The sequence below is a fragment of the Mycobacterium intermedium genome (assembly GCF_002086275.1).
GTDB classification, from domain to species: Bacteria; Actinomycetota; Actinomycetes; order Mycobacteriales; family Mycobacteriaceae; genus Mycobacterium; species Mycobacterium intermedium.
In genome coordinates this window covers 57672-115342 of the sequence record NZ_MVHT01000003.1, presented here as the reverse complement: position 1 = coordinate 115342, position 57671 = coordinate 57672, and the positions used below count along the sequence as shown (strand labels likewise).

At 64.3% G+C, this 57671-nt stretch carries 57 protein-coding genes and 1 pseudogene (2 of these 58 cut by a window edge); 36 read left to right on the top strand and 22 right to left on the bottom strand.

Features of this window, described 5'->3' with window-relative positions; genetic code table 11:
• The 5 genes in view from BST27_RS01920 to BST27_RS01900 are tightly spaced (at most 9 nt apart) and all read left to right on the top strand, a layout consistent with a single transcriptional unit that may run on beyond the window.
• Positions 1–174 carry the 3' portion of a proton-conducting transporter transmembrane domain-containing protein gene (locus BST27_RS01920; RefSeq protein ID WP_079219607.1) on the top strand. The gene continues 1803 nt to the left of window position 1, outside the view, so 174 of the gene's 1977 nt are visible here — the last part of the coding sequence; the start codon falls outside the window, past its left edge; the stop codon is at positions 172–174.
• Between the two features lie 5 nt (positions 175–179).
• Positions 180–1130, top strand: a complete 951-nt coding sequence (locus BST27_RS01915) for a respiratory chain complex I subunit 1 family protein (protein WP_069417860.1) — start codon at positions 180–182, stop codon at positions 1128–1130.
• Positions 1131–1139: 9 nt separating this feature from the next.
• A complete protein-coding gene (locus BST27_RS01910) occupies positions 1140–1802 on the top strand; it encodes a hypothetical protein (RefSeq protein WP_069417802.1) in 663 nt (220 codons plus the stop codon).
• A complete protein-coding gene (locus BST27_RS01905) occupies positions 1802–3268 on the top strand; it encodes a proton-conducting transporter transmembrane domain-containing protein (RefSeq protein WP_069417801.1) in 1467 nt (488 codons plus the stop codon). The genes BST27_RS01910 and BST27_RS01905 overlap by 1 nt, the downstream gene beginning before the upstream one ends.
• Positions 3265–4743 (top strand): hydrogenase large subunit, encoded by a 1479-nt coding sequence (locus tag BST27_RS01900; protein ID WP_069417800.1) that lies wholly within the window; start codon positions 3265–3267, stop codon positions 4741–4743. Before BST27_RS01905 ends, BST27_RS01900 begins: the two co-directional genes overlap by 4 nt.
• Positions 4744–4756: 13 nt before the next feature.
• On the opposite strand, the gene BST27_RS01895 is transcribed toward BST27_RS01900, so the two are convergent.
• Positions 4757–5305, bottom strand: a complete 549-nt coding sequence (locus tag BST27_RS01895) for a DUF3558 domain-containing protein (protein WP_069417859.1) — start codon at positions 5303–5305, stop codon at positions 4757–4759.
• Positions 5306–5325: 20 nt separating this feature from the next.
• Positions 5326–6153 carry a PaaX family transcriptional regulator C-terminal domain-containing protein gene (locus BST27_RS01890; RefSeq protein ID WP_069417799.1) on the bottom strand — a complete coding sequence of 276 codons (828 nt, stop codon included), beginning with the start codon at positions 6151–6153 and terminating at the stop codon, positions 5326–5328.
• Between the two features lie 57 nt (positions 6154–6210).
• Between BST27_RS01890 and BST27_RS01885 the strand changes: the two genes are divergently transcribed.
• The 8 genes and pseudogenes from BST27_RS01885 (at position 6211) to BST27_RS01845 (ending at position 13264) form a co-directional block, all read left to right on the top strand.
• Positions 6211–7410 carry an aromatic ring-hydroxylating oxygenase subunit alpha gene (locus BST27_RS01885; RefSeq protein WP_197518067.1) on the top strand — a complete coding sequence of 400 codons (1200 nt, stop codon included), beginning with the start codon at positions 6211–6213 and terminating at the stop codon, positions 7408–7410.
• A 121-nt stretch (positions 7411–7531) separates the two neighbouring features.
• A complete protein-coding gene (locus tag BST27_RS01880) occupies positions 7532–8134 on the top strand; it encodes a TetR/AcrR family transcriptional regulator (protein ID WP_139804973.1) in 603 nt (200 codons plus the stop codon).
• A 197-nt stretch (positions 8135–8331) separates the two neighbouring features.
• Positions 8332–8511: pseudogene (locus tag BST27_RS33085) on the top strand (cytochrome P450); the annotation flags it as partial.
• Positions 8511–9347, top strand: a complete 837-nt coding sequence (locus BST27_RS01870; RefSeq protein ID WP_069417795.1) for a mycofactocin-coupled SDR family oxidoreductase — start codon at positions 8511–8513, stop codon at positions 9345–9347. The pseudogene BST27_RS33085 and the gene BST27_RS01870, both read left to right, overlap by 1 nt.
• Before the next feature lie 30 nt (positions 9348–9377).
• Positions 9378–10349 (top strand): enoyl-CoA hydratase/isomerase family protein, encoded by a 972-nt coding sequence (locus BST27_RS01865; protein ID WP_069417794.1) that lies wholly within the window; start codon positions 9378–9380, stop codon positions 10347–10349.
• Between the two features lie 31 nt (positions 10350–10380).
• Positions 10381–11145 carry an SDR family NAD(P)-dependent oxidoreductase gene (locus BST27_RS01860; RefSeq protein ID WP_069417793.1) on the top strand — a complete coding sequence of 255 codons (765 nt, stop codon included), beginning with the start codon at positions 10381–10383 and terminating at the stop codon, positions 11143–11145.
• Positions 11146–11675: 530 nt separating this feature from the next.
• Positions 11676–12239, top strand: a complete 564-nt coding sequence (locus tag BST27_RS01850; protein ID WP_069417791.1) for a hypothetical protein — start codon at positions 11676–11678, stop codon at positions 12237–12239.
• Between the two features lie 74 nt (positions 12240–12313).
• Positions 12314–13264, top strand: coding sequence for an alpha/beta fold hydrolase (locus BST27_RS01845; RefSeq protein ID WP_139804965.1), 951 nt, complete (start codon positions 12314–12316; stop codon positions 13262–13264).
• Positions 13265–13273: 9 nt separating this feature from the next.
• On the opposite strand, the gene BST27_RS01840 is transcribed toward BST27_RS01845, so the two are convergent.
• Entirely contained in the window at positions 13274–14089 is an 816-nt protein-coding gene (locus BST27_RS01840; protein WP_069417858.1) for a polysaccharide deacetylase family protein, read from the bottom strand.
• A 390-nt stretch (positions 14090–14479) separates the two neighbouring features.
• Positions 14480–15034 (bottom strand): pyridoxamine 5'-phosphate oxidase family protein, encoded by a 555-nt coding sequence (locus BST27_RS01835; RefSeq protein WP_069417789.1) that lies wholly within the window; start codon positions 15032–15034, stop codon positions 14480–14482.
• Positions 15035–15102: 68 nt separating this feature from the next.
• Here BST27_RS01835 and BST27_RS01830 point away from each other — a divergent pair, with 68 nt between their 5' ends.
• On the top strand, positions 15103–15771 hold the full coding sequence (locus BST27_RS01830) for a TetR/AcrR family transcriptional regulator (protein ID WP_069417788.1): 669 nt from the start codon (positions 15103–15105) through the stop codon (positions 15769–15771).
• Between the two features lie 16 nt (positions 15772–15787).
• On the opposite strand, the gene BST27_RS01825 is transcribed toward BST27_RS01830, so the two are convergent.
• The 3 genes from BST27_RS01825 to BST27_RS01815 form a co-directional block, all read right to left on the bottom strand.
• Positions 15788–16534, bottom strand: a complete 747-nt coding sequence (locus BST27_RS01825) for a cutinase family protein (RefSeq protein ID WP_069417787.1) — start codon at positions 16532–16534, stop codon at positions 15788–15790.
• Between the two features lie 84 nt (positions 16535–16618).
• On the bottom strand, positions 16619–17611 hold the full coding sequence (locus BST27_RS01820) for an LLM class flavin-dependent oxidoreductase (protein ID WP_069417786.1): 993 nt from the start codon (positions 17609–17611) through the stop codon (positions 16619–16621).
• A 12-nt stretch (positions 17612–17623) separates the two neighbouring features.
• On the bottom strand, positions 17624–18274 hold the full coding sequence (locus tag BST27_RS01815; RefSeq protein WP_069417785.1) for a TetR/AcrR family transcriptional regulator: 651 nt from the start codon (positions 18272–18274) through the stop codon (positions 17624–17626).
• 94 nt (positions 18275–18368) lie between these two features.
• Between BST27_RS01815 and BST27_RS01810 the strand changes: the two genes are divergently transcribed.
• From BST27_RS01810 to BST27_RS01785, 6 genes are all read left to right on the top strand, one after another.
• Complete coding sequence (locus tag BST27_RS01810) at positions 18369–19004, top strand: TetR/AcrR family transcriptional regulator (protein ID WP_069417857.1); 636 nt, start codon at positions 18369–18371, stop codon at positions 19002–19004.
• 81 nt (positions 19005–19085) lie between these two features.
• Positions 19086–20882, top strand: coding sequence for a flavin-containing monooxygenase (locus BST27_RS01805; protein ID WP_069417856.1), 1797 nt, complete (start codon positions 19086–19088; stop codon positions 20880–20882).
• Positions 20879–22432 (top strand): flavin-containing monooxygenase, encoded by a 1554-nt coding sequence (locus BST27_RS01800; protein WP_069417784.1) that lies wholly within the window; start codon positions 20879–20881, stop codon positions 22430–22432. Before BST27_RS01805 ends, BST27_RS01800 begins: the two co-directional genes overlap by 4 nt.
• A 148-nt stretch (positions 22433–22580) precedes the next feature.
• Positions 22581–24356 (top strand): PE family protein, encoded by a 1776-nt coding sequence (locus BST27_RS01795; protein WP_069417783.1) that lies wholly within the window; start codon positions 22581–22583, stop codon positions 24354–24356.
• 124 nt (positions 24357–24480) lie between these two features.
• Positions 24481–25563 (top strand): sulfate ABC transporter substrate-binding protein, encoded by a 1083-nt coding sequence (locus BST27_RS01790; protein WP_232007181.1) that lies wholly within the window; start codon positions 24481–24483, stop codon positions 25561–25563.
• Between the two features lie 15 nt (positions 25564–25578).
• The gene (locus BST27_RS01785; RefSeq protein WP_069417782.1) at positions 25579–27324 is read left to right on the top strand and encodes a SulP family inorganic anion transporter; all 1746 of its coding nucleotides are present in this window, start codon (positions 25579–25581) and stop codon (positions 27322–27324) included.
• Here BST27_RS01785 and BST27_RS01780 read toward each other — a convergent pair.
• Positions 27312–28130: an SDR family oxidoreductase gene (locus BST27_RS01780; protein WP_139804963.1), complete on the bottom strand. Its 819-nt coding sequence runs from the start codon at positions 28128–28130 to the stop codon at positions 27312–27314. The two genes, BST27_RS01785 and BST27_RS01780, sit on opposite strands and share 13 nt — an antisense overlap.
• A 106-nt stretch (positions 28131–28236) precedes the next feature.
• Between BST27_RS01780 and BST27_RS01775 the strand changes: the two genes are divergently transcribed.
• From BST27_RS01775 to BST27_RS01755, 5 genes are all read left to right on the top strand, one after another.
• Positions 28237–28830 carry a class I SAM-dependent methyltransferase gene (locus tag BST27_RS01775; RefSeq protein WP_232007180.1) on the top strand — a complete coding sequence of 198 codons (594 nt, stop codon included), beginning with the start codon at positions 28237–28239 and terminating at the stop codon, positions 28828–28830.
• A gap of 163 nt (positions 28831–28993) precedes the next feature.
• Positions 28994–30382, top strand: a complete 1389-nt coding sequence (locus BST27_RS01770; RefSeq protein ID WP_079219615.1) for an MmgE/PrpD family protein — start codon at positions 28994–28996, stop codon at positions 30380–30382.
• A gap of 38 nt (positions 30383–30420) precedes the next feature.
• Entirely contained in the window at positions 30421–31200 is a 780-nt protein-coding gene (locus BST27_RS01765) for a DUF2127 domain-containing protein (protein WP_069417778.1), read from the top strand.
• A 54-nt stretch (positions 31201–31254) separates the two neighbouring features.
• Positions 31255–31770: a PaaI family thioesterase gene (locus BST27_RS01760; RefSeq protein ID WP_069417777.1), complete on the top strand. Its 516-nt coding sequence runs from the start codon at positions 31255–31257 to the stop codon at positions 31768–31770.
• A 4-nt stretch (positions 31771–31774) separates the two neighbouring features.
• Positions 31775–32260: a winged helix-turn-helix transcriptional regulator gene (locus BST27_RS01755; protein WP_232007179.1), complete on the top strand. Its 486-nt coding sequence runs from the start codon at positions 31775–31777 to the stop codon at positions 32258–32260.
• 359 nt (positions 32261–32619) lie between these two features.
• Here BST27_RS01755 and BST27_RS01750 read toward each other — a convergent pair whose 3' ends face one another.
• Entirely contained in the window at positions 32620–33216 is a 597-nt protein-coding gene (locus BST27_RS01750; RefSeq protein ID WP_170062260.1) for a CGNR zinc finger domain-containing protein, read from the bottom strand.
• A gap of 84 nt (positions 33217–33300) precedes the next feature.
• On the opposite strand from BST27_RS01750, the gene BST27_RS01745 reads away from it, so the two are divergent.
• From BST27_RS01745 to BST27_RS01730, 4 genes are all read left to right on the top strand, one after another.
• Entirely contained in the window at positions 33301–33993 is a 693-nt protein-coding gene (locus tag BST27_RS01745; RefSeq protein ID WP_069417776.1) for an SDR family oxidoreductase, read from the top strand.
• A gap of 1 nt (position 33994) precedes the next feature.
• Positions 33995–34447: an SRPBCC family protein gene (locus BST27_RS01740; RefSeq protein ID WP_069417775.1), complete on the top strand. Its 453-nt coding sequence runs from the start codon at positions 33995–33997 to the stop codon at positions 34445–34447.
• 50 nt (positions 34448–34497) lie between these two features.
• Complete coding sequence (locus tag BST27_RS01735; protein ID WP_139804962.1) at positions 34498–34710, top strand: SDR family oxidoreductase; 213 nt, start codon at positions 34498–34500, stop codon at positions 34708–34710.
• 146 nt (positions 34711–34856) lie between these two features.
• Positions 34857–35561: a zf-HC2 domain-containing protein gene (locus tag BST27_RS01730; RefSeq protein WP_069417773.1), complete on the top strand. Its 705-nt coding sequence runs from the start codon at positions 34857–34859 to the stop codon at positions 35559–35561.
• Here the strand turns inward: BST27_RS01730 and sigC are convergent.
• Positions 35558–36112, bottom strand: coding sequence for an RNA polymerase sigma factor SigC (gene sigC, locus BST27_RS01725; RefSeq protein WP_079219609.1), 555 nt, complete (start codon positions 36110–36112; stop codon positions 35558–35560). The two genes, BST27_RS01730 and sigC, sit on opposite strands and share 4 nt — an antisense overlap.
• 114 nt (positions 36113–36226) lie before the next feature.
• Here sigC and BST27_RS01720 point away from each other — a divergent pair, with 114 nt between their 5' ends.
• Together BST27_RS01720 and BST27_RS01715 are read left to right on the top strand one after the other, a co-directional pair.
• Complete coding sequence (locus tag BST27_RS01720; RefSeq protein ID WP_069417852.1) at positions 36227–38530, top strand: heavy metal translocating P-type ATPase; 2304 nt, start codon at positions 36227–36229, stop codon at positions 38528–38530.
• Between the two features lie 86 nt (positions 38531–38616).
• On the top strand, positions 38617–41424 hold the full coding sequence (locus BST27_RS01715; RefSeq protein ID WP_069417851.1) for an MMPL/RND family transporter: 2808 nt from the start codon (positions 38617–38619) through the stop codon (positions 41422–41424).
• On the opposite strand, the gene BST27_RS01710 is transcribed toward BST27_RS01715, so the two are convergent.
• The 6 genes from BST27_RS01710 to BST27_RS01685 all read right to left on the bottom strand — a co-directional run bounded on the left by BST27_RS01710 (position 41402) and on the right by BST27_RS01685 (position 46890).
• The gene (locus BST27_RS01710) at positions 41402–41659 is read right to left on the bottom strand and encodes an acyl carrier protein (protein WP_069417850.1); all 258 of its coding nucleotides are present in this window, start codon (positions 41657–41659) and stop codon (positions 41402–41404) included. The genes BST27_RS01715 and BST27_RS01710 overlap by 23 nt on opposite strands.
• Positions 41660–41675: 16 nt before the next feature.
• A complete protein-coding gene (gene fadD10 / locus BST27_RS01705; RefSeq protein WP_069417771.1) occupies positions 41676–43259 on the bottom strand; it encodes a fatty acid--CoA ligase FadD10 in 1584 nt (527 codons plus the stop codon).
• Positions 43260–43282: 23 nt separating this feature from the next.
• Positions 43283–43837 (bottom strand): FcoT family thioesterase, encoded by a 555-nt coding sequence (locus BST27_RS01700; RefSeq protein WP_069417770.1) that lies wholly within the window; start codon positions 43835–43837, stop codon positions 43283–43285.
• Positions 43834–44703 carry a (3R)-3-[(carboxymethyl)amino]fatty acid oxygenase/decarboxylase gene (scoE, locus tag BST27_RS01695; RefSeq protein ID WP_069417769.1) on the bottom strand — a complete coding sequence of 290 codons (870 nt, stop codon included), beginning with the start codon at positions 44701–44703 and terminating at the stop codon, positions 43834–43836. Before scoE ends, BST27_RS01700 begins: the two co-directional genes overlap by 4 nt.
• A 22-nt stretch (positions 44704–44725) precedes the next feature.
• Positions 44726–46120, bottom strand: coding sequence for a PPE family protein (locus BST27_RS01690; RefSeq protein ID WP_069417768.1), 1395 nt, complete (start codon positions 46118–46120; stop codon positions 44726–44728).
• 173 nt (positions 46121–46293) lie between these two features.
• Positions 46294–46890: a DUF5134 domain-containing protein gene (locus BST27_RS01685; RefSeq protein ID WP_069417767.1), complete on the bottom strand. Its 597-nt coding sequence runs from the start codon at positions 46888–46890 to the stop codon at positions 46294–46296.
• A gap of 108 nt (positions 46891–46998) precedes the next feature.
• Here BST27_RS01685 and BST27_RS01680 point away from each other — a divergent pair, with 108 nt between their 5' ends.
• Positions 46999–48933: a cytochrome c oxidase assembly protein gene (locus BST27_RS01680; protein ID WP_069417766.1), complete on the top strand. Its 1935-nt coding sequence runs from the start codon at positions 46999–47001 to the stop codon at positions 48931–48933.
• A gap of 43 nt (positions 48934–48976) precedes the next feature.
• Positions 48977–49489: a PE family protein gene (locus tag BST27_RS01675; protein WP_069417765.1), complete on the top strand. Its 513-nt coding sequence runs from the start codon at positions 48977–48979 to the stop codon at positions 49487–49489.
• A 5-nt stretch (positions 49490–49494) separates the two neighbouring features.
• On the opposite strand, the gene BST27_RS01670 is transcribed toward BST27_RS01675, so the two are convergent.
• The 6 genes from BST27_RS01670 to BST27_RS01645 all read right to left on the bottom strand — a co-directional run bounded on the left by BST27_RS01670 (position 49495) and on the right by BST27_RS01645 (position 55471).
• Complete coding sequence (locus BST27_RS01670) at positions 49495–51015, bottom strand: pyridoxal phosphate-dependent decarboxylase family protein (RefSeq protein ID WP_069417764.1); 1521 nt, start codon at positions 51013–51015, stop codon at positions 49495–49497.
• Positions 51012–52373 (bottom strand): aminotransferase class III-fold pyridoxal phosphate-dependent enzyme, encoded by a 1362-nt coding sequence (locus tag BST27_RS01665; protein ID WP_069417849.1) that lies wholly within the window; start codon positions 52371–52373, stop codon positions 51012–51014. Before BST27_RS01665 ends, BST27_RS01670 begins: the two co-directional genes overlap by 4 nt.
• A gap of 66 nt (positions 52374–52439) precedes the next feature.
• Positions 52440–52982, bottom strand: a complete 543-nt coding sequence (locus tag BST27_RS01660; RefSeq protein ID WP_069417763.1) for a hypothetical protein — start codon at positions 52980–52982, stop codon at positions 52440–52442.
• Positions 52983–53299: 317 nt separating this feature from the next.
• The gene (locus BST27_RS01655) at positions 53300–53518 is read right to left on the bottom strand and encodes a heavy-metal-associated domain-containing protein (protein ID WP_069417762.1); all 219 of its coding nucleotides are present in this window, start codon (positions 53516–53518) and stop codon (positions 53300–53302) included.
• Positions 53519–53528: 10 nt separating this feature from the next.
• Complete coding sequence (locus tag BST27_RS01650) at positions 53529–54896, bottom strand: adenylate/guanylate cyclase domain-containing protein (protein WP_069417761.1); 1368 nt, start codon at positions 54894–54896, stop codon at positions 53529–53531.
• A gap of 2 nt (positions 54897–54898) precedes the next feature.
• Positions 54899–55471 (bottom strand): TetR/AcrR family transcriptional regulator, encoded by a 573-nt coding sequence (locus BST27_RS01645; RefSeq protein ID WP_069417760.1) that lies wholly within the window; start codon positions 55469–55471, stop codon positions 54899–54901.
• Positions 55472–55591: 120 nt separating this feature from the next.
• On the opposite strand from BST27_RS01645, the gene BST27_RS01640 reads away from it, so the two are divergent.
• The 3 genes from BST27_RS01640 to BST27_RS01630 all read left to right on the top strand — a co-directional run.
• A complete protein-coding gene (locus BST27_RS01640; RefSeq protein ID WP_069417759.1) occupies positions 55592–56539 on the top strand; it encodes an oxygenase MpaB family protein in 948 nt (315 codons plus the stop codon).
• 182 nt (positions 56540–56721) lie between these two features.
• Complete coding sequence (locus BST27_RS01635) at positions 56722–57621, top strand: SDR family NAD(P)-dependent oxidoreductase (protein WP_069417758.1); 900 nt, start codon at positions 56722–56724, stop codon at positions 57619–57621.
• Positions 57618–57671, top strand: the start of a protein-coding gene (locus tag BST27_RS01630) for an AMP-binding protein (protein WP_069417757.1). The gene runs 1509 nt beyond the window's last position; the window shows 54 of its 1563 coding nt (coding positions 1–54); the start codon lies at positions 57618–57620; its stop codon lies beyond the right edge, outside the window. Before BST27_RS01635 ends, BST27_RS01630 begins: the two co-directional genes overlap by 4 nt.

The following is a 57671-nucleotide window of genomic DNA, read 5'->3' as shown; positions in this document are numbered from 1 at the left end:
ATCACCTACCGTTCGACGGTCAACGACGCGATCGAACAGCGGCTCTATACGCCGGTGGCGCGGTGGGTGGGCGCGGTGGCCGGGTTGATGCGTCGCGCTCACACCGGCAGCGTGCATGCCTACCTGGCCTACGGCGCGTTAGGTGTGCTGATCATCCTGGTGGTGTCCAGATGAACGTGATGTCTTACGTAGCGGGGGCGGTCCAGCTCGGCGCGGTCGTGATCGGGGCACCGCTGGTTGTCGGTGCCACCCGTCAGGTGCGGGCCCGCTGGGAGGGCCGAGCCGGTGGCGGGCTGCTACAGCCATGGCGCGATCTGATCAAACAGCTTGGCAAGCAACAGATCACACCGTCTGGAACGACGATCATCTTTGCCGCGGCGCCGGCGATTATCGCCGGGACAACGTTGCTGATCGCCGCGATCGCACCGCTCGTCGCCACCGGGTCGCCTTTGGACGCCAGCGCCGACCTGTTCGCAGTGGTCGGGCTGCTGTTCCTGGGTACCGTCGCGTTGACGTTGGCCGGTATTGATACCGGCACCTCGTTCGGCGGCATGGGTGCGAGCCGGGAGATCACTATCGCCGCGCTCGTGGAACCGACGATCCTGCTCGCGGTGTTCGCCCTGTCCATCCCGGCGGGATCGGCCAATCTCGGTGCGTTGGTAGAGAGTACGATCGAGCACCCGGGCCACGTCGTGTCCCTCGCCGGTGTCCTCGCATTCGGGGCTTTGGTCATCGTCATCGTTGCCGAAACCGGCCGGCTGCCCGTGGACAATCCGGCGACTCACCTGGAATTGACCATGGTGCACGAGGCGATGGTCCTCGAATATGCCGGACCGCGGCTGGCGCTGGTGGAGTGGGCTGCCGGGATGCGGCTCACCGTCCTGCTGGCATTGTTGGCGAATCTGTTCCTGCCGTGGGGGATTGCCGGTTCCCAACCCACCGCCTTGGAGGTATTGATCGGTCTGGCGGCGGTGGTGACCAAGGTGGGGATTCTCGCGGTGTTGCTTGCGACATTCGAGGTGTTCGTCGCCAAGCTGCGATTGTTTCGAGTGCCCGAACTGCTAGCCGGCTCGTTTCTGTTGTCTTTGCTTGCGGTGACCGCCGCCAACTTCTTCACCGTTCAGACCTAAGGCTCGCCAATGACCGACGCCAACTTCTCGATTCTGCTCGACTTTGCCGCCGGGGGCCTCGTGCTTGCCGCGGCAATGATCGTCTGGCGACGCGATTTACGCGCGATCGTGCGACTGCTGGCCTGGCAGGGTGTGGCGGTCGCGGCGATCCCGTTGCTGCGCGGCATCCACGATCACGATCGTGCGCTCTTGGTGGTGGGCGTGGCTGTGTTTGTCCTACGGGTGGCGGTGTTGCCGGCCCTGCTGTCCCGCGCGGTGGGCGCCGAGCCGGCCGCGTACCGGGAGGCCACCCCGTTGGTGAATACGACCAGTTCGCTGCTGATAGCCGGCGGACTGGTGGTCGCCGCTTTCGCGATCACTCGGCCGATCGTCAATCTGCATCCCGGTGTCACGATCAACGCGGTACCTGCTGCCTTTGCGGTGGTGCTGATCGCGCTGTTCGTGTTGACCACGCGGCGCCACGCGGTTTCGCAGGCCGCCGGTTTCCTGCTGTTGGACAACGGGATTGCTGCCACTGCGTTTCTATTGACCGCCGGGGTGCCGATGATCGTCGAACTCGGCGCTTCGTTGGATGTGTTGTTCGCCATCATCGTGATCGGTGTCCTCACCGGCCGGTTGCGCCGCACCTTCGGCGATGCCGACCTGGACAAGTTGCAGGAATTGCGGGACTGATGACCGTTCTGCTACTCATCGCGATCCTCGCTCCCGTCGCCGCGTCCGTCGCCAGTCTCGTCGCCGGGTGGCGGCGGACCACCGCGATATTGACCGTGCTCTCTGCGGCGACCGTGCTGGCGTGCGCCGCGGGGCTTGGGTTTCACGTCGGGGCCGGGGTCCAGTTGGCGCTGGGCGGACTGCTGCGCGCCGACGCGCTCACGGTGATCATGCTCATCGTCATCGGAATCGTTGGCACGCTGGCCACTTGGGCAAGCATCGGGTACATCGACAACGAACTGGCGCACGGCCACGCCGAACGGCGTGATGCCCACCTGTATGGCGTCCTGACGCCGGCGTTCTTGGCGGCGATGGTCATCGCGGTGTGCGCCAACAATATTGGGGTGATATGGGTGGCGATCGAGGCCACCACGGTGATCACCGCGTTCCTGGTGGGCCATCGCCGCACCCGCACCGCACTGGAGGCCACCTGGAAATATGTGGTGATCTGCTCGGTCGGCATCGCCGTCGCGTTCCTGGGCACCGTGCTCCTGTACTTCGCCGCCCGGTGCGCCGACGCGCCCGCTGCGCACGCGCTGAACCTCGACGTCCTCGCCGCGCACGCCGCCAGCCTCGACCCGGCGGTCACGCGGTTGGCCGGCGGTCTGCTGCTCATCGGTTACGGCGCCAAGGCGGGTCTCTTCCCGTTCCACACTTGGCTGGCGGACGCGCACAGCCAAGCCCCCGCGCCGGTGTCCGCATTGATGAGCGGCGTGCTGTTGGCGGTGGCGTTCTCGGTGCTGATCCGGCTGCGGCCCATCGTCGACGCCGCCACGGGACCCACCTTCCTGCGCACCGGGTTGCTGGTGGTCGGGCTGGCGACGCTGCTCATCGCGGCGCTCATGCTCACCGTCACCGGCGACGTCAAGCGAATGCTGGCCTACTCGTCGATGGAGAACATGGGCCTGATCGCGGTCGCCGCCGCTGCCGGTACCAGGCTGGCGATCGCCGCGCTGCTGCTGCACGTGCTCGCCCACGGCATCGGCAAGACCGTGCTCTTCCTGGCCGGCGGTCAACTGCAGGCCGCGCACGACTCCACCGCCATCGCCGACATCAACGGCGTCGCGCGAAGATCGCGACTGATCAGCGTGTCGTTCGCCACCGGCCTGGTCGTCTTACTCGGACTGCCCCCATTCGCCATGTTCGCCAGCGAGTTGGCGATCGCGCGCTCCCTGGCGAACGCGGGGCTGGCCTGGGCACTGGGGGTGGCGATGCTACTGGTCGCTATCGCATTCACCGCTTTGGCGCGCAATTCCGGACGCATGTTGCTGGGCGCACCGGTCGCGGGCGCGCCGTCGATCACTGTGCCGGTCACCGTTGCGGCAGCCCTGATCGTCGGCATTGTCGCGTCGGCAGCGCTCGGCGTGACGGCCGGCCCACTCACCGACTTGTTCACCGTTGCTGCTAGCAGTGGGGCCGGGCGATGAACCGACAGCGGATCAGACACCGCGTGTCCGCGCAGCAGGGGCTCGTCGAGATGGCCGAGCGGCTCCTGGCTGATGCGTTCCGACTGGCTCTGGTCGCCGCACACGATGACGGCGACAGGCTACGCGTTGTGTACCTGTTCCTGGCGGGCCGGCCCGACCGCAGAATCGAGTTGGAATGCCTTCTGCCCTTAGATGATCCGGTGCTGCGTTCGCTGGCTTATCTATCGTTTCCGGCCGGCCGATTCGAGCGTGAGATGGCTGACCTGTACGGAATTCGTCCGGTCGGCCATCCAAAGCTCCGACGGCTGGTTCGCCATGCGCATTGGCCCGATTGGCATCCCATGCGTGCTGATGCGGGTCCGGCGCCGGAATTCGGCGCTAGCGGAGCCTTTCCGTTTCTGACCGTGGGAGGACCCGGGGTATACGAGATCCCGGTCGGTCCCGTGCATGCCGGCCTCATCGAACCAGGTCACTTCCGCTTCTCGGTGGCCGGCGAGACCGTCCTCCGGCTCAAGGCCCGACTGTGGTACCTGCACCGCGGTATCGAACGGCTCTTCCACGGCAGAACAGCAACGGATGCAACCGATCTGGCCGAACGCATCAGTGGCGACACGTCCGCCGGCCACGCCCTCGCCCACAGCCTGGCGGTCGAAGATGCCCTGGGGATCGAGCTGCCCGACGAGGTCCACCGGCTACGCGCGCTGGTCGTCGAGCTCGAACGGCTCTACAACCACGCGGCGGATCTGGGTGCGCTCGCCAACGATGTGGGCTACTCCCTCGCCAACGCACATGCCCAGCGGATTCGCGAGAAGTTGTTGCGGCTCAATGCCGCCGTCACCGGGGACCGGTTGCTGCGCGGTGCCATCCGTCCGGGTGGGGTTATCCTGCGCAGCCTCCCCGACGTCGGCGAACTGCGCGCGCTCGCCGCCGACATCGACGAGGTCACCACCCTGACGCTGGCCAACAGCGTGGTCTACGACCGGTTTTCCGGTACCGCCGTCTTACACCACGATGACGCCTGCGCGCTCGGGTGCCTGGGGTATGTGGCCCGCGCCAGTGGCTTGCGCACCGATGCTCGAGTCGACCATCCCACCACCGACCTTCCCGTGACCGAGGTCGGCTCCTCCGAAGGCGATGTCCTCGCCCGCTACACCGTGCGGCGCGAGGAGGTCGCCGCGTCCGCCGATCTTATCCGGGAGATCGTCGAATCACACGCCGGTCCAACGGAATACGACGCAACGGTTGAATCGGTGGATACCCCCAGCAGTGGCGTCGGCATAGTCGAAGGCTGGCGCGGAACCATTGTCCACCGAGTGGAAATCGACGCCGGTAACCTGATCACCCGGGCCAAGATCGTGGACCCCTCCTGGTTCAACTGGCCTGCCCTGCCCGTTGCGATGGCCGACACGATTGTCCCTGACTTTCCACTGGCCAATAAGAGCTTCAACCAGTCCTACGCAGGCAACGACCTGTAGGTGAGCCTGTGCGCTACTTCACGGCCGCGATCGTCTGCCGGGAAAGCTCCGTGACGATGTCGCACGGATTGGGGAACGGCTTCCTGATGAATTGCACCGACCACTCGAAGAAGTCGTCGTTGAACTGGATTCCGACGTCGCAGAGCCGGTCACCGAGTCTGACGTCACGCGCGATCGCGATGAAACCGGCGTGTCCGTCGATGGTGATGTCCTCGACGTGGCTGCGCGACAGCTCTTCGTTCTTGCGCTCGCGTCCAATCGGGCTGCCGCGATACCAGCTGAACGAGAACCACGGCCCGCTGATGCTGCCGTTGACCAACCACTGACAACCCACTGAGTTGCGTGCCGTAGCGACCACCCCGGAAATTCCGGTCAACCTGCTGATGGTCTCATCGGTGACGCCGCCGCATTCCGGGAACGAGGGGCCGTGCTTCGCGGCGGGTTTGGTCGACGTCGTACTGGCGTCGGTCGGCGGAGCGCCACCCGAGGTGTCGGTGTCACACGCGGCAACCAGTGGCATGTACAGCGCGGCCAGGAGCAGCGCAGCAAAGGCTTTGCGGATTACCGGCTTAGCAGTCGCGATCATCGGACTCTAGGCCGAAACGCATCGTTGATTCGGCGTTCGAAGGCCTTGTCGAGACGACGGTAGGTGCTGCGCAGTATCCGGCCGGGCCACGTGTCAGGAAGAAGCTCCGGGGGCAGCAACGGATCGAGTTGAAGATGCCTGGTGACGGCGATCAAAAGCATGAACTCGTAGGTGAAACTCTCGCTAGAAGCCGTGTTGTTGGCATCGAGGGCAGCCTGCATCGCTTCGATCAGCGCTGTGGCGTCCTCCATCCATCCATCCAGGGCAAACAGTGGCCGCATCCGACTGGCGGTGATATCCGTTGCCGCACTGTGAAAGTGGGTGCACTGCCGGTCCAATACCGCGCGAGCGCTCGGCAATCGTTGCGGGTCAAGGTTATCCGGACGGATCCAGACACCCTCGCGGAGTTCGGCCAGGTGCAGTGCCGTCGCGGCCTTTCTCAGCTCGAGACGGTCGGCCGCTGACCGGCGATCCAGCGAGACGACCGCAATTTCCCAGGTGCCGTCCCAATCCGAGGTGGCGTCCAGTCGGGCCGCCTCGTCAACCCGCCGCCGACGTTCCGCTAAGTGGCCGGCGAGCGCGTAGGTCCCTCCATCGCTGGTCAGTTCGCCGTTGGAAACCATCCGCCACAGGCAGGTGCGGGCCGCGCCCTCGCTGATGCCGAACAGCGAAGCGATCCCGACGAGCTCCGCCACGGTCAGCCGGGCCTGATCGGCACCCAACAGCGCCGAAGCCAGCACGGAGCGCGCACTGAGCGGACGGCTGCCGATCAGTGCGCTCACCCGGGACTCGGGTACTGCGGGCACGCGTCCATTCTCACCCATCCTGCGCATATCACTAAATGATTGACGCGTGACTTGTACAGCGTGATACTGGTTCTCATGGGTACGCCAACGGCGTCGTTGGTGGTCGACGATGTGGAGATCGCGCGTCGGGTCCTCGCGCATATTGATGCTGGCACCACCGACGAAGGTGACGTGTGGCGGGAGCCTGTCGAAAACTATGTGAACCCGAACCGATTCGATGCCGAAGTGCGGCTGTTGCGTGCAATGCCAAGCGTTTTCGTGCCGTCGGTGACGATTCCCAATCCCGGTGACCACGTGCAGCGCTCGGCGTTTGGCGTGCCGCTCTTCGCGGTGCGTGGCCGCGACAATCGGGCGCGGGTATTCCGCAACGCTTGCCGGCATCGCGGCTTTGCGCTGGTTGAGGGCGCGGCCTGCTCTCACGCTTTGGTCTGCCGCTACCACGGCTGGACCTATCGGTTGGACGGATCGCTCGCGCATGTGCCCCATGCGGAGGCGTTTCCCGACCTGGACATGCCGTCACGCGGTTTGGCGGAGGTCGAGAGCCGCGAGGTGGACGGCCTGATCGTGATCGGCGCACTCGATGGCCGCCGGTCCACTGGTTCCCAAGAATTGGCTTGGCTGACGGACGGAACGCCCTGGCGTGACAAAGTCCTGCCCGCGAATCAGCTGATCTACGTGGATACCGTCATCCGACCGATGAATTGGAAGGTTCTCATCGAGCAGTTCTTAGAGGGTTATCACATCCGCTCGACCCACAAGAACAGCTTCTACCCCCTGCAATACGACGACCTCAACGTGGTCGAAAAGTTCGGGCCGAACAGCCGAATCGCCTACCCGTACCGCAACATTGAAAGACTGCGCGCCCGACCGGAGTCGGACTGGAACATCGATGCTCGGGTGACCTTCCTGTATCAGTTGTTCCCAAACGTCATGCTGGCGACTTTTCCGGACCTGATGCTGACGGTTGTGATCGACCCCATCGACATCGAGCACACTACGGTTACCACCTATGCCATGGCCAAGTCCGATCTCGCCGACCGGGAGTCCCGCGATCCCGGGCCCGGCAACCCGGCTGGCGCCGCGAGTTTCATTGCGCAAGGTGCTGCGGAGGACAACGAGATGTCGGAAGGCGTGCAACGTGGGCTGCACTCCGGCGCAAACGAATTCGTGGAGTTCGGCCGTCACGAGAGCGCCATCGGGCACTGGCACGCCACGTTCGACGAACGGTTGGCACGGTTGGGGGCCGGACTATCGGGAGAGGGCGATCGACGGTAGCCAGAAGAACACTACGAATGTAGAGTGACCCTTTGTGGCTCGCAATGCTCCCGCCGCACCGAAGAGGCGAAAGCCCAACCCCGTGGAGCGCCGTCGCGAACTGTGCGATGCGGCGATTCAGCTGTTGGCGGTTGACGGCGCAAAAGGATTGAGCCATTTGAAGGTTGACCGGAAAGCCGGCGTGGCGGACGGTACGACGTCATTCTATTTCCGGACCCGCTCGGCATTGCTCCGCGGAGTCGCCGAGCGACTGGCCGAGCTGGATTTGGCGAATCTGCAATCCATCGTCGACGGTGCCGGGATTAAGCCTTCGTCGCCGTCGCAGTTGTCGGTCATGGTGATTCAATCCGGCATGGAGCCACAGTTGTCGCTCACCAAGGCCCGATACGAATTGACGATGCAGGCCACCCGGGATCCGGCATTGGCCGCAATTCTGCAGCAAAGCACTGACGCCTTCACCAAGCTCCATCGCGACATTCTGGTGCGGCTCATGCCACGTGGCGATGAACTGGAGCCGGCCGTCGTCGAAGACCTGAGCAATATCACCCTGACGTTCATCAACGGGCTGTTGCTGCGGTTCGCGCATGGCGACCGGATCATCACCAGCCCGGAGCAACTCGACGCCATCCTGGCGGCGCTGGCCAGCGGCATTTTGAAGGCTTCGAAAGCGGGACGGCTGACCGACACCAGCGCCGCGCGGGTCTTGCCTGACCACTCTCTATAAGAATAGAGTGTGCGCACAGCAGGAGGGATTTCGTGACGGCGAGCACCGACAGCCGGGTCCATTTCGATCCGTACGATGTGGCCCTCATCGCCGACCCGTACCCGACGTTCCAGCGCCTGCGTGACGAGGCGCCGCTGTCCCACCGCCCCGAGTACGACTCCTACGCGGTCGGTCGGTTCGCCGTCCGGCCGTACCCCACCTTCGATGTCGGAACCCACTCCTATCTGGGCTCGGCACTGGCTCGCCTGAAAGGACGCATCGCCTTGGAAGAGACGCTCAAGCGGTTCCCCGAATCGGAGACCGACCTGGCCAGAGCAATACTCAGCCCCACTTCGACTGTGCGCGGTGCGGAATCCGTGCCTACGGTGGTGCTCTGATGGCGGGCCGCGTCGAGGGCAAAGTCGCACTCATCAGCGGTGCCGCGCGTGGTCAGGGCCGCAGTCACGCGGTGCGCCTGGCACAGGAGGGTGCCGACATCATCGCGGTCGACATCTGTGGTCCCATCGAGAATTTGGCGTATCCGCACGCCACCCCGGACGACCTCGCCGAGACCGCCGATCTGGTGAAGGGACTGGGCCGCCGCATCGTGACCGCAGAAGTCGACGTGCGCGACTTCGACGCACTGAAGTCCGCGGTGGACGGCGGAGTTGAGGAACTCGGTCGCCTCGACATCATTGTGGCGAACGCCGGCATCGGCACCTTCGGCAACAAGCTGCACAAGATCCCGGAAAGCATCTGGCAGGACATGATTGACGTCAACCTCACCGGCGTCTGGAAGACGGTGAAATCCGGTGTGCCGCATATTATCGCCGCTGGTCGCGGTGGGTCGATCGTGCTCACCGGATCGGTCGGGTCACACAAGGCGCTGGCGTTCACCGGCCACTACATCGCGGCCAAACACGGCGTGCTGGGCATCATGCGCAGCTTCGCTGTCGAGCTGGGTCAGCACATGATCCGGGTGAATTCGGTACATCCCAGCCAAGTCAACACCCCGATGACGATGAATGAAGTGACGTTCAAGCTGTTTCGACCCGACCTGGAAAACCCGGGTCCCGAGGATTTCGCCCCCTTCTCACAGATGACGCACACGTTGCCGATCCCGTGGGTCGAGGCGATCGACATCAGTAACGCGGTGCTGTTCCTGGCTTCTGACGAATCTCGTTACATCACAGGGGTTTCACTGCCTGTCGATGCGGGTGCATTGCTCAAGTAAGACTTACCCGGAAGAAGTGGGAGAGACCGCATGCCTGAGTACGACTACGAAGAGCTGAAGAAGGAAGCCGAGCAGTACATCAAGTTCAAGAAGGACGTCGAGAACAAGATCGCCTACATCACCTTCGACCGTCCCGAGGCGCAGAACTCCACGACGTTGGGGATGCGGCAGCACTATGCCGACCTGATTCACAAGTGCAACGTGGACGACGACGTCAAAGTCGTGGTAATCCGCGGTGCGGGAGAGGATTTCGGTAGCGGCGGGGACCTGCCCGAACAGCGAGGGATGCTGGAGAATCCGGGCATGCCGTTGCTGCACGAACTGGCGATCAACGACGACAACGTCAAGTACCCGCCCGGTGGTTCGTACCGCTACCTGTCCACCGTCACGGACTTTTATGCCAAGGCGCGCGCGGGAAACCGTCCGCTGCAGGAACTTCGGAAGATCAGCATCATCGAAGCCAAGGGCTACTGCTACGGCTGGCACTTCTACCAGGCCGGCGACGCCGACCTGGTGATTTCCTCCGACGATGCGCTGTTCGGACATCCGGCGTTCCGTTACGTGGGGTGGGGGCCGCGGCTGTGGTGGTGGGCCGAGACCATGGGCCTGCGCAAGTTCTCCGAAATGCTGTTCACCGGGCGGCCATTCACCGCCAAAGAGATGTACGAATGCGGATTCCTCAACAGCGTGGTGCCGCGGGAGAAGCTGGAAGAAGAGACACTGAAGTACGCGATGGCATGTTCGCGTTCGCGTCCGACGGACACGGTCGCGGTCCAAAAGACCTTCCTCGAGCTGTACAAGCAGCACAAGGGCGAGTACTTCGGCAGCTTGCTCACCGGCATGGTCGAGGGGATGCTGCCGTTGATCGCCAACGACCAGGCCGACGAAGTCGACCTCACCGAGGGCACCTTCGGCAAGGGACTCAACAACGTGGTGAAGGACAACGATATGAACTTCCCGCCGGAGTGGCGGCTCAGCCGGTCGGGACGCAAGAAGCCCTGAACCTGTTCGGGTCGCGAACCGGAGCCTGCGCATGACGCCGCTCCTGGCACACACCGTGGCGTTGGTGACCGGTGCCAGCAGTGGTATTGGAGCCGCGACGGCCAAGGCACTGGCCGCCCACGGCGCCGCGGTAGCGCTGCTTGCGCGCAGGGCGGAGCGGCTGCGCGATCTGCAGACGCACATTGAATCCGAGGGTGGGACAGCGCTTGTCGTGCCCGCCGATGTGACCGACGCCGGCCAGGTGTCCGCGGCTGTCCAGCACGCGGTCGCCGAGTTGGGCCGCCTCGACATTGTGGTGAACAACGCGGGGTTGATGCGGATGGGATTGGCCACCGAGGCCCCGCTTCAGGAATGGGACGAACTGGTGTCGGTCAACGTGAACGGCGTTCTCTATGTCACCCGCGCCGCGCTTCCGCATCTGGTTGCCGCGGCTGCCAATTCGCCGCGAGGCGTGGCCGATCTCGTCACCATCAGCTCGACCGCCGGTTGGGTCGCCCGGCCGGGCACGGCGGTCTACTCGTTGACCAAATTCGGCGTCAACGCTTTCAGCGAGGCCATCCGACAAGAGGTCCTCGGCAAGCGGGTCCGGGTCGGGATCGTCGGCCCGGGAACGGTGGACACCGAAATCTTCGATCACTTGGCGGAATCGTCCCGGCAAGCCGTCGAGCGGCAAACCGCCGACATGACCAAGCTGCGCCCGGAAGACATCGCCGATGCAGTGCTCTACATGGTCACCCGCGACCGCAGGGTCGCAATCAATCAGATGCTGGTCCGCGCGGCCGAGCAGACTTGGTGATAGTTGGCGCACAACATAATTGAGTGCATCATCGGTGACCGAGGGCCGACGGCAACTATCGGGCGCCGCGAAAGCTGCGGTTCGGTCTCCCACGTAACCGATGCCCGAGAGGCTAAGGTCCACTCGTCTTTGGTCGCCTCTGCAACGGGAAGTCGGGCATGTCGCAGTACGACGAAGCGAGCGCGCGGTTGGCTGCGCTCGTTGATGCGCAGGTAGCGCGCGAGCAAGGACGCCCCCCGGTCGGCGGCATAGGTCGTCTGAATGATGAGCAGCTGGCAGACGAGATCCGGGATGCTTATGAGGCGTTGTGCCTGTACACATCGGAGGGCAACAGGCTGGTACAGTCCCTGCGCATTCTCAGCCAAAGGCACTATGCGAATCCTTACGCGGACCCCGGATCCCATCACTCAGCGATGATGCAGACCATCCGGCTCCACGCGAGGGCGGGTCGGTCCAGATGGCGCCGGCGCAGGATGTGGCGGACGCGCGGGGTTGTCGGACCCTTGCACTACAAGGCGCGTAGGAACGCCGTGGGGATCTTGTGGGCAATCACGTTGTTCTTCGGCTTTCCGCTGATCCTGATGGCCGCGACCGGCTTCAGGATCGGCCATCCCGGGGACGCTGAAGCCTTCTTGAAGGCCGTTCTCATCCCATTGATGTTGCTCTTGGTGGCCTACCTGCATGCCACGGTCAAGGAACTGCTGGCGGTGCAACGCTGCGAGGTAAACCACGACGGCACCATCACCCTGATTCGCTACGACCGTCGAATTCCCTTCGATGTGAAGCACTATCGCTACGTTCGGATGTATCGCTGGGTATGGGGTGCGCCCAAGTACCAGACCGTGCCCGGCATGCTCATCTTGCGGCGGGACTCACCGCTGACTTTCTGGGCTGCGCTGAGCACCCACATCTATCCGCGTTTCAACGACGAACGCGTCATCGTGTTCCTGCAGACCTGGCGGACCTCAGACGGTACCCGCATCTCGCCCGACGCCATGGCAGAGCTGTTCTGCCAAGCCTGCATACGTGGAGGCCGCACGCCGCTGAAGGTCGAATACGGTACCTCCGGTTGGGAACTCGAAGACGACTATTGATTGCAGCCGGCCCGCCGCATGCTGTTTGAGCGCATCCGCGGCTACTCGCGGTAGAAGCAGTGCACAATGACGCGATGCGCGCAGCTTGCGTCAGTTGCCGGTTCCTACTCGCCGTCATCGTCGTATTGGCCCTGGTGGGTTGCGGTCGCGACCAGCCGCGGGGTGGCCATGCGGCGGGGGCGGGTGACTTCGCAGGGCCTGTGGACATCGGCGACGGCCGCCACCTTTACCTCGAGTGCCGCGGGCAAGGGAGCCCGACGATCCTGCTGGAATCCGGCTACCACGACTCGTCCGACCCCTGGGTCCAGTCCAATGCGTCCGCGCCCGCCGTCGGTCCCGCGGTGCTCGCTGCCCTTGCCGACGGTCACCGCGTCTGCGCGTACGACCGCCCCGGCACCGTGCGCCACTCAGAGCCGCCCAGCATCAGCGACCGCAGTACACCCGTCACGATGCCGCGTACCGCCCGCGACGTGGTGAGCGACCTCCACAAATTGCTCGGTGCCGCGCATGTTGCAGGCCCGTACATTCTGGTCGGGCATTCGCTGGGAGGCGTGTTTGCCCGGCTCTACGCTCAGACCCACCCCGACGACGTACGCGCAATCCTGTTTGTCGATGCGTTCTCCGTCGACATGCCGGCGTTGATGGGCTCCGAATGGCCCACGTACAAGGAGTCGCTGGACACTCCGTCGCCGCAGCTCAAAGACACCGCCTCGTTCGAGATGATCGACATCGAGCAAAGCGTCGGCCAAGTGGCCACCGCGCCCGCGTTGCCTCCCGTCCCGATCATGGTGCTGACCAAGGGCGATCCTTTCGTGCCCCCGTCGTCCGTGCCGCCCGAGAAGGCGGAGTTTTCCGAGAAGCTGGAACAGGCCTGGCTGCAAGGCCAATCGGAGCTCGTTGGGCTCCGGCCGCAGACGCCCCAGGTCGTTGCGGCCGGCAGCGATCATTACGTCCAGATCCATCAACCTGACTTGGTGGTGGCCGGCGTCGAACTCTTGCTGCGTCGAATCGCCGGCAACCGATGAGGTGCCCGACTAAGGGGTTTTGAGGAAGACGTCGTTGAGCGTGACGGTGCGAAGGTTCCGCTCGCGGATGATCTCGACGAGTTGCGGATAGACATGGGTGACCGGTTTGTGATTGAGGTGCCCGATCACGATCGCCTGTGGGGTGAAATATTGGTCGGCCATCTTGACGATGTATTCCTCGGTGATCAGCGTGGAATCCGACAACGATCCGGACCACAACACCGGGACGGTGTAGCCGAATTCGGCCGCGACGGCGTCAACGTCGGCATTGTGCTTTGCATACGGGGGGCGCCAATAGGGCTTCGCGCCAACGCCGTAGGTCTTCTTGAGGAAGTCGTCGTTGCGCTTGAGTTGTTGCGCTATCTCGTTTTTCGGCAGCGCCGTCAGATCCGGATGGGACCAGGTGTGGTTGCCCAACTGGATCTGGCCGGACTCGACCAGCGGACGCAGCGCTGCCTGGTTTTCGGTCCAGGAGTCATAGACTCCGTTGACGAAGAAGGTCAGCCGGATGCCGGTGTCCTTGGCGAATTGGGTGTAGGCGCCGACGACTTCGCTGCTGACACCGTCGTCCACGGTCAGCGCGAGCAGGTCACCGTCGCCGGGGATCTGGCTCAATGCCCCACCGCCGGGCAGTCGGATGCGCGCGGTTGGCGGTGGCGGTGGCAGCAGGCGCGCCGCGCCCGGTCTCGCCGGAAGGGCTTCGCCGGCCTCGGCCGTGGGCGTCTGGGCGAAAGTACGTTGCTGCGGGTCGACGATGCACCGGGCCGCGCCCACCGCCAGCACCGTGCCGGCTGCGAGCGACCCCAGGAAACGGCGCCGGTTCAGATCTGACATTTGCGGGCGGCCATTCCGGTGCGCCACAACTTAGACGCACCCGGCAGCGGGGCACCTAAGGCAACTAACGACGCAACCACAGCAGCGAACCGTACCAGCGGCAGGGCCGAATTTCCGGGTACGCGGCGGGAGGGTCGGCGTCCATTCGCCAACGGTGATCGACTTGTGACCTAAGTCAGTGACAAGCCTGCTTGAGGCGTGCGTTGATTCTGCACTTTGGGCGGTGTCTACTCGCACTTTGTCGCCCTGGATGCAGAGTCAAAATTCGACGGTGTCCGGCGTGCGTTGATTCTGCGCTGAGGGCGGTGTCTACTCGCACTTTGTCGCCCAGGGCGCAAAGTCAGGACTCGACGCGGGCCCGGTGAGAGTCGACAAGACGCCTTACAGCGGATCGGGAGCATCCCAGGCGACCACCCCGGACACCCAATGGCTGAGTTCCTGTACCTCGTCGTTGCGGTGCAGGTGGCGGGGCGGTGTCGCGAACGTCGCATAGGGCCTGCAGCGGATCACCAGGCGGTTCTCGCGCTCGCACATCGCTTCGACGCTGGGTCGGGCCTCGTCGCCGAGCGGCTGCCCGGACATCCGACCGGCGACCGCCATCATGACGTCGACTGCCAAGGCGCGGTCGGTGTCGACGGTGGCATCGGCGTACACCTGCAGATAGGTAAACGGCCATCGCTCGTCGAGAACGCACAGGCTGACCTTCCCATCGCGCCGAACCACGCGGGCCTTGCCGCGTCCGGCCATGGTCGACACCAGCAGCTCGTCGTCGTCGGTGGGGATGTAGTAGACGACGGACATCGAGGGGCCGTCGTGCCGACGACGGTAGCCGAACACGCACGTGCGGTGGGTGCGGACGAATTCTCGGCGCTCAGAGGGGAGCATGTCGCGGTCGGTGGGAGCCGTATACGGCTCGGCGGCCAGGGGCATCAGCATGGCAAAGCGTCCTCGCAACAAGGGGCGTTGACCCCGGGACTATTAATGGATACAGTGTGGCCATAAATATGCAAGACGTCAACCAACCGACCTCCGGCCGTCCCCGGGGTCGTCCGCCGATGCTCCCGGACCGCATCGTCGCTGCGGCCCTTGAACTGGTCGATGACCAGGGCGCGGATGCACTGTCGATGCGATCGTTGGCGCAGCGCCTCGGATCGGGGACGGCCACGCTTTATCGACATTTCGCCAGCCGCGAGGAGGTGGTGGCGATGGTGGTCGACCGGATGCTCGGCGAGGTCGACCTGGATGCCACCGCGGTGGCCGCTCTGCCCTGGCAGCAGGCCTGTGCATCGTTCGCGGAGAAGATGTTCGATGCCCTGAGCCGACACGGCAATGTCGCGCCGTTGTTGGTCGGGCATGTCCCGGTGGGACCCCATGCGACGGCTCTTCGCGAACTGATGTTGTCGGTCCTGCTCGATCACGGCTTCCCGACCGCGACCGCAGCCCGCGTGTACGCCACCCTGTCGCGCTACGTGCTGGGCTTCGCGATCCAGCGCGCAGGCGAGTCCCACGAGGCCGAGGCTGCCTCGGTTTTCCGCGACCTCGACCCCGCAGACTTACCCGCCACGGCAGCCGTGGCCGGCGACTTGCCCGTTCCGTTGGAAGAGGAGTTCGCGTTCGGATTGCGGCTGATCGTGGCCGGGTTGGAGCGCGGGTCGTCAGGCATGGATTCCTGACGACCCGCGGAACCGGCTATTCGCCGAAGTTCAGGCCGGGCGGTGCTGGAGCCGGAGCGGGGACGCCAGGAGCCGTGTTGATACGACTCGCGGCGAACGCCGCACCCTGGTCGATCATGGCGCCGTCGTCGGCGTAGGTGTTGTGTGCGGCGAAGTTCATCCCCTCTGAGCACACCGGGTCATCGGTGGCGCAGATCTTGATGGTCTTCGCTTGGTACAGGGGGCCGATCGCCACCGGTGGCTGGCCGAGGAATTCCATCGCCCGCACGTTGGGCAAGCCGAACAGGACGACCGAGGACACGTGGTCGGCGATAGCGGGATCCAGCGGCTTCGGAACGCTTGCAGGGTCGATCCCGGCCGGGACGGCGGCCGAGGTGACGAATCCCATGACGGCCGCGCCCTGGGAGAAGCCGCCGAGCACCATGTTGGTCTTGGGGCAGGCTCCTGCCATGGACACGATGTGCGCCCCCGCGTCTCTAATCCCGTCGACGCCGGTGGCCCACTCCTCGCTGGCCGGGTAGTTGACCGCGTATACGCCCATCGACTTTGCGCCGATGCGTGGGCGTAGCGAGTCGACGAATGCCTGACCCGTGGGTCCAGGTCCGGGCGCCTCGCCCGTGCCGCGCGCGAACACGACTTCGACGTCGGGGCACGGCTCGGCGGAGGCAGTCGGGACAGCGGACCCATTGAGAACGGAGGTGCCCAGACAGGTGGTCGCTACCGCTGCAGGGACTATGAATCGAACGACGTGGCGTGCACTCATGCCGCAATTGTGCCCACCAAGACGCCTTCCAAAACCACGATATTTGGCCAATTCTGGGCGTGCTCAAAGACAGCCTGAAGCCAGCTAAGCGCTCGTCCGGGAGACGTGCGGCAGAACGTCGTCGACCAGCAACTGCAGACTGGCCCAACCATCTTCGATCGGGAGCCCCCCGACCAGCGGATTCACCACGACTTCTGTTCTCCCGCTGCGAATCTGGTCAATTAGTTGCGCCGGTGTAAGGATCTCGACACTGTTGAGTCGGCGCAGTTCGGCAACCGATGTCGCGGGCGTCTCGTTCGGCCGGGGCACCCCGGTGCGCCGCCACGCGCTGTATTCGGCGACCTCAGTCATGATGAACTCGCCGTAACGAGACCAGGCTTCGTCGGGATCGTCGTGCAGCAACGTGACAGTACTGCCATTTTCGGGGTGGTAGGCAAAGCCGGTCTTACCCTCCCTGAGCAATTCCTGCTCGTATATCGCCACCAAGTCGGGCATCGGCATCGGTGGCGAGAAAGGCAGTCCGAAGCGTGCCGCTCGCCGGGCCGCCGCTGCGGTCATCCCGCCCACGAAAACGATCGGATGTGGACGTGTGTGCGGTTTCGGAGTTACGTCGACGAGCTTGCCTTGATACTCGAACGGTTCGTCACGCCATGCCTGGAGTAGTACTGACAGGCAGTGGTCCATCAGGGCGCCGCGACGTGACCAGTCCTTTCCGGCTGCGTGGTATTCCTCAGGCCGGTAACCCATCCCGGCGACAAAGCTGAAGCGGCCCTGGGTGATGTTGTCCAGCACGGCGACATCTTCGGCGAGCCGGATCGGGTCGTAGAGCGGAACGATCAAGGCGTTGATGCTGATTCGCACCGTGCGGGTTCTTCCAGCGACTGCTGCGGCCAGGATCAGGGGCGACGGTAGCCATCCCGTGGCCGCCAGGTGGTGTTCCTCCGCGCTGACGGCGGTGAAGCCGCTCCGGTCCGCATACTCCGCCATCTCCAGCGCGGCCTGGTAGCGGTCCCCATGACGCGCCTTCGGGTCGGCGATGTTGGTCATGTTCAGGCGTAACGCGGTGAGCAGGCCCATTTCTGACGGTCGTCAGGCCTGGCTGTGGGTGGGTGCGAACAGCGTTCCCCGGATGAGGCTCTTGGCCGAGTCCAGGGTGGCGTCATAGGCGTCCGGCGAGAGACTGGCGGCCCGTTCGGACAGGCCGCGGGTCAGCGCACAAATCGCATCCACCGTCGCGGCCGCGTTGGATTCCGGGGACAGCACGCCCTGCGCCTGTGCATCGCCGATGATCTCGGTGACAACGTCGCGCAGCGCTCTGGACCCCGGATACTGAGGGCCACCGCGGGGGAGCTGGGCGGCGCTCTCGGCGCGGAGCGCACGCAAGAACGCTGCCAGGTCGGGAAACTCACGTCGCAACCGCTTCGACTCGTCCAGCACCGCATCGAGCCGGTCCAGGACGTCGTCGGACTTTGCCGCAGCGGCGCGGAGCCGCGGCAGAACGACTTCCTCGATCTCTTCGCCGGTCGCTCTGAGCAGCTCCGATTTGTTCGGAAAGTAGTGGTACAGGCTGCCGCTGGTCATGTCGGCTGCCTTGGCGATCTCGCGGATCGTTGCTTGGGCGTAGCCGACCTCGCCAACACAGCGCATGGCGGCGGCAAGGATCCGCCGACGGGTCTCCTCACCGCTGGCACCCACCGGCCGGCCCAGGTGAGCCCCTGATACAGATGGCGCGACGGCCACTAGGCTCACCCCTCAGCGGACAACCGAAGTAATCGATCAATCGAATATATTCGACGGCAACGGTGCCTATGTCGAAAGGGTGGACACGACCACCATGACCCCTTCCCGCCTGGGCCGCCCAGTGGGTGCCAGTGGCGAGGGCACTCGCATGCGGATCATCTTCGCGGCCATGAAATGTGTGGCTGAAGTCGGCTACGCCCGGGCGACCATCCGCGAGATCGCGCGGATGGCGAATGTGACCAGCGCGAGCCTTTACAACTACTTTTCGAACAAGTCGGAATTGATCAAGGCGACGGTCGTGGCCAGGGCCGAATTCGCGATGCCCCTGCTGCGTGAGGCCGCGGAGGGCCCTGGGGACGTCGTCAGTCGGATCGAAGCGGTGCTTGACGAATGTGCGCGCTTGGTGCGCAGGTACCCCGACCTGGCCGCATTCGAGTGGGCGATCCGAGCGAACCAGGGCATGATCCTGGACGTGCCGGACACGGCCGGGCAACTAGGGTCGGAGGCCGGATTTACCACGTTTCGTCAACTCATCCAGGGAATAGTCGACGAGGCGGACCGGGCGGGCGAGCTGAGCCCTGGGGCAGACCCGGCGGCTGTCGTGGAGATGATCTATGCGCTCGTCTTCGGCCTGACGGAACTGGCGGCGACGTCGCCCGTGGACGATTACCTCGCCGCCGTCGACGCGGCAAAGGTCATGGTCAGGGGCGCATTGCTCGAAACGGCGTGAGGTTCAGCCCGACTGCCACCCCTTGAATTGATCAGACGATCACTTATATGGTCGATGTCTCGGAGAGTGGAGTCGAGACCCTTGACGGAGACGGTTCGCCCGGCGTTCGACGTCGATGCCCTGCGCCAGAAATATGCCGCGGAACGGGCCCGGCGATTGCGTCCCGACGGGATCGCCCAATACGTAGAGATCGCGGGCGAATTTGCCCACTTCGGCGCGGACCCGTGGGTGGAACCGGGATTCACCCGGGTGCCACTGGTCGACGAGGTGGACGCAGCGATCATCGGGGCCGGATTCGGCGGACTGCTGACGGGTGCGCGGCTACGCGAACTCGGCGTGAAATGCCTGCGGATGATCGATCGGGCAGCCGACGTGGGCGGCACCTGGTACTGGAACCGTTATCCGGGCATTGCGTGCGACGTCGAGTCCTACGTGTACATGCCACTGTTGGAAGAACTTGGATACGTGCCGACGGAGAAGTATGCCAAGGGCGCGGAAATTTTCGCCCACTGTCGTCGCATCGCTGAGCACTACGACCTTTACCGGGACGCGTGCCTGCGGACCGAGGTGCGCGAGATCCGTTGGGATTCGGCAGCTTCGCGGTGGGTCATTCGAACCAACCACGGCGACGAGATGCGGGCGCGATTCGTCTCCATGGCCAACGGCTATCAGGCCAAGCCCAAACTTCCTGGCATTCCCGGAATCCGGTCGTTTCGCGGTCACAGCTTCCACACCAGTCGCTGGGATTATCGCTATACCGGTGAGAAGCTGGAACATCTTGCCGGTAAGCGCGTCGGAATCATCGGCACGGGTGCAACGGCGATCCAGTGTGTACCGCACCTCGGTGCGTCGGCACAACATCTGTTCGTCTTTCAACGCACCCCGTCGTCGGTCGATGTGCGCGCCAACGGACCCACGGATCCACAGTGGGCCAACGGTTTACCGCCGGGCTGGCAGCGTGAACGCATCCAGAACTTCCAGATCCTGACCGCCGGTGGACAAGCGGAGAAGGATCTGGTTGCCGATGCCTGGACGAGTATTACGCGCAAGCTGCCCGTCATGCGCCAGGACACTGACGGTTCGGACCCCGAACAACGCGGCCGTGAGATCGAATTGGCCGACCTTGCCAAGATGGAGGAGATCCGGGCGCGCGTAGACGACATCGTGATCGACCGCGCCACCGCCGAGGCGCTCAAACCGTGGTACGGCTACTTCTGTAAGCGACCCTGCTTCCACGACGAGTATCTGCAGACGTTCAACCGCCACAACGTCACGCTCGTCGACACCCGCGGACGAGGCGTAGAGCGCATCACCGAGGCCGGTGTGGTCGTTGACGGCGTGCTGTATGAGCTCGACTGCTTGATTTTTGCGACCGGGTTCGAAGTGGGCACGGACTACTGCCGCCGCACCGGGTTCGAGTTGATCGGCCGTGATGGAATGACATTGACCGAGCGTTGGCGTGATGGCGTGCGCACCTTTCAGGGCTTACACACCAACGGCTTTCCCAATTGCTTCATACAGAGCATTGCCCAGGCCGGATTGACGGTGAACTTTCCGTACCTGCTCGACGTACAGGCCACCCACACCGCCTGGATCATCGCCTGGGCACTGGAACACGGCGTCGCCGAGATCGAAGCGTCGCCGAGCGCCGAAGCCCAGTGGGTGGACACGGTGTTACAGCGCTCGACAGCAAGCGCAGACCGGGCAAGGACCTGCACCCCCGGCTATTACAACCGAGAGGGCATGGCCGACAACAAGACTCGTCAGGGCAGCTTCTTCTTCGGCGCCCCCACCGAGTACGCCGACATCCTCGAGGGATGGCGGGCGAAGGGGGACATGGCGGGCCTGGAGACTCGCGGCGGACAGGGCGGACAATGACCAGTCGGCGGTACGTGATCGGGCACCTATGGGCGGCGACCCGGCGCCGCCGTTCACCGAGGGTGGCGATTATCGGCGCCGGATTCGGTGGGCTAGGTGTGGCGGTGGCGTTGCGGCGCAGGGGAATCGACGATCTGGTGATTGTCGAGTCTGCGGACGGCGTCGGAGGTACCTGGCGGCGCAACACCTATCCCGGTGCCGCATGCGATATCCAGAGTCATCTGTATTCGTTCTCATTCGCGTGCAACAAATCCTGGAGCCGCACCTACGCGCGGCAGCCCGAGATACTGGCCTACCTGGAATCGGTGGCCGACGAGTTTGATCTGCGCCGCCACCTGATGTTGGAGACGCGGGTGCAAAGCGCACGATGGAACTCGGAAACCTGGCAGTGGGACTTGCATCTCGACAGCGACGGGCGGTCCTCGGTGCTGACCGCCGACGTGGTGGTCAGCGCGGTCGGCTTGTTCGGATCGGTGAAGCTACCTGACGTCGCCGGCATCTCTGACTTCACGGGCGTCCTCATGCACACCGCGCAGTGGGACCACGGTGTCGACCTGACCGGCAAGCGGGTGGCGGTGATCGGTACGGGTGCCAGTGGCGTGCAGGTCATCCCAGAATTGGCCAGGGTTGCAAGTCGCTTGACGGTGTTTCAGCGCACTCCGCCCTGGATGGTCCCCAAGGATGACCGCCCGTACACCGCAACGGAATTGCTACGGTTCCGGCGCGATCCACTGGCGGTGCGCCGAACCCGTTGGCAGATCTGGAAATTCCAGCACGACAACACCGCAACAATGGCCGACGATCCGGTGGTGGCTTCCCGCGCGACGATTGCGACGTCCTTCCTGGAGCGCACCGTGCCCGACGAGCGGCTGCGGGCAGCGCTGACGCCGAACTATCCGTTCCGCTGCAAGCGGGTGTTGCTGGGCGACGATTACTACCGGGCGTTGCAGCAGGAGAATGTCGAACTGGTCACCGAACCAATCAAACGAGTGTCGGAGACGTCGGTCATCACTGCCGCCGGCGAGGTCGTCGAGACTGACGCGCTGGTGCTGGCCACCGGATTCGAAACCTCGAGCTACCTCTCGGGCATCGAGGTTGTGGGCGACGAAGGCCAAAGCCTGCACGAGCGCTGGGGCGCCGATCCCAGCGCCTACCTGGGTGTGGCGGTCAGCGGGTTCCCGAACTTCTTCATGCTCTACGGCCCCAACACCAACCAGGGCGGCAATTCGATCGTCTACATCCTCGAGGCCGGGGCGCGCCTGGTGGCCAGCGCGGTGACCCGGGTCGCGCGCCGCGGCGGATACGTCGATGTGCGACCCGAGGCCGAGCGGCGCTTCAACGACGAGCTATCGGTCGACCTGGAACGCAGCATCTGGACGCGCTGCGACAGCTACTTCCGTTCGCCGAGCGGTCGCGTCGTGACCCAGTGGCCCTACACGGAGTTGGAATACGCCCGGCGCACGTGGCGGCTACGCCCGCGCGACTGGTCGCACCGCACCGTTACCCCTTCGCCGAGCAGCCCCAGAAGGCCCGCCCTAGTGCAGAAGTAGGGCACGTGGCCTATGTGCGGTGGAGTGGGCGGTGTTGTCAGGGAATATGCGATCAAACGATTGATTATTTCTGCAAACGCGCCTACGCTCATCCACCAGGGCAAATACGATCAATCGATTGATTACATGATCCGGGCCGGGAGCAGCGATGTCGTATGTGGTGGCAGTGCCGGAATTGTTGTCGTCTGCGGCGGCGGACTGGGGAGGTATCAACTCGGCCCTAGATGCGGCGAATGTGACGGCGGCCAGTAGAACGACGTCGTTGCTGGCTGCCGCCGAGGACGAGGTCTCCGTGGCGGTAGCGGCGCTGTTCTCGGGGTTGGGCAGGGATTATCAGGCGGTGGGCACTCGGGTCGGGGCGTTCCACGAGCAGCTGGTACGAACTTTGGTCGCCAGCGCGGACGCCTACGCGACCGCCGAACTGGCCAACGCCGCGCCGCTGGAACAGGCGGTGCTTGACGTCATCAACGCGCCCACGCGGGCGCTCTTTGGCCGTCCGCTGATCGGCGACGGAGTCGACGGCGCACCTGGCACTGGCCAACACGGCGGTCACGGCGGCTTCTTGTATGGCAACGGCGGCAGGGGCGGTTCGGGAGCGCCCGGCCAGCCCGGCGGCAACGGCGGTAGTGCCGGGCTGATCGGCAATGGTGGCGCCGGCGGACAAGGCGGGTCGGCCTTGGCCGGTTCGACGGTTGCTCCCGCCGGTGGTCAGGGTGGTGCTGGCGGGTGGTTGTCGGGCAACGGGGGCGCGGGGGGTGCCGGCGGAACTGGCTTGGCCGGCAGCGTCGCTGGTGCCGGTGGAGCTGGCGGCAACGCCGGGCTGTTTGGCGACGGGGGTGCCGGCGGCGCCGGCGGGTCGGGCGGTTCGGGCGCCAACCCTGGCGCCGGCGGCAAGGGTGGCGCGGGTGGCGAACTTTCCGGCAAGGCCGGAGCGGACGGCGCACTGGGTACGCGAATCACCGAGCCAGATCCCGGTCCTGGTCCCGGACCTGGTCCCGAGCCCGAGCCCGAGCCCGGTCCTGGTCCTGAGCCCGGTCCTGGTCCTGATCCCGGCCCGGACCCAGCTCCTGGACCGAACGTCACCGACGCGGCCCGCGAAGGTGACGTCAGATCCTCGAGTGGCGGCAAGATAACCAATAGTTCCCTGGACGAGATCTCGGGTATCGACGCCGGCATCCGAAACCCGGATGTGTATTGGGTGCATAACGATTCAGGCGACTCGGCGCGCATCTTCGCCATCGATGCCAAGACCGGTAACACGCTGGCGACGTACAAACTCAGCGGCGCATCGGCAAATGACTGGGAGGACATCGAAGTCGCCGTCGGGCCTGACGGCAAGTCCTACATCTACATCGGCGATATCGGCGACAACGGTTACTCGCGAAGCGAAGTCATCGTCTACCGCGTCCCGGAGCCCATCGTGACGGGTACCGCGAGCAACCCGACGAGCGGCACGCTCAGCGGAGTGGAAAAGCTGCGCCTGGCCTATCAAGGTGGCGAAAAGATCAACTCCGAGGCGTTGCTGGTGGACCCGAAGACCGGGGATCTGCTGACCATCGAGAAGACCGGTGACGATGTTTCCCGTGTCTACTCGGTGTCGGCGAGCAAGTGGGGCAGCAGCAGCGTCGAAACTCTGAAACAAGTTGCCACACTGGACCTGTCGGACGCAGATTCGCAGCGGGTCACGAGTGCGGACTTCTCAGCGGATGGCTCCCAGGTTGCGGTTCGCACCTACGACGATGTGCTGTTGTGGAACCGCGCGCCGGGCAGCGCTGCCTGGTCGGTCTTCAGCCAAGGCCCCGTCTACGCCCCAGCCGTCAGTGAATCGCAGGGCGAGGCGATCGCCTTCCACAACGACGGGCGCGGGTATGTCACGGTGAGCGAAAAGGCAAACCAGACGCTGCACGAGTACAACGTGAAGTGAAGTCAATGCCCCCCGACTTATCTTCAGGTTGATTCTCAGCGCTGTCCTGCGGCGGACCCGCCGCTAGCATCGGCAGACTGCATATTGATTGGACAAAGCAAGACAGTCGTCAAGGGAGATCGTGGTGGTTGGACGCGTGCTCTCCCGCTTGTCGCTGCGCATTCCGTGGCGCGTTTCCTGGCTTAATGTCCTCGGGCTCGTAGCGATCATCGTCGCCGCAACAGCGATCGTGCTCGGGAATCTCCCCGACGACCAGCCCAATCAGATCCTCAACGTCTCCTACGACCCGACCCGCGAGCTGTATGTCGAACTCGATGCGGCGTTCAGCACCCGGTACCGCAACCAAACCGGAACCAGCCTGACCGTCAAGCAGTCACACGGTGGCTCGGGTCGGCAGGCGGCCAGCGTCATCGACGGTTCGCAACGGGCCAATGTGGTGTCGTTGGCACTGATCAGCGACATCGACGCACTACGCAAGCGCGGCCTTGTCGCGCCCGATTGGCAACGGCGGCTGCCGAATAACTCGGTGCCCTACACCTCGACCATCGTGTTCTTGGTCCGCAAGGGCAATCCCAAGGGCATCCATGACTGGCCCGACCTGATCAAGGACGACGTCGCCGTTGTCTCGCCGAATCCCCGCACCTCCGGCAACGGCCAACTGAGCATCTTCGCCGCCTGGGGCAGTATCACCACTCGCGGCGGCGACTCCAATCAGGCGGCGGCATACCTGAGGTCGCTGTTGCAACACGTCGTGGCCGCCGATGCCGGTGCCCGCGGTGCCAGCACGAGTTTCACCGTGCAGAGGATTGGCGATGTGCAGCTGGCGTGGGAGAACGAAGCCTTGCGCGTGGCCCGGGACAACCCGAACGAATACGAGATCGTCTACCCCCCGGTGAGTATCCGGGCCGAGCCGGCGGTGGCCTGGGTCGATGCCAATGTCAAAGATCCCACGACAGCGGCCCACGCCAAGGCCTACCTCAACTACCTGTTCACCGACGACGCGCAACAAATCATGGCGCGCAACGGTTACCGGCCGGTCAAGCCAGAGATTTTAGCCAAGTATGGCGACCGGCTACCGGGCTTGGAGTTGTTCCCGATCACCGCGGTGGCCAACGATTGGGCGGACGCACGGCAAAAGTTCTTCGGCGACAACGGAATCTACGACACCGTGTCGGCGCCGCAGGTTGTCGCGGCGCCAGCCCCATAGTGAAAGACCGAAACCTTGGGCCGCATATTCAACTACGATTTGATCAAAGGCAGAGCCGATGTCGTCGCCGGCCTCACCGTCGCTGCTATCTCGTTTCCGCAGGCGATCGCCTATGCGTTGATCGCCGGCGTCGACCCGCGGTTCGGTGTCTATTCGGCGATCGTCGTGACAACTATCGCTGCGATTTTCGGGTCATCGTCACACTTGATCAACGGCCCGACCAGCGCCATCTCACTGCTGGTCTTCACCGCGCTCGCCTTCCTGGATCCCGAGAACACCAAAGAACTGTTTGAGGCTCTCTTCCTGCTGACAGTCCTGGTTGGGGCCTTCCAGATCGTCATCGCCGTGTTCAAGCTCGGCAACCTGACCCGTTATATCTCCGAATCCGTGATCATCGGTTTCATGGCGGCCGCGTCGCTACTGCTTGCGGTCGGTCAGTTGGGTAATGCGTTGGGTGTCAAGGACAAAGGCAACGGGCACATGCATGTGCTGCGGCGGGTGTACCTCACGCTGTTCCACGGCGACAAGGTCAACTATCGTGCCGTGATACTCAGTGCCGCGGCGGTAATCCTGGCTATATTGCTGCGAAAGATTGTGCAGCGCTATGGGCTGCCGCAAATCGACATGCTTGTGGTGCTGATCGTCACCGGGCTCATCGCCTACCTCGCGGGTTGGTCGGTTCCGGGCCCCGGGGGTCACACCGCGGTCGCGGTCGCTGCAAAAGTTCCACGGAGCTTGCCGAGCCCACACATTCCAGAAGTTGACACCAGCTGGCTGCCCCATCTGACCTCGGGCGCGTTGGCAATCGCGTTCGTCGGCATTATCGAGGCGTTGTCGATCGCCAAAGCCATTGCGCACCAGACCCAGCAGAAGATCGACTACAACCGTCAGATCATGGCGGAGGGCCTGGCCAATCTCGGTGGTGGCTTCTTCCAGAGCCTGCCCGGGTCCGGGTCGCTGTCTCGATCGGCAATCAATTTCCAGTCCGGTGCGGCATCCCGGTTCTCTGGAATCGTCTCTGCCGCTACGGTTGCCGCGGCCCTGTTGTTGTTTGCGCCGATACTGCACTATGTGCCGCAGTCGGCGCTGGCAGGGTTGCTTCTGGTGACCGCGGCGCGACTGGTTGATTTCAAACGGCTGTTCTATACGGTCAGAGCGTCGAGGTATGACGCAGGGCTGGTGATCGTGACGGCACTCACCGGAGTTGCCATCGACCTCGACAAGGCCGTGCTGCTCGGCGTGGTCCTGTCGATTGCGCTCTTCGTCCCTCGTGCGGCGAAGCTGAGGGCCACAGAGCTCATCGTGGCTCCCGAACGTGTTGTTCGCGAACGCCTCCCGGGTGACAGTGCGGATCCGACCACCGTCATCTATGACTTGGAGGGCGAGCTGTTCTTCGGTGCCGCACCGGCATTGGAAAGCTACCTGACGGATCTGAAGCGTCGGATCGAGACAGATGACCAAGGCAAGATCATGGTCTTGCGGCTAAAACGGGTGCGTCATCCCGATGTTGTGTGCATCGAGCGAATCGAACACTTCCTTCGCGATCTGACCGAGCGTGACGTGACGGTGTTGTTGGCCGGGGTGCGTCCCGACTTGCTGAAAGCCTTCAGCAACGTCGGGCTGCAACAGTGGTTTCCTGCCGATCAGCTGTTTCCCGAGGAGGACAAGGAATTCTCCGCCACCCTCAAGGCAGTTCGGTACGCACACCGCAAGTCGGCGATCGGACCCGCGGAGGATCCGGACCTCTACTACCTGGTCTGAGCTCTAGCGGCTGCCACGACGCCGCCGTCGACCAGCAGGTCCGTTCCGGTGATGAAGGTTGCCTCCGGACCCAGCAGGAATGCGGCCGCGGCGGCGATTTCGTCGGGGGTTCCGATGCGGCCGGTCGCGGACATGGCAATCATTGCCCGCATGCCGTCTCCGACCGGGGAGTTCAACTCCTGCTGCCCCATTGGCGTCGAGATGATGCCGGGGCTGATCGAATTGATACGGGCTCCACGTTTTCCCCACTGGGCGCTGGCGGCGTGAACCCGAACGAGGTTGGCTTGCTTGGCTATTGCGTATGCGATGCCGGGACCTGCGGCCCGATAGGGGCTAAGGAACTCCAGATCGAGCAGCTCACCGGCCGGGTTGTGGGCCAGGGCATGCGTTTGCTCAGCGGTCAGCGGTGGAAACATGTGGCCGGCCATGCTGGCGATCACGACGCCCGCTCCGTTGGAAGCGACGACGTCGCCGAAGGCTTGTAGGACCAACGCGACACCGACTAGATCTACGGCCAGGATCGCGTCGGCCGAAGCCTGTGCCGGCGACAGTCCGGCGGTGTGTGCCACCTGTGCGACATTGCCCAACGACGCCGCATATTCGGCCAGGCCACACACCGATTCTGCCGACGAGACATCGACGTGACGGCTTTCCACCCGATACCCGTCCGCAGACAACGATGAGGTGACTGAGTTCAATGTCTCTTCGTTGTAGTCGGCCAGCAGCACGGTCTTGCCGGAGCCCAGCCGTCGGGCGATCGACTGTCCCATACCCCCTACGCCGATGACCGCCAGCACATCTGTCATGCCATGCCCCTCGCCCATGCGATATGTCCTTATCAAAGCGCTTCCGCCCTTGTACGGTAGCGGTCGCGAAAATCGCGATACTCCGCGCCGTGATATGACCGGTGGAGTGGAACGACCGTGGAACATCAACATCCATTACGACGGTCTGCTGGACGCCCAGGTACCGTCCGGCGCAATGCGCGTTCTTGACGTTGGGTGTGGCGACGGCTTCTTGGCGGCCCGGTTGGCTCAGCGCATCCCGGATGTCACCGCGGTCGACGTCGACCCACCAGTACTGCAGCGCGCGCAGGACCGGTTCGCTGACAAACCGATCCGCTGGGTGCACGGGGACGTCATGACGGCGGCACTGCCCCATGCAGAATTCGACGCGGTGGTGTCCAATGCCGCCCTACATCACGTCGAAAACACCCGCGCCGCCCTGGAAAGACTGGCGGAGCTGGTGGTCCCAGGAGGAACGCTGGCCGTAGTGACCTTTGTGAGATTCTCGTTGCGGCACGGCCTTTGGCATTTGACGACGGCGGTGCGATGCGCGGTGGTGAACCGCGTCAAGGGCAAGTGGGAGCACACGGCTCCTGTCAAATGGCCGCCGCCGGACACACTCGACCAACTGCGAGCAAATGTCTATGCGACACTTCCGCAGGCTCGCGTGCACCGGCTGCGCTACGGACGCGTGCTGATCCTTTGGCGTGCCCCTGTCTAATTGGCGGAGTCACGCTCCATCGAGTCGAACGTTTCCTGTGATCGGTCGCAGAACCTGTGGGTGAGCACGGGTGGGATTCATCCTGGACACCGGCCGGCCACCGGGGTTTCCTAGATAGCAGCGGCCGACGAAAGGTCGAAAAGCCATGGCAGAAAGCCACGTCGTGGACGAGTTGGCGACCTTCGTTGTTGACGCCGCTCCTGGCGACCTGTCCCCACGGCACATGGCGCTGCTGAAACGCAATGTGCTGGACAGCATTGCATGTGCTGTCGGCGCACTGGATGGTGAGCTCATCGGGGAGATCCGGGAGCAGACCGAGGAATTCTCCGGTCGCCGCACCGCGACCCTCGTCGGTGGCGGGCGCGTATCGATCGATCAGGCCGCATTTTTCAATGCGGTGCTGGTGCGCTACGCCGACCTTCTCGACACCTACCTCAGCGTAGGTGGATTGTGCCATCCGGCCGACAACTTCGGTGCCATCCTCGCAGTGGCCGAACACGTCAACGCCAGCGGAGCGGACTTTCTGTTGGCCCTGGCGGTCGCTTATGAGGTCCAGTGCCGCTTCAGCGCCCAAGTCCCCGTCATGGCACGCGGTCTCAATCACGCACTGCAGCTGGCAATGTCGGTCGCGGCAGGATCATCCAAGCTGCTTGATCTGGATGCCGAACCAACCGCTAATGCCATTGCGGCGTCCGCGGTCGACAACATTTCTCTCGCGGCAGTGCACGTGGAACCGGTATCGAACTGGAAGGGCATCTCGCCGGCCAGCACGGGGATGCGGGCTGTCTACACAACCATGTTGGCAAGGCGTGGAATCACCGGGCCCAAAGCAGTTTTCGAGGGACCGCAGGGGTTGGTCCAGCTCCTCGGTCAGCCCATCGATTTCCACACCGCCGACCGGGGGCTGACCGCAGTCGAGCACACTTATCTCAAACAGTACTGCTCGCTGATCCACGGACAAGTCGTTATCGACACGGCCCTTGCCATCCGCAACGCCAACGATCTGGGCGGCGCTGACGTCGAACGCGTAACGCTCGCGGTCTTTCAAGGCGCATATGACATCGCCGGCGGCGGAGCGTACGGCAACAAGGATCGCCCGCGGACCAAGGAACAGGCCGACTACAACCTCAAGTACCTCAGCGCCGTCGCACTGCTCGACGGAGCAGTGGGTCCCGAACAACTCGAGACCGCGCGCATCCGGCGCGCCGACGTGCAGGATCTACTGGCGCGCGTGGAAGTGCAGCCCGCCGCCGACCTCACCGCAAGTTATCCGCAGCGCACCGCCGCCAGGGTGCACGTGGTGACACGCGACGGACGGCAATTCAGCCGCGAGGAATTCGACTACGAAGGGTCGCCCACCCGGCCATTGAGCTGGGAACGTGTCGTGGACAAGTTTCACTGGCTTGCCGAACCCTGCTGCGACGAGAAACTCCGCACCGACATCGTCCACGCCGTCGAACACCTCGATGAGATCCCCGTCGGCCACCTCGCCGCATTGCTCGGCGCGGTGAGTCCCCAAACGCAAGGTCCCCGAAGCAAGCTTCGGTTCTGAAAGAATGAGCGGCGCATCCTGGCAACGAAGGAGCGCACGTGAGCAAGCGCGATAATCGCGGCACCAACCGGTGGGAGCTGATCACCTGCGCGATCAGCGGGCATGCCACTTATGCACCCGACGACGAGGCACTAGCCGAACGACTCAGGGCGGAAACGAAGCTCGGTGAGGTGTGGCGCTGCCTGCGCTGCGGTGACTTCGCACTCGGTGAACCTCACGGCCGGGGCCGTCCGGAGGATGCGCCACTGATCATGCGCGGCAAGGCACTGCGGCAAGCGATCATCATTCGAGCCCTCGGCGTTGAACGACTGCTGCGGGCCCTGGTTCTGGCCCTGGCTGCGTGGGCGGTGTGGGAGTTCCGCGGTGCGCGTGGGTCCATTCAGGCCACCCTCGAGCGCGACCTGCCGATCTTCCGCGCGGCCGGCTTCAAAGTGGACCAGATGTCGGCGATACATCATCTGGAACGGGCGCTGGCCGCCAAACCCTCAACGTTGGCCCTGATCACGGCCTTGCTTGCCGTCTACGCGCTGCTGCAGGTCGTCGAAGGGATCGGGCTTTGGCTGCTGAAACGTTGGGGGGAGTACTTCGCGGTGGTGGCCACGTCGATCTTCTTGCCGCTGGAGATACACGACCTGACCAAGGGCATCACGGTCACCAGGGTGGCGACCCTGGCCATCAACATTGCGGCAGTGGTCTACCTGCTGGTGTCGAAACGGCTGTTTGGTCTGCGCGGCGGTCGCAAGGCGTACGACGAGGAATTGCACGGTGAGCAGCTGCTCGATCTCGAGCGCGCCGCGATGGAAGTCGACGTGAGGTAGACAACACCGAAGCTGGCTTGACCAAAGTTTAGTCAGCGGGCAAAACTCGACTGCATGACCGACACAGTCTTCCAGGCGCCCGCAACCGACCGGACCCGCGTAATCGAGTGGGCCGACCCGGCCATCACGGCCAGCGCCGCCCGCAGTCGCAGTGGGTTGGAGTTCCTGCAGGCGATGGTCGACGGGGAGCTTCCGCCGCCACCGATCATGCAAACCTTGGGTGCCCGGCTGGAGTCCGTCGCGGACGGTCGGGCGGTCTTCACCCTGACGCCGGCCGAGTCGCATTACAACCCGATCGGATCCGTTCACGGTGGTGTGTACGCGACGCTGTTGGACTCGGCGGCGGCCTGCGCCGTGCATAGCATGTTGCCGGCGGGAGTCGGATACACCAGCCTCGATCTGGAGGTGCGTTTCATCGGTGCCATCAGCGTCAAGACGGGCCCCGTGACCTGCACCGGAACCGTCAAGCATCTGGGTCGGCGCACCGCGCTCGCCGAGGCGGTGCTGACCGACGACAACGGAAAACTGTTGGCTAGCGCGACCAGCAATTGTCTCCTATTCCGGCCCTGACGACATGACCAGTTCCGACGCGATGAAGTTGTCGGGCCCGCTTGCCGATCGGGACCGGTGGACGGCCGCGGATTGGTGTCCGATGGAACGAGCGCTAGAGCTCATCGGCACGCATTCGGCCATGGTGTTGCTCCGTGAAGCCTTCTGGGGTGGAAGGCGTTTCGACGAGTTGGCACGCCGTGCCGGGGTAACCGAACAGATCGCCGCGAAACGGCTGCGCCAGCTCGTTGAGGCAGGTCTGTTGGCCAAACAGCCGTACCAGCAGCCGGGGCAGCGCACCCGCTACGAATACGTGCTCACCGAGCGCGGCCGTGACCTGTTTCCGGTCTTGGTCAGCCTGATCGAGTTCGGCAGGATGTTGCAAGGCGATTCCAGCGCAATGGAATTGGTTCATGAAGGATGCGGGGAGCCAGTCGAACTGCGAGTTCGGTGCGCGGCGGGCCACGATGTCGCTTTGTCCGAGACGACCGCACGAATTGTCAAGCGCTGAGCCAACATACGCGGTTCTAAACGTCGAATTTTGTGATGTCATAAGGTGCACGGGACTGATGTGACCGAACGCACAGTGGCCGTTATTGTTTCGTTAACCTAGTTGTCGTTTTGGTCAACAATCTGAGGTTAAGTTCAAGTAGGCGATTTACGTTCGCCAAACTGACGAAGGACCAACGATCGTGACGACAGCACAAACCCGGCCAGAGAACCGAAGTGCCGACTTCGCCCCGGTCGCGCCTATCAAGGCGCGGGCGTGCGACCCGCGGCGCTCCCGATGGAGGATTCGTCAGCGCAAGATCGGCACCGACCTCAAGATCATGCGGCGAGGCGCGGAGCGCTGCTGAGCGACTCCACAGGCTAAATGTCGCTGTTCCTTGCTTCCTCGCGCTCGCGGCGACGCGCGCGGGACGCGCGCAAGTTTGCGACGTTTCCGCAGGTCCTGACGTCGTGCCAGACGCCGCTGTTGTTCTTGGAGCGGTCGTAGAAAGTCGACGCGCAGGCGTGATTGTGACACCGCTTGATCCGCCGCCAGGTGCCGTCCTGCTGGCTGAGCAATATCTCCGCCCATAGCGCGGAAGCGAGCCAACGCCAGCCGCTACCTGCGGGTTCAAGCCTTACCTCGCCGGTGTCTGCCACCGCGAACGACGCCGTAACGGATCCGACGCGCCCAGGGGTCGACTCGCCGGCCACCAGCTTTGCGATCGTGCCGCGCAATGCGTGCAGCTTGGCGACATCCGAATCGCTCAGTGACGGTGGCTGGGCGTCGACTCCGCGGACCACCGACCAGGCACGCGCCGCGCGCGCGGCCCAGTCGCGGGCCAATTCGGGATCCGCCAGTAGATCCGGGCCGTAGTCCCCGATGCCGACGGTGTTAAGGAAATCCTGGACCAGTCCCAAGCCGCCGGGCGCCGGCGCCAGCCGGTACCGCTGTGACGCAAACCACGTGACTGACATAGGCAAAGGATACTTGCCTATGTCGGAGCGGTCAACTACGATGACAGAATCAAAAGCTTTTTACCTAAGTCAGGAGTGTGCACTATGGTCAGCATCCAGGGATCGACGGTCGTGGTCACCGGCGGCCAGCGAGGGCTTGGCAAGGCGATCGTGGACGAGTTCTTACAACGGGGTGCGGCCAAGGTGTACGCCACGGCCCGGACGCCCCGGCCAAGCGATGACCCGCGGGTGGTCAGCGTGGCGTTGGATGTAACCGACCCTGAATCGGTTGCAGCGCTGGCAGTTACGGCTTCTGATGCCAATGTTGTGGTGAACAACGCGGGAATTCTCGGCGCGCCGCAGCTGCTTACCAGCGACATCGACGAAATCCGAACCGTGTTTGACACCAACTACTTTGGCGCACTGCGCGTCGCCCAAGCGTTCGCGCCCATCCTGGCCCGCAACGGTGGCGGGGCTTTGGTCGACATTCATTCCGTGTTGTCGTGGGTGCCCGGCTTCGGCGCCTATGGTGATTCCAAAGCGGCCATCTGGTCGGCGACCAACACACTGCGTATCGAACTCGCGCCGCAGGGCACCGTGGTCACCGGAGTGCATTTGGGCTACACAGATACAGACATGACCTCCACCTTTGACGTTCCCAAGAACGACCCCCGCGACGTCGCGAGGCAGATCGTGGACGGTGTGGAACGCGGCGAGGCCGAGGTGCTCGCCGACGACCTCACCCGGCACGTCAAGGCCAACCTGTCCGGACCCGTCGAGGCGCTGCGAGTGAGTTGACATGACCGACCCCGCCGAACGCATCGTCAGCGCAAGCCGAGACATCGAGGCAAGTGCGGAGCGGATTTTCGAATTGATCGCCGATCCGTCGCGGCAGCCGAGTTGGGACGGCAACGGTAACCTCGCCGAGGCCGCGGAGGGCCAGCGGGTGCATCGGGTAGGTGACGTCTTCCGGATGTCGCTGACCATTGGTGCAGTTCGCGAAAATCATGTGGTGGAGTTCGTCGAGCGGCGCCGAATCGCTTGGCGCCCTTCGGAACCCGGTAGCAAGCCGCCCGGCCATCTGTGGCGTTGGGAGCTGGAGCCGGTAACCAGTACGCGCACCAAGGTCACCCATACCTACGACTGGACCGAGCTGACCGACGCCACCCGCCTGCCTCGCGCCCGAGCGACCACCCCCGCCAACCTACGCGCGTCGATAGACCGGTTGGCCGCACTCGCCGAAGACAACTAGCTTCTCGCGGCACGTTGTGCCCGGTAGGCACCGGGGTCACCGTCACCGCGTTGCGCCCTGGCCCGGTGGACACCGGCTTCGGTGAGGCGGCCGGCTCCACCAAGGAGGAAGCCGATTCGGCCCTGCCGCGGAACATGTGGGTTCCCGCCGAGCAAGTGGCGAAGGCCGGAGTCGACGGCCTGGCGGCCGGAACGCCGTCGTCATACCCGGGTCGCGTCAACCGGGTGGCCGCAGAGTTCTTCCGGGTCGCACCCCGGAGCTGATGCTGCCGTTCCTGGCGCGAAATCATCCCGCCATGAAGCGCAGGTAAGCCTGACGAGCGGACGCAAGATTTCCCGGCGGCCAAGTTTGGCGGAGCTTTGTGTCTACTCGGCGGAACCGTTCGGCGGTATTGCGCGACTATAGAAACGTGTATTGCGAGGTGGCCCGCGAAGCCCTTTCGGCGCGGCTCGACGGTGAGCGAGAGCCGGTGCCCGCGGCGCGCGTCGACGAGCATCTTGACGAGTGCGCGGCGTGCCGCGAGTGGTTCGATCAGGTGTCCGAACAGGCCCGCGCGTTGCGACGGCTGATCGAGTCGCGCCCGATGATCGCACCGCTCAGCCCGTTGCCGAGCGGGCGAGTGCCCGCGCGGCGCACACGGCTCACGTGGTCGCAATGGGCACTGCTGGGCGTCGGCGTCGCGCAAGCAGGGCTGGCAACAGGGCAGGGGTTGGGGTTCAGTCTCGGGTTGACCCACGAGCACGGAGTCGGTTCCGGTAACCATTTGCTCAACGAGTCCACCGCCTGGTCCGTCGCGCTAGGTGTGGTCATGGTGGCCGCGGCCATTTGGCCGCGGGCCGCGGCGGGGCTGGCGGGCGTGCTGGGCGTCTACGTCGGTGTGCTGTCGGCTTATGTCGTGGCGGATGCGGTTTCCGGGGACGTCACGATCGGGCGGATATTGACGCACGTCCCGGTGCTGGCCGGAGCGGTCCTCGCCTTCCTGGTGTGGCACGACCACGACGCGCGGCCGACGCCGGACGGGTCTGCGGTTGAACCGGATATTGTGTTGCCGCCCAACGCATCTCGTGGCCGTCGCCGCGGGCACTTGTGGCCGACGGACGGGTCCGCGGCCTAGCCTGCCCGGTCGCCCTCGTTGGCCGCGCGCACAAGATCGCCACGCGCGCGTGCCACCCTCGAGCGGATGGTTCCGATCGGACATCCACTGACCTCCGCCGCCTCGGCGTAGGACAGGCCCAAGACCTGCGTCAAGACGAAGGCCTCGCGCCGCTCCGGGTCGAGTCCGTCCAGCAGCATCCGGATCTCCACGACGTCTTCGATGCGGCTGGCGCGGCGGTTGTGGGTCAAGGCCGCGTCGAGGTCCGTCACGTGCGCGGTGCGGGGCCTGCTCTTGTTGTGCCGGATCTGGTCGGCGACAACCCGACGGGCAATCGAGAGCAGCCAGGTACGCGCGGTCGACCGGGCTTCGAAACGCGGCAACGAGCGGATCGCCCGTAAGAAGGTCTCCTGCGTCAGGTCGTCGGCGCTGGCCGGTTCGGCGAGATAGGCGACCGTCCGCCAGACGTCCGACTGGGTGGCGGCGATGAACTGAGACAGCGCGACCCGGTCACCCTGCCCCGCGGCCATCGCGAGGTGGGTAATTTGGTCATCGTCGCCGCATGTCGTCACGGATAGTGAGGGTATGCCATGCGTGCCGGGCAGGTATCGGGAACCAGGGGCTAGGCGGTGACGACCTTTGTCAGCGTGAGCTCACAACTGAAGCTAAAGGAGGTGACGACCATGATGTCGGCGTCCGCATCGTCTCCGACCGCGGCATCGGACGATCACCTCACGCACGTCCAGCGGGTCCAGCTCGAGGTCACGGGCATGTCCTGCGCGGCGTGCGCAAAGAAGGTCGAGCGGACGCTGAACAAGCTGCCCGGGGTCCGGGCGTCGGTGAATTTCGCCACCAGGGTGGCGACCATCGAAGCCGACGAGGACGCCGAGGTCGCCGCGCTGTGCGAGGCCGTCGAGAAGGCCGGCTACGGGGCCGAACCGCGCGAGGCCGGGAGTGCGTTGAGCGAAAGCGATCCCGACGCCGAGCACGCGAGGTACTTGCTGATCCGGTTGGCCGTCGCGGCCGTGCTGTTCGTGCCGCTGGCCCATCTGTCGGTGCTGTTCGCCGTGGTCCCCAGCTCGCGTTTCGGCGGGTGGGAATGGGTGCTGACGGCGCTGGCGCTTCCAGTCGTGACCTGGGCGGCGTGGCCGTTCCACCGCGTCGCGCTGCAAAAGGTGCACACCATGAGCGCCTCCATGGAGACGCTGATCTCGGTCGGGATCACCGCCGCCACGACGTGGTCGCTCTTCACTGTGTTCGGCGGCCGGCAGCCCACCGAGCGCAGGGATCTATGGCAGGCGCTGCTGGGCAGTGATGCCATCTACTTCGAGGTCGCCGCGGGTGTGACGGTCTTCGTGTTGGCTGGGCGGTTCTTCGAGGCCCGCGCCAAGTCGAAGGCGGGCGGGGCGCTGCGGGCGCTGGCGGCACTGAGCGCAAAAGATGTCTCGGTGCTGCAGCCCGACGGCTCAGAGCTCGTCATCCCGGCTGACGAACTGCAGGAGCAGCAGCGCTTCGTGGTGCGGCCGGGACAGACGATTGCCGCCGACGGGCTCGTCATCGAGGGATCGGCCGCGGTCGACATGAGCGCGATGACCGGCGAAGCCAAGCCGGTGCGGGTGCAGCCGGGCGCACAGGTCATCGGCGGCACGGCGGTGCTGGACGGCCGGCTGATCGTCGAGGCCGCCGCGGTGGGCGCCGACACCCAGTTCGCCGGCATGGTCCGCCTGGTCGAGCAGGCCCAGGCGCAGAAGGCCAACGCACAACGGCTGGCCGACCGCATCGCCGCGGTGTTCGTCCCCGTCGTGTTCGCCATCGCCGCACTGACTACCGCCGGATGGCTCCTCGCCGGAGGCGGAACCGATCGGGCATTCTCGGCCGGACTGGCCGTGCTCGTCATCGCCTGCCCGTGTGCACTGGGACTGGCGACACCGACGGCCATGATGGTGGCGTCCGGTCGCGGCGCTCAACTCGGAATCTTCCTGAAGGGCTACAACTCGCTGGAAGCCACCCGGGCCGTCGACACCGTGGTGTTCGACAAGACGGGCACGCTGACGACGGGACAGCTGACGGTCAGCGCGGTGGAGGCCGCACCCGGCTGGCGGACCGAGCAGGTACTCGAGCTGGCCGCGTCCGTCGAAGCCGCGTCCGAGCACGCCGTGGCGATCGCGATCGCCGCGTCGGCCACCAACGCATCCCAACAGCCGGTAACCGACTTTCGGGCGATCCCCGGCCGCGGGGTCTATGGCACGGTGGCGGGCCGGTCGGTCCGGGTGGGAAAACCATCGTGGATCGCCCCGGCATGCAAGACACCGGCGCTGGTCGCGGCTCGGCGCACCGCGGAATCGCGCGGGGAAACGGCGGTACTCGTCGAGGTCGACGGTGAACCGTGCGGAGTCATCGCGGTTGCGGATGCGGTCAAAGACTCGGCGGCCGATGCCGTGGCCGCCCTGCACCAGCGGGGCTTCCGGACGGTGCTGTTGACCGGCGACAACGCGGCGTCGGCGGGCGCGGTGGCCGCTCAAGTCGGTATCGACGAAGTGATCGCCGACATCCTGCCCGAGGGCAAGGTCGACGTGATCGAGCAACTGCGTGACAGCGGTCGAGTGGTCGCCATGGTGGGTGACGGCATCAACGACGGACCGGCGCTCGCACGCGCCGATCTGGGCATGGCGATCGGGCGCGGCACCGACGTTGCCATCGGCGCTGCAGACATCATTCTGGTCCGCGATAGTCTCGACGTCGTGCCCCTGGCGCTGGACCTCGCAGCCGCAACTATGCGCACCATCAAGATGAACATGGTGTGGGCTTTCGGCTACAACGTCGCGGCCATCCCGATTGCTGCGGCCGGCCTGCTCAATCCCCTGATCGCCGGGGCGGCAATGGCGTTCTCGTCGTTCTTTGTCGTCTCCAACAGCTTGCGCCTGCGGAACTTCGGGGGCGCACGCTCGGGTGCTGGAACGCGACCAGAATCAGCTCGGTTTGACTCTTGACTGCCACGGCGGCCGACGAAAAGGGCGATGAAAGGCTCTCGGGAAAAGGCCCCGACGAGCCCGCTGACGCCCATGCCGAGCGGCCGTTGATCGCAAGGGCGATTCATCGCCTGGCGGTGCCGATCATCCTGTTCTGGATCGCGTTCGTGATCGTCCTCGGCATGTTCGTGCCCTCGTTGGAGGTCGTCGGGCAAGAGCGGGCGGTGTCGTTGAGTCCCAAGGACGCGCCGTCGCTCGTTGCGTTGAAACAAATCGGCCACGCCTTCAATGAAGGAGAGACCGACAGTGTGGCGATGATCGTCCTGGAGGGCGAGCGGCCCCTCGGTGACGCCGCCCACAAGTACTACGACGACATGGTCCGTAGGTTGCGCGCGGACAAGGCGCACATCCTGGGCGTCCAGGACTTCTGGGGCGATCCCTTGACCGCCGCGGGCGCACAGAGCAACGACGGCAAGGCTGTCACCGTCCAGTTGACCCTGGCGGGCAATCAGGGTGAGCTGCTGGCCAACGATTCCGTCGTCGCCGTCCGCAAGATCGTGGACAGCGTCCCGCCGCCACCCGGGGTCAAGGTCTACGTCACCGGCGCGTCGGCGCTGGCCGCCGATCTGCAGCAGAGCGGCGACAAATCCATGGCCAAGATCACTTTGACGACCGTCGGGGTGATCGTGATCATGTTGCTCTTCGTCTACCGATCGCCGCTGACGGTGTTTCTGTTGCTGCTCACGGTCGGCATCGAATTGTCCGCCGCGCGGGGTGCCGTGGCCTTGTTCGGGCACGCCGGGCTCATCGGGCTCTCCACCTTTGCGGTCAGCCTGATCACGTCACTGTCGATCGCAGCGGGGACCGACTACGGGATCTTCATCGTCGGTCGCTACCAGGAGGCCCGCCAGGCCGGCGAAGACCGGGAATCGGCTTTCTACACCATGTACCGGGGCACGGCCCACGTCATCTTGGGCTCCGGTTTGACCATCGCCGGTGCGACGTTCTGCCTGAGCTTCGCGCGGATGCCCTACTTTCAGACGCTGGGCGTGCCATGCGCGATCGGCATGTTGGTGGCCGTGGCCGTGGCGCTGACGCTGGGGCCGGCCATCTTGGTCGTCGCCAGCCGGTTCGGGGTGTTCGATCCCAAACGGTTCCTGAACGTCCGCGGTTGGCGACGGATCGGGACGGTGGTGGTTCGGTGGCCGCTGCCCGTTCTCGCGGTGACGTTCGCCATCGCCATGATCGGATTGCTCACCCTGCCCGGCTACCAGCCCAGCTACGACGACCGGGCCTACCTGCCCACCTTCATTCGGGCCAACGAGGGTTTCAACGCCGCCGACCGACACTTCTCCCAGGCACGGATGAAGCCCGAGATCGTGATGATCGAGTCGGATCATGATTTGCGCAACCCCGCGGACTTCCTGGTCTTGGACAAGCTCGCCAAGGGCCTCTTCCGCGTCCCGGGGATCTCTCGAGTCCAGGCGATCACCCGGCCCGAGGGAACCGCGATGGACCACACGTCGATCCCGTTCCAGCTCAGCATGAGCAACGCCGGCCAAGTGCAGATCCTGAAATATCAGCGGGACCGGATGGAGGACATGCTGAAACAGGCCGACGAAATGGCCAAGACGGTTGCCCTCATGCGCCGGATGTACGGCTTGATGACTCAGCTTGTTTCCACGACGCACCACATGGTCGGTGACACCATCGCGATGCAGGAACTCACCAACGAACTGCGGGACCACATCGCCGACTTCGAAGACACCTGGCGTCCGATTCGCAGCTACTTCTATTGGGAGAGGCACTGTTACGACATTCCGCTCTGCTGGTCCTTCCGTTCGATCTTCGACGCGGTCGACGGCTTGGACCAGATCAACGAGAAACTTGACGCGCTGATCGCTGACATCAAGAACCTGGATCGGTTGATGCCGGAGATGATCGCGACGTTCCCGCCGATGATCGAGACCATGGAAAGCACGCGCACCATGATGCTGACCATGCACAGCACCATGGCGGGCATGTTGGACCAGATGAGTGAGATGAGCGAAAACGCCAACGCCATGGGCAAGGCGTTCGACGCGGCCAAGAACGACGATTCTTTCTATCTGCCGCCGGAAGTGTTCAAAAACAAAGACTTTCAGCGCGCGATACAGAGCTTCATTTCGCCCGACGGGCATTCGGCTCGCTTCATCATTCTGCATCGGGGCGATCCCGCGTCGAATGAGGGGATCGCTAGTATCAACAAGCTACGAACCGCGGCCGAGGAATCGCTCAAGGGAACGCCGTTGGAAGGCGCCGAGATTCAGATTGCCGGCGTGGGCGCGGTGTTCAAGGACATCTCCGAGGGCGCGAAGTGGGATCTGGTGATCGCCGGGATTTCATCGCTCTGCCTCATTTTCATCATCATGCTCATCCTGACCCGCGCGCTGGTGGCCGCGGCGGTGATCGTGGGGACCGTCGCGATTTCGCTGGGCGCTTCGTTTGGGTTGTCCGTGCTGATGTGGCAGCACATCCTCGGAATTCCGTTGCACTGGTTGGTGATCGCGATGTCGGTGATCGTGCTGTTGGCCGTGGGATCCGACTACAACCTGCTCTTGGTCTCCCGGTTCAAACAGGAGATCGGCGCCGGTCTCAATACCGGCATCATCCGATCGATGGGCGGCACCGGCAAGGTGGTGACGAATGCCGGTCTGGTGTTCGCATTCACCATGGCCTCAATGGTGGTCAGCGACCTGCGGATGGTTGGGCAGGTAGGCACCACCATCGGTCTCGGCCTGCTGTTCGACACCTTGATCGTGCGGGCATTCATGACGCCGGCCATCGCCGCGCTGTTGGGGCGTTGGTTCTGGTGGCCGATCAGGGTACGGTCGCGACCGGCCAGGAGTCTGGCTAGTCCGGTCCCGGCCCGGTAACGGCGCACGTAGTCCCCGCGACCGCCAACTCCCGGACCCAGCCGGCGATCGACAGGTTGCCGGCCAGCCGGGCCGGCAGTTCGGACTCACGGTCCACACCAAGGTGTTTCATCAGGAGAACGAAGCGGACCGAGTCCAGTCCCAGATCACGGAGGTCGGTGTCGTCGCCGTCGGCAAAGTCCGACTCGTCGACATACAGCACGTCACACAGGGCGGTGAAAACCCTGTCCCGCAACACCCCGTCCGGAACCTCAGACACCGGCGCCCACTCCCGCTTTCAGTCCGTTCAGGGTCGCTGCCAGCGAAGCGCGCATGACCTTGCCGGACTGGGTCCGTGGAATCTCCGCGACGATGGTGATGGTCGCGGGCCGCGCCATCGACTCCGATTCTCGCCGATAGGTAGCCGCAATCCGTTGCTTGAGTTCGGTGCCCGCCGAGTCGTCTAGTTTTGTCGAAGGGACCACGGCCAGGCCTACCAGCGCCCCGAACTCTTCGTCGGGAATCTCGTAGCACGCTGCCTCGCGCACACCCGTAACGCTTTGGGCGATGCGATCAACCTCGTCGGGCACGATGTTGACACCGCCGGAGATGATCATCTCGGAGGAACGGCCCCGGATATAGAAGAAGCCGTCTTCGCGGCGTTCGAGGAGGTCGCCGGTATTGACCCAGCCGTCGACCAGAACCTCTTGCGTGCGTTCCGGATTGTTCCAGTATCCCAACATGTTGGCCGGCGACTTTATCCACAGTGTCCCGAACGACGCGGATTCGGCGGGCTCCGGTCCCGTCGGACCTATACCTTCGCCGGCTGCCAAGAACACTTCCACGCCAGGGTATGGGCGGCCCACCACGCCGGCTTCGATCTTGTCGATCGAGCCGTCGTCGGTGGGCAGACACAAAGCGGTACAGCCAGTTTCGCTGAGGCCGTAGACCTGCGCCGTGCGAATTCCGGCCGCTTCTACATATCGCACATCATCTGCGATCGCCCGCGAGCCGCCGTACCCGAGCAGGCGCAACGAGGGCACCGTCGCGTTCGCGGCTTTCAGTTCGGCGACCAGTTTTGAAATGAGGGTGGGCACCAGGCATGTGGTTGCGACCAAGTTCTTATTGAGGATTTCCATCAGCGATGGGGTGTTCTCGCCACCGGTGATGCATACCCCGCCATGCATCAAACAGGTGAGTATCCACCACAATCCGCCAATATGTGTCGCTGGCAGCGGCGAATACGTTGTCTCGCCGACCACCCAGGTGATCCAGTTCAAACCCTCCCGCTCCAAGATATCCGGGATGGCGAAGAAGGTGCGGTTTGCCAGCAGCACGGCCTTCGGCTCACCCGTCGTGCCACTGGTGAAGATCATCGCCAGCGGATCGTCAGCGCCCTGCGCTGCATGGTCGATGGCAGCACCGGTGGAATGAGCAGCGTCAGTGTCGATTTCGACCGGGATAACGTGTGCCAACCCTAGACCGTCGGGCAACGATTCCGGACGGATCCGGCTGCCCGGTGTGACGAGAATGGCACTGGGGTCGGTAATTTGACCGAAGCGCGCCGCGGTCGCCGGGGGTAGGTTGCCGTCGACCATGACGGCGATCGCCCCGAGTCGTGCGCAGGCCAGCACCGACAGGTACGTCTCGGGACCGTTGTCCGACAGGACCATGACCCGGGCGCCACGGGAAACCGCGCGGGCCCGCAGATCGGCAGCCAGCCTCTCTGCTTCGGTGACGAGTTGTCCGTACCGGAGGGCGCTGGTGCCGTCGCAGCGCCGCAAAGCCGTTGCCTGCGGCCGTTGCTGTGCCTGCAAAGAAATCCGTTCCCACACGGAGGGCGGTAAGACAGACATGGAGTGTGGCTCCTCTTGTCGGGCTAGGGGATGTTGAAGGCTGCCAGTTCGACCTGACCGGATGCGGCCCCGCCGTCGTCGTCCCAGAACTCGATGGCACACGGTATCAACAGATAACGCACTGACCGTTCGACGATCTGAAAATCCTTGCACAGCAGCCGCGCCGAGAATTTCTGGGCATTGATCGGCCTCTTGAACCGGGACGAGGTGCTCTTGATGAGCATGCTTGGGAGCTGATTGTCGTAGAAGTCCGCAATGGACCAGCCCCGCAGCACGGAGATCTCTTCATTGATGATGGCCGGTGCGAAGGCGCAATACGCGAGCTGGTTGAAACACAATATGAGTTCGGCCGCGTTGAAATGCCCGGTGCTCCGAATGTAGGCGGACTCGGTGATGCGGAAGTTGCCGTACGCAAGGACCGAGTCCTCGGTCGCCTTGTATTGGGCGTCGAGAAGATAGCGGCACCCTTTAAAGGAGTACGGCTCAAGCACTTCGGCCAGCAGCGGCTCAGCGATTGGGACGGTGTGCGCGGACGCGGGATCGATTGCTGCGGACGGTGTCAGTTCGGCGGTGCTCATGCGGCGTATCCCGGCGTCTTGAGGCCATCCAGCATGGTGAGCCTATGGGTTGTCAGAGTACCCGCGGCGGTGCCGTGCTTCGCCCGGTGCATCAGAACGCGGTTGTCCCACAACACGATGTCGCCGACCTCGTAGTGCTGAGTGTGAATGAACGGCGAGGTGAACTCAGGATCGAGTTGACCGGTGGCCTCCATCAATTCGTTGAGTATCGCCGGGTCAAGCACATTGCCCTCGTGGTCTTCGATCTTGGTGGTGCCCGACGCGCAGATGTAGAGGATCTCCTGGTCGGTCTTCGGGTGCCTGATGACCGTCGGCCACTTGATCGGCGGTGTCGTGCGGCTGATCTCAGCCCACACTTCTCCGATGGGGCGATACACGTCGGTGGGGCGAATCTTGATGTGGCGCCGGGGATCATGAGTGCTGACGGTTCCGCGCACGGGATCCTGCTTGTCCGGAGGTAGCGACTCCCAAACCCTGTTGAGGTCGATGAAGTATGTCCCGCGGTCCTGTCCAGGCACAGCGAGGGGCACCACCATGGAAAAGGCGAACGGCTCCGGCATGAACATGTAGTCGATGTGCCAGAACGCGCCGGTTTTCGGGACGCCTTGCCCTTGCTCGGTCGAGGAGACAAAGATCTCCGGATGGTCCTGGTGGTGATACATGGGTTCGTAGTAGGGGACGATCTCTCCAATCAGCCTGCCGAGTTTGATGAATTGCTCGGGGGACGGATGAACGTCCTTGAGAACAACGAGCTTGTTCTGGTAGACGACCTCTCGGATCTCTTCGCCGGAAAGATGGTCCAGGTCCTGCGGGTCGATGCCGGTGATCTGTGCACCGAGCCCTTCGCCTTTCACATTGAGCGTCATCGGTTCTCCTACCTACTTCGGGTTACTGTGCGGCCGTCTCGTTGTCGGGTGCCCAGGTGCTGGGCAGAAGCGGAACGGTGATGGTCGTGCTGTCGCGGCCGCGTTGCACCATTCCCGCGGCCGAGCTGTCCTGGGTGGGGACGGCGCCCCAGAAGCCAACGGGTCCAGCGCCCTGTTCACCTGCGAAGTAGGCGGATTCGTCGTCGGCTGGTTCGTCTAGAGTTGCCGTCGCGTCAAGAAACTCGTCACGGTAGCCGCGTGCGGTGATCGTGGCGCGTCGTCTGCGGCGGGCCCGGGCTAGAGCCGTTCCCATTCGGGCTGCTGCGGCGGCTTCGAGGTCGCCGGTGACGTTGTCGCGCTCTTTCATCCCGGCTTTGGGACCGAAGCTGATTCCGGGTGGCGCCAAGCCGAGCACCGCATAGGTCAGGCCGACCGCCGACGTGACGTTGCCGGCCGCGGCCGCCCCGGGGCTGCTCGCGACGGCGTTGCCAGCGTGTGCGGCGCCGGCCGCCGCGGCTGATGTGACCGGCGTTGCTGCGGCAGCAACGTTCGAGCCGTCGCGTACGGCTTCGCCGAGCGCGCCGGGGCCGGGAAGCGGCTCGACTACCGGTTCCTGCAGCAGATAGTTCAAGGCGCTCAGCGCACTCAACGCACTCAACGCGGGGGTGAAAAAGGGCAGCAGGAGTAACCCGTACGACGCGTAATAGGGGTACCAGAGGAAGTCGTACAACTGCAGGGCGATGATCGCAAGGATCACCGCGGCACCCGGGCCGAACCCCAGCTGCTCGAAGAACCGCAGGAAATTGCCGTACGGGTCCGCCATGAACTGCGCGATGTTGTTGATGAGTTGAGTGATCCAACCCACTGGGTCCTGCGCGTTCTGGGCTTCGGCTCCCGGCGCCAGGATGGGCGGCGCCGCCTGCGCCGACGGGACCGCGGACGTCGCCGCTTCGGCGATGGTCTGGTAGGTGGCCATGGTGGTGGCGGCTTGCACCCACATGCGGGCGTAGTCGGCTTCGTTGAGCGCGATGGGGATGGTGTTGATGCCGAAAAAGTTGGTGGCGACCAGGACGCCGTGCACGACGTGGTTGGCGGCCAGTTCCGCCAGGGTCGGCATGGCGGCCAGGGCGGTGCTGTAGGCGGTGGCCACCGCCTCGTGCCGCACGGCCGTGAGAGCGCTGTCGATCGAAGCCTGCTCCAGCCACGCCAGATAGGGGACATGCGCCGCCGCATACTGGGCGGCGCTCGCGCCACCCCAACTACTGGCCTCGACCTGGGCCAGCAGCTGGCTTAGCTCGACAGCCGTACGGCTGTATTCGGTGCTGAGCTCCTGCCACTGCTGCGCAGCGGCAAGCAAAGATCCTGGGCCCGGCCCCGCGCTCAGCAGTGCGGAATGCACTTCCGGGGGTAAAGCCATCCAGACCGGCGTGGTCAGGCTCCACCTCCTTGCCGGGCGTTAGACTGCGCGTCCGCATGGGGTCCACACTGGTTCGCTTTGTTTGCGGTGTAAGTCGGCCAGAGCGGCGGAGAAGTTCCCGCGCGGCCTGAGAATCTGAGCCAGTCCAGCGGATGGTGCTGGTCAGGGCGTAATCAGACTTCGAACAGCGTGCTGGCGAACACGACCGCCATCCCGGCGGCCATCGTGGCCTGCACGGCGCTACCGACGCGTTTCCGCCAGGCGCGGGTCCTGCGCGGTTTCGCCAGGAATTGGTAGGCCCAGACCGCGGTGGCGATCGTGAAGATGCCCGTCCAGATGCCGTTGCCGGTGTCTATCCATTCCGGCGGGTCGCCCGCCATCGCCATGTCCGGCACATGGTGGTGGTGAGGGTGTTCGGCGTTCAGCTGGGCGGGAAACAGCGGTCCGCTGACGGCGTACATCCAGACCATTGCCACCATGGTCAGCGCGTTGTAGGCCCGGACCAGGCGCTGCGCGACGGCACGGGCGGCGAGAACGGCCGTCATGACGAACCACAGCGCTCCCGCCAGGAAGAACAACTCGGGAAAGCTTGTCGGCAACTGCAGGTCTTGCGGCCAGACCATCACCGCCATGGCAATCGACATCACGACGTGCAGCCCGTGGCTCAATATCGATGTCCACGACCGACGATTGATGCTGATCGCGAAGCCTGCGCCGGTCAGGAGGAACAGACCGGTCAGGATCCAGCGAAGCGGCAGGTCGTCGATCATGCAGTGCTTTCGGGTTCGGATTCGGCGGTGACCAAGACTATGTGGTTCGCCGGTTCCCGACGATCATCGGCTGTACTGCGGTGGACAGCGCCCCCGTAAGCTGCAGCTATGGAATCTGAGCGGCCGCAGCGCGGGGTAACGGCGTGGCTGGCCGCCGGTTCTCTGCTGATCTGCCTGGCCGTTGCGGGCTACGGCCTGATTTCAGGACCCCGGCGCTACACGTTGGCCGAGAACCCTTTCCCGGGCGACTTGGTCGGTGTTGGTGAGCCGGTCGGCTTTTTCCTGGCGACGTTGATGGGCGCGGTGTGCTTCGGCGCGTTGGTGTACGTGGTTGTCGCGTCGCGGCCCGAGCACGACGGACTGCTGGATCCGGCAGCGTTTCGCATCCACCTGGTAGCGGAGCGTGTCTCGGTTGCCTGGGTGGGTCTTGCCGTGCTGATGGTGCCGGTGCAAGCGGCGCATGACGCCGGCCTGCCAGTCACTCGGCTGCTGGGCAGTCCCGTGTTGCTTGACGCGATTGCCGCCTCTGAGGTTTCCCGCGCGTGGATAGTCGTGGTGATCTGCGCGCTGGTGATCGCGGTGACGCTGCGTTACACCACCCGTTGGCTCGGCCACTTCGTGCTGTTGATTCCGTCCATCGTGGCCGTTGCCGCGGTAGCTGTGACCGGCAACGCGGGACAGGGACCCGACCACGACTATGCGACCAGCGCGGCCATCGTCTTGGCGGTCGCGGCGGCCGGGTTGACGGGACTCAAGGTCGCGGGGGCGCTGTCGGGAGGGGAGCCCGTGCGCGCGGTGCAGGTGCTGCAGGTTGCCTGTGGCGCGTTGACGCTGGCCTACGGAGCCCTGCTGCTTTACCTGTTGATCCCGGGCTTGGAGTTCGGTTCGGACTTCGCGCGCCTCGGTCTGCTCGCGGGGCTTCTGGTGACTTTGGTGTGGCTTTACGACTGCTGGGGGTTGGCTCGGCCGTCCCATGCCGTTCGAGGCCGAACCGTCGCCGCGCTGACCGTCATCGCCGCTCTGGGTGCCGTCGCGGCGATGGCCGTTCAAGTTGCACCCCGATTCCTCGTGCACCGGTTCACCGCGTGGGACATCTTCCTGGGCTACGAGCTGCCGCACCCGCCGACCATTCTCAGGGTGCTAACCCTGTGGCGCTTCGACGTTTTCGTCGGGGGACTGGGTGTGGCGCTGGCGATCGCCTACGTGGTGGGCTACGTCCGCTTGCGGCGGGGGGGCAACAGCTGGCCGGTGGGCCGGCTGGTGTCTTGGTTGATCGGTTGTGTCGCGCTGGTATTCACCAGCAGCTCCGGTGTTCGGGCATACGGCTCAGCGATGTTCAGCGTCCACATGGCCGAGCACATGACGCTGAACATGTTCATCCCGGTGTTGCTGGTGCTGGGCGGCCCCGTCACCTTGGCCCTTCGGGCGCTGCCCGCCGCGGGTGAAGGAAACCGGCCCGGGCCGCGGGAATGGCTGCAACGGCTGCTGCACTCGCGGGTGACGACGTTCTTCTCGCATCCGGTGACGGCCTTCATCCTGTTCGTCGGCTCACCGTATGTCGTTTATTTCACGCCGCTTTTCGACACTTTGGTCCGCTACCACTGGGGCCACGAGTTCATGGCGATCCACTTCTTGATCGTCGGATACCTGTTCTACTGGGCCATCATCGGTATCGACCCGGGCCCGCGACGGCTGCCGTACCCGGGACGCATCGGGCTCCTCTTCGCGGTGATGCCATTCCATGCCTTCTTCGGCATCGCCCTGATGACGATGGCGTCGCCCGTCGGCGGCACGTTCTACCGGTCGGTCGGCCTGCCGTGGCTGGCAAGCATCATCAAGGACCAGCACCTGGGCGGCGGAATCGCTTGGAGCCTGACGGAATTACCCGTCATCATCGTCATCGTCGCGCTGGTGACCCAATGGGCGCGCCAAGACCGCCGGGTCGCGGCGCGGTCGGATCGGCACGCGGACAGCGACTACGCCGATGACGACCTCGACGCCTATAACGCGATGCTGCGGGAGTTGTCGCGGATGCGTCGATGATGGGCATGTGACCGATCCAGATCAGGAGTGACCGTTGTCGTTTGTGATCGCACCCGATTTCGTCGCGTGTGCGGTTGCAGACCTGGCGAATCTCGGAGAGGCGATCAGCGCGGCGACCGCGGCCGTCAGCCGGCCCACGAGCGGGCTTCTACCCGCGGCCGCAGATGAAATATCGGTTGCGATCGCGAATCTGTTCAGCGAGCAGGGCCAGGCCTTTCAGGCGTTGAGCACCCAGACGTCGACCAACCACGTGCGGTCCACGCGGCGCTTGAACGGCGGAGTATCGCAATACGTCGGCGCTGAGGCCGCCGCCGCGTCCCCACTGAATTCTGTTCTGGCAGTGACCAATACACCCACCGAGCTGCTGTTGGGCCGCCCACTGATCGGCGACGGAGCCGACGGAACGGCGGCCAACCCTAATGGTGGGGACGGTGGTCTGCTGTACGGAAACGGCGGCAACGGATACTCAGACGGCGCCGCGGCTGGCTGGTGGCGCAGGCGGCTCGGCGGGTCTGACCGGCGAGAGGGTGTGGCGTGCGGACAGCCGTGGCGGTAAGGCGGTCAACAGCTAGCCGCGCCCGACGCTGAAGCCTCGATGATTTCGCGTGACTCAAGGCGAATATTGTTGCCGCAGTCCGCAATACGCTGCACTAGATCGCGGGCCACATCAGGTGTGCACACCGGATTGACGAAGGTGAGCTTCAACGCGGCTTCGCCGTCGACTCGTGTTCGGCCGACGAGCGCCTGACCGGTATCAGCCAAGCGCCGGCGTATTTCGACGTTGACGAACTCTCGCTCGGAAGGCGAAACATCGCTACCTGTCCACCGCAGGACCACGGTGTTGGTCATGCAGGGGCTGATCAGCTCGAGATGAGGATCCGCGGCCACCGCCCTCTCCGCGGCGCGGGCGGTATCCACCGTGTGCCCGATCATCGCCGCCACCGTATCGAGGCCCAGGGACCGCAGCGTCACAAGAACTTTGAGCGCATCGAACCGACGTGTCGTCTGCAATGACCTTTCGACATGGTTCAGCGTGTCTTCCGGGTCGTCATCCTCGGGGTTGAGGTAGTCGGCGTGCTTGCGCATGACCTCGAAGTCGTGTCTATCGCGTAGCAGGAGTGCGCCACAGCTAATCGCCTGAAACAGCAGCTTGTGGAAGTCGATGCTGATCGAGTCGGCAGTGCTGATCCCGTCGAGTAAGTCCCGATGGGCGTCGCTCAGCATCAGGCAACCCGCGGCGGCCCCATCGACATGCACCCAAATGTTATGCGCTGCAGCAATTTCAATCGAATCGACGAGCGGGTCGATGGCTCCGCGGTTGGTGGTGCCGGCCGACAGCACCAGCGCAATGATCTGTTCGCCGCGGGCGTGGGTGGCGTCGACCACCTCGCGGAGCGACCGCGGATCCAGTCGCCCGAAGGAGTCAATGTCCGCGTGCAGGATCGCCGACGTTCCCAGACCTAGCAGTCGCGCGGCCGTCGCTATGGTGAAGTGCGTTTCATTGGTGCAAACGATCCGCCAACGGTGCGCTGCGGGAGGCACCCCGTCGGTAGCGATGTCGATCCCCAGCGTGCGAGCCGCAAAGTTGTCGCGAGCCAGCATCAGGGCCTGCAGATTGGATTGCGTTCCTCCGCTTGTGAAGACACCGCCGCCTTGCGGCAAACCGAAGACATTGCAGAGCCAGTCAATGACCGATTGCTCGATGACCGCGGCAGCGGGACCTTGGTCGAAAGAGTCCATCGATTGATTGAGCGCGCACAAAAACGTTTCCGCTGCCAAGCTCGAAATGGTTGGTGGACAGTGTAAATGGGCAACATAGCGGGGGTCTGAGACAGCGGTGGAATGGGGTGTCACCAGTGTGTCGACTTCCCGCAGCGCAGTTGACAGCCCCACACCCTGGCGCGGGATTTCCGATAGCGATGCGATGGCTTCCCGCAGTACGGCGGCTCCCTCGATGAGCCCTGGGCGGGCCGGTCTCAGGCAACTGTCTGCGACATACCCGGCCGCCTCCGTGACAGCGCGGTAGTAATGCGGGGCGCCGATGCGGGTGAGGAACTCCCGCTGAATCAGATCGGTTGTCACACCAGCTCCGCGGGTTTGTCTGAGGCAAGGCGGCTTTGCACGCGTTGCACGGCGTCGTGGAACCGATCTAGTACCTCTTCGATCTCGGTATCGGTGATGGTAAGTGGCGGAAGGAAGCGAACCACATTGCTGTATTGGCCACCTATCTCCACGATGAGCCCGGATTCTAGGCAGGCGGCTTGGACCGCCGCGGCGAGTTTGGGAGCAGGGACGCCGGTCCCTCGCGCATCTCGCTCGGCGCCGGGGTCGATTATTTCCACACCGGCCATCAGGCCGACAACCCGCACGTCGCCAATGATCGAAGCGTCCTGGCCCGCGATCGCGGTGAGGCCACGCGCGAGCCTGACGCCCATGTCGGTGACATGCTCACCAAGATTGCACCGCGTGGCGTAGCGCAACACAGCGCTGGCCGCGGCGAACGCAAGCGTGTTGCCGCGGAACGTACCGGTGAACGCTCCCTGACCCCAAACGTCGAACTTGCGCCGAATGACGAGCACCGCGATGGGGATTCCCGATCCCAGGCCCTTGGAGATCGCGATCATGTCGGGTTCGACGCCGCAGCGTTCGAATGCCCATGCCGAGCCTGTGCGATACATCCCCGCCTGCACTTCATCAGCAATGAGCGGGATCTGACGCATGGTGGCGGCACGTCGTACCTCCTGAGCCCACGCCGGCACCGCCGGGATGACACCCCCTTCGCCAAGGACGAACTCCATGAGTACCGATGCCGGGGCGCGCAGTCCGCTGTGCGGGCTGGTGAACAGATGCCGCACCGCTTCGATGGCCAGATCGGTGCCGGCCTGTCCGCCCCGGCCGAACGGGCAGCGGTAGTCCTGGGGGAACGGCAGGAAGTGGCTGGCCGTCGACAGAGCCACGGGTTGTTGACGGAGTCCGCCGCCGGAACTCACGCCCCGTGCCGCTCTGCTGCAGCCATGAAAGCCACCCTGCACGCCCACGTGATCGCGACCGCCGGTTGCGATCTCGGCCAACATCAGCGCTGCCTCGACCGCGTTGGCCCCGCTCGGGGAGCACAGATGCACCACACAGTCGTTGGCCAGCTGCGGCGGCAACGTGGCAAGCAAGTCGTCGACGAACGCGTCGCGGAGCGGGTGATGGAAGTCCAGCGTCAAGAGCGGTGCGCCAGAACGAAGCGTGCGTTGGATCGCCTCGGTAACCACGGGATGATTCCAGCCCAGCGACATCGCTCCCGCGGCTGACAGGCAGTCCAGGTACCAGCGGCCGTTGCTGTCGCGCACTCGCGCGCCTCTGGCCTTGACAGGGATTATCGGCAAATCCCGGGCATACGTGACGGCGGCCGATTCGTGGCCTACCGAACCACGCGTCGATGCGTTGTGAATCAACAGGTTTCCTGTTCGTGTCAAGTGAGTGTGATGATGCAGCGCGATTGGCAGAGGTCTGGTGGCTTACTTCGCTTTGGCTGGGCCGGGTGCACCTGGTGGGTCGGGACCACCATGAGCGGTAGAGCGATGGCGGACGAGTAGCGTGCCAAACTTCTCGTAACTGATGATGGCCATCGAATAGAACGCCAAGTCCGAGATAGCCTTGGCCGCAACCCATCCGGCGATCACATTGCCGAGCGTCGCGGGGATGAGATAATAGGTCGCCGGGCGCACGGTGAGGCTGTCGATGAACTCAGCCGGGCCAAACTCGACGCTTATGCTGCGGAGCGCGAGTCCGGTGGCGACGACCCTTCGCGCCATTCCGCTGTGCCGGTCGAGCTGGCGGTGGGCGAGTCGGACCGCTGTGAGGAAGGCCGCGGCGTAGTAGCCGACCGTCGCACCGACGGTGCCTGCGACCGCTGCCGCAGCGAGCGAGCCGGTAGTAATGTAGGCAACCGCCGCACCACCTAATTCGGTTGCAGCACTGGTTATTTCGTACGGAAGGTACCGCTGGATCCATTCCCGAACACGACCGCGCCGACGCGGTGGCTCGCTAATGCTGCTCATCAGCACTTCCTCTGGGTCAGAGCTGCGTGGTTTGCGCCATTCATAGAGTGGTGCGAGTTCTGCTGTCTCACACCGGATATGAGTCCTTCGTTGAAGGGACCGTACAAGAAACTTTCCGGGAAGACAATTACTTTTGGTCAATGAGAATTGAACAGTTTTGAACTGAAATGCAGTAATTGTCAAACAAATTGAATGCGCTGCAATTGATGTTGAACTCGTCGACAATCGCCGCCGCTGTGTCGCGCGGTTGACAAGAACGCGCCGGTTGTTCAGAGCACGGCGAGACCTGATGGATCAGACGACGAAGCGCTCCGCCGTCAGCCCACCACCGAGAAGTCGCCCCCAGTTTTCAACGCCGCCTGAACCTCGTCACGGGTGAGTTCGACATCGGTCGAAATCCGCACCGTCGATGTGCCATTGGCCTTCAGGTCGATGTCGACGGCACGCACGGGCGGCAACGCCGTCAGGGCATTCGTGACAGTCTCCACGCACCCTTCGCACTTCAGCCCGTCGACCGAGAAGCTCTGTTCAGTCATGTCTCACCTTCTAAACCCGACTGGCCGCGTGCTCGCCTGCCAAAGCGCACAGCTGCCACCTACCCGGTACCCCTCTCAGCTCCCGTTCACCCCGATCTGTGAAGCGGTACCTCGAACCGGTGACAATATCGCGGACGGTCGACGACACCAGCACCTCGCTGGGGCCGGCTTGCGCCGCCACGCGCGCACCGATGTGAACGGCCATGCCCGCGACGTCATCCCCTCGTACTTCGACCTCGCCCGCATGGATGCCTACCCGGATCTCGATGTTCAGCACGCGCACGGCGTCGACGAGTTCGTCGCAGCACGCCAGCGCGGCACTCGGACTGGTGAACGTCGCAACGAAGCCGTCGCCGGCGGTGTTGACCTCCCGGCCGCCGAACCGCTGGATCTGGTGCCGAACGATCGTGTCGTGGCGGTCGAGCAGATCGCGCCACCGATGGTCGCCGAGCAGGGCCGCCCGCTCGGTCGAGCCGACGATGTCTGTGAAGACAATCGTGGTCAGCGCCCGCTCGGCGTCCCCTGCGCCACGCACGCCGGTGACGAACTCTTCGATCTCATCGAGCATGGGCCCGGTGTCCCCGACCCAGTAAAGGCTGTCTTCCCCGGAGAGCTCCACCAGCCGTGCTCCCGCGATGTGCTCGGCGAGATATTCGGCCTGCTCGATCGGACTGAACTGTCGATTGTTGCGGTGCAGGATGAGCGTCGGCGCCGAGATGCGGGGCAGGGTGTCGCGCACGTCGCCGTTCCTGACCGCCGTGATGATCGCGCGGGCCATGCTCGGCGAAGCGGCACGGTTGCCGGCCGCATCCCACCACGCGCGAAATGCGTTGTCGCCGGCCGCGCTCGGGGCGACGATGCCCAGGATGTCGAAGCCGCGTTCGACGGCGTCGGGCTCGATTGCGATGGTGGTGAACGGGTCGTTCTCGGCGATCTCGTGCCCTATCGGGTAGTCGGGTGCGCGCAGTGTCCGGGCTCCGCCGTTGACGAGCACGAGGCTGCTCACCCGCTCGGGATAGTCGGCCGCGACCACTAGCGCGGTCATGGTGGTGAAACTGGGCGCAAAGAGCGTCGCCCGCTCGCAGCCCACCGCGTTCATGACCGCGATCACGTCTTTGGCCCAGAATCTCGGCCCGATCATGTCCTGCGTCGAAACGCGAGACGACAGACCGATCCCGCGCTGGTCGTACCGGATCACGCGGGCAAAGGACGCAAGGCGGCGGTGAAATCGGTACATGGAGGGCTCGGAGTCGACCGTGTCGATCGGGATGGAGGGTCCGGGTAAAACCAACAGATCAATGGGGCCGTCGCCGAACACCTGATACGCGATGTCGACATCGCCGCAGGTTGCGTAGCGAGTTCGCGGGGCGGGCGCCACACCTACAGGCTAATGATCGGAACGAGATAACGAGCAGCGTATTCACGCACGGCTTCGTGATTCGAGGTGTCGAGGCGGTCGGTGGGGAACACGATGATGCCGAAGGCGACGCGCAACAAGATGTCCGAGATGTTCGCGAGGTCGATATCGGCGATGTCAGCACCGCAGCGACGCAGCGTGTACGCGATGCCGTCGGCGAATCGGCTGATGGGAAAGACCTCGGACCGCGAAAACATGCCGAGCAGATCCGGTTCGCTTTCGACTATGCGTGAGTACAACGCCGAGTCTTGGATCAGGCGCACTCCCAACGCGAAGGCCTCGACCACCGCCTCCTGCGGGTTGCACCCCTTGGTGGCCTGGTCCAACGTCGTGAAGAACACTTCCGCCTCGCGTCGCACGACGCGTTCGAACAGCTTGTCCTTGGTGGGAAAGCGCCGGTAGATGGTGCTGCGACTGACTCCGGCCCGGGCCGCGATGTCTTCGATATTCGCCCGGCGCAGGCCGTAGGTCTCAAACACGGCGCGGGCGGTGTCCAGGATGATTTCGTCCAGATCGAGACTTATTTCCGTCGGCATATGCGCCGGATCGTATCGTTCACCGACGAACCCGGGCGCGACAACGTGCTATTGTGGAACAAAGAAACAATTTTGTGTCAGTGATTCACCCGCGAGAGGGGCCGCGGGCGAGGAGGTGTGATGACGGCCCAATGGGCTGAACGGCCGGGGGGCCCCGACTTTGACAGCGGCGTGCGGGAAGCCGTCCCGATACTGGTCGAGGATAGTACCGCGGAGGATGCGGCCCGGCTGGGGCCAGAATCGCTGATCTGGAAGTTCTATGGCGATTACCGCACCCAGCTGTTCGGGTTTCAACGGACCGCGGGCACTGAGAACTGCATCGAACAACTTGCTCAAGGTGTGTTCGACCACTCGGTGATCTTCAGCGACACGCTGGGCAGGGCCCAGCGAACCGCACCGCCGCTGATGAAGACCGTCTATTCCGACGATCCGTACACGTGGGGCCGTACGGTGCGCGATTTCCACAAGCCGATCAAGGGCACCATCAGCGACGGTTCGCGGTACCACGCGCTGAACCCGGAGCTGTTCTACTGGGCGCACGCAACGTTCGTCGACCAGGTCCTCTACAACACCGACACTTTCATCCGCCGGTTGTCGCACGCGGAAAAAGAGCAAATCTTCCAGGAAAGCAAGATCTGGTACAGCCTCTACGGCGTCAGCGACCGCGGGCAACCGCAGACCTACGACGAATTCGTCGAGTACTGGGATGCAATGCTGGACCGGTTCGTGCCGCACAAGACCGTGCTGTACGGCACCGGTTATATCCGCAAAGGCATCCCGCGTCCGCGGAGGATTCCCAAGCCGATATGGAAGGTGCTCTCTGCACCGCTCAACGCCTACGTCCGCCTCGTCGTTGTCGGCACCTTGCCTCCGCAGATGCGTGAGGTGTGTGACCTGGAGTGGAACGCCAAGAAAGAGAAGCGTTTTCAGCGGTTCGCCGCAGCAATGCGTGCACTGAACCCGCTCATCAACCGGCTGCCACTGCGGATGGTCTACATGTCCTGGGCGGCCGACGCATGGATTCGCGTCGGCGTCGACCCGCGTCGGCTGCACAACCGCTCGGCGTAGCGCTGCCACGCCGAGCGCGCGCAAAATGCCGGCCTCGACGGTGTGTCGCCGTACAAACACGCGCGCTCGCGGGAACCGGGCAGGGGTCGGGGCGAGTGTGCCGCGTCTAGCGCCGGTGTGATCGTGGGTCAGAATGGGCACATAAAGGCCGACCGCAATCGAGCAATCGAGGGGTGCCGCCCATGAATCTGGTAGCGCAGGCTTGGCAACAGGCCTGGGGAGAAGCTACTGACAGATTGGCCAACCCGGCGCGGGATGCCGACCCTGACAAGCTCCGCAGCGCCGTTTCGGGCAAGACTGTCCTGATCACCGGCGCCTCCTACGGGGTAGGCGAGGCGACCGCGCGAAAAGTGGCCGCCGCCGGAGCGAGAGTGCTGATCGTGGCGCGCTCAGCCGAACGGCTCGACGACGTCGCCGCGGCGATCAATGCCGGCGGGGGCGAAGCGATCGCCTATCCGGCCGACCTGACCGACGAGACCGTCGTCAACGTGTTGACCAAGCAGATCACCGAGCACCACGGGGCGTTGGACATCGTGGTGAGCAACGCCGGCAAATCACTGCGCCGGTCCTTGCACAACCAATACGACCGGCCGCACGACTTCCAGCGCACCATCGACATCAATTACCTCGGCCCGATCTGGCTGCTGCTCGGACTGCTCCCGGCGATGCGGGAAAAGGGTCGCGGACACATCATCAACGTGTCCAGCGTCGGTGTGCGGGTGGTCCCGGGACCGCAGTGGGGCGCGTACCAGGCATCCAAGGGCGCCTTCGATCGTTGGCTGCGCAGCGTCGCACCAGAACTGCATGCCGACGGCGTGGACGTGACTTCGGTCTACTTCGCGCTGGTTCGCACTCGGATGATCGAGCCCACTCCCGTCTTGCGCAGACTGCCGGCTTTGAACGCCGACGAGGCCGCCGACGCCATAGCCAAGGCGATCATCGAGCGGCCGCGCACCAACGAGCCGCCGTGGATGTTGCCCGCCGAGGTGGCGTCGGTGTTGCTTGCCGGGCCGGCCGACCGCGCGGCCCGGCTGTGGCACCGCAGGTTCTTCGCCGAAGCCGGCAGGAAGGGCGAACAGTGACGGACAGCGTGGTCGGCACGGCGGCACGGGCAGTGCTGTTTTCGGGCCTG

Bases quoted from the DNA above. Each gene is read 5' to 3' on its own strand.
- BST27_RS01835 (WP_069417789.1), bottom strand. From the start codon at position 15,034: ATGCTGATGCCCCTGGCCGCCGAGCCGTATACGGCTCCCACCGACCGC.
- BST27_RS01680 (WP_069417766.1), top strand. From the start codon at position 46,999: ATGGAATCTGAGCGGCCGCAGCGCGGGGTAACGGCGTGGCTGGCCGCC.
- BST27_RS01690 (WP_069417768.1), bottom strand. From the start codon at position 46,120: ATGGCTTTACCCCCGGAAGTGCATTCCGCACTGCTGAGCGCGGGGCCG.
- scoE (WP_069417769.1), bottom strand. From the start codon at position 44,703: ATGACGCTCAATGTGAAAGGCGAAGGGCTCGGTGCACAGATCACCGGC.
- BST27_RS01755 (WP_232007179.1), top strand. From the start codon at position 31,775: ATGACCAGTTCCGACGCGATGAAGTTGTCGGGCCCGCTTGCCGATCGG.
- BST27_RS01885 (WP_197518067.1), top strand. From the start codon at position 6,211: ATGGGTACGCCAACGGCGTCGTTGGTGGTCGACGATGTGGAGATCGCG.
- BST27_RS01865 (WP_069417794.1), top strand. From the start codon at position 9,378: ATGCCTGAGTACGACTACGAAGAGCTGAAGAAGGAAGCCGAGCAGTAC.
- BST27_RS01760 (WP_069417777.1), top strand. From the start codon at position 31,255: ATGACCGACACAGTCTTCCAGGCGCCCGCAACCGACCGGACCCGCGTA.
- BST27_RS01795 (WP_069417783.1), top strand. From the start codon at position 22,581: ATGTCGTATGTGGTGGCAGTGCCGGAATTGTTGTCGTCTGCGGCGGCG.
- BST27_RS01720 (WP_069417852.1), top strand. From the start codon at position 36,227: ATGTCGGCGTCCGCATCGTCTCCGACCGCGGCATCGGACGATCACCTC.
- BST27_RS01655 (WP_069417762.1), bottom strand. From the start codon at position 53,518: ATGACTGAACAGAGCTTCTCGGTCGACGGGCTGAAGTGCGAAGGGTGC.
- BST27_RS01800 (WP_069417784.1), top strand. From the start codon at position 20,879: ATGACCAGTCGGCGGTACGTGATCGGGCACCTATGGGCGGCGACCCGG.
- BST27_RS01860 (WP_069417793.1), top strand. From the start codon at position 10,381: ATGACGCCGCTCCTGGCACACACCGTGGCGTTGGTGACCGGTGCCAGC.
- BST27_RS01915 (WP_069417860.1), top strand. From the start codon at position 180: ATGTCTTACGTAGCGGGGGCGGTCCAGCTCGGCGCGGTCGTGATCGGG.
- BST27_RS01870 (WP_069417795.1), top strand. From the start codon at position 8,511: ATGGCGGGCCGCGTCGAGGGCAAAGTCGCACTCATCAGCGGTGCCGCG.
- BST27_RS01820 (WP_069417786.1), bottom strand. From the start codon at position 17,611: ATGGGCCTGCTCACCGCGTTACGCCTGAACATGACCAACATCGCCGAC.
- BST27_RS01635 (WP_069417758.1), top strand. From the start codon at position 56,722: ATGAATCTGGTAGCGCAGGCTTGGCAACAGGCCTGGGGAGAAGCTACT.
- BST27_RS01740 (WP_069417775.1), top strand. From the start codon at position 33,995: ATGACCGACCCCGCCGAACGCATCGTCAGCGCAAGCCGAGACATCGAG.
- BST27_RS01830 (WP_069417788.1), top strand. From the start codon at position 15,103: ATGCAAGACGTCAACCAACCGACCTCCGGCCGTCCCCGGGGTCGTCCG.
- BST27_RS01905 (WP_069417801.1), top strand. From the start codon at position 1,802: ATGACCGTTCTGCTACTCATCGCGATCCTCGCTCCCGTCGCCGCGTCC.
- BST27_RS01640 (WP_069417759.1), top strand. From the start codon at position 55,592: ATGACGGCCCAATGGGCTGAACGGCCGGGGGGCCCCGACTTTGACAGC.
- BST27_RS01745 (WP_069417776.1), top strand. From the start codon at position 33,301: ATGGTCAGCATCCAGGGATCGACGGTCGTGGTCACCGGCGGCCAGCGA.
- BST27_RS01890 (WP_069417799.1), bottom strand. From the start codon at position 6,153: ATGGGTGAGAATGGACGCGTGCCCGCAGTACCCGAGTCCCGGGTGAGC.
- BST27_RS01825 (WP_069417787.1), bottom strand. From the start codon at position 16,534: ATGAGTGCACGCCACGTCGTTCGATTCATAGTCCCTGCAGCGGTAGCG.
- BST27_RS01660 (WP_069417763.1), bottom strand. From the start codon at position 52,982: ATGAGCAGCATTAGCGAGCCACCGCGTCGGCGCGGTCGTGTTCGGGAA.
- BST27_RS01700 (WP_069417770.1), bottom strand. From the start codon at position 43,837: ATGAGCACCGCCGAACTGACACCGTCCGCAGCAATCGATCCCGCGTCC.
- BST27_RS01645 (WP_069417760.1), bottom strand. From the start codon at position 55,471: ATGCCGACGGAAATAAGTCTCGATCTGGACGAAATCATCCTGGACACC.
- fadD10 (WP_069417771.1), bottom strand. From the start codon at position 43,259: ATGTCTGTCTTACCGCCCTCCGTGTGGGAACGGATTTCTTTGCAGGCA.
- BST27_RS01845 (WP_139804965.1), top strand. From the start codon at position 12,314: ATGCGCGCAGCTTGCGTCAGTTGCCGGTTCCTACTCGCCGTCATCGTC.
- BST27_RS01685 (WP_069417767.1), bottom strand. From the start codon at position 46,890: ATGATCGACGACCTGCCGCTTCGCTGGATCCTGACCGGTCTGTTCCTC.
- BST27_RS01910 (WP_069417802.1), top strand. From the start codon at position 1,140: ATGACCGACGCCAACTTCTCGATTCTGCTCGACTTTGCCGCCGGGGGC.
- BST27_RS01900 (WP_069417800.1), top strand. From the start codon at position 3,265: ATGAACCGACAGCGGATCAGACACCGCGTGTCCGCGCAGCAGGGGCTC.
- BST27_RS01810 (WP_069417857.1), top strand. From the start codon at position 18,369: ATGACCCCTTCCCGCCTGGGCCGCCCAGTGGGTGCCAGTGGCGAGGGC.
- BST27_RS01750 (WP_170062260.1), bottom strand. From the start codon at position 33,216: ATGTCAGTCACGTGGTTTGCGTCACAGCGGTACCGGCTGGCGCCGGCG.
- BST27_RS01780 (WP_139804963.1), bottom strand. From the start codon at position 28,130: ATGACAGATGTGCTGGCGGTCATCGGCGTAGGGGGTATGGGACAGTCG.